Source organism: Flavihumibacter fluminis (genome assembly GCF_021491375.1).
GTDB classification, from domain to species: Bacteria; Bacteroidota; Bacteroidia; order Chitinophagales; family Chitinophagaceae; genus Flavihumibacter; species Flavihumibacter fluminis.
Window position 1 is genome coordinate 343,722 of the sequence record NZ_JAKEVY010000002.1, and the last position, 57,671, is coordinate 401,392.

Here is a 57,671-nt window from a genome sequence, read left to right on the forward strand (position 1 = left end):
GATTTGGTTTCGATGCGGGTGTCCAGTACATCAATAAAAGGTTGCAGATAGGAGTGGTTGCAAGGGATGTTACCACCACCTTCAATGCCTGGACGTACAACATCAATGACAAAATGCGGGAAGTGTTTTATGTTACGCAGAACGATGTTCCTGTAAAGTCGAATGAACTAACTGCACCCAAACTGATTGCGGGAGCTTCTTACAATTTTAAGTTAAGCAAGTCAATTGATCTGTTGGCAGAAGCCAATCTGGATTTTACGTTTGATGGCAGGCGTAATACGGTGATCAGTAGCTCTGCCTTGAGTGTGGATCCTAAAATCGGTCTGGAAGCATCCGTTAAAAAAGTATTTTTTGTACGTGCAGGCATCAACAATTTTCAAAAAGCACTGGATGATAATGACAGTACCTATCAGAAAAAGGTTTGGATTTATCAACCTGCTATTGGAGCCGGTTTTCGTTTACAGAACGTGATGATTGATTATGCATTTACCAACCTGGCGAACCAATCCAATCCCCTGTATACGCACGTATTTTCATTGAAACTTGACCTGGTCAAAAAATCAAAGAACAAAAGTAACTGATTAAGCATATGTATCTGAACCGAAAGAATTCCTTCAATCGTTTATTGATTATGCTGGTTGTGTTACTGGCAACCGGATTTACTTCATTTGCTCAGCCCTTTAATAATGAATGGATTGATTTTAATAAAACCTATTATAAGTTCAAAGTGGGGACTGATGGGGTGTATAGAATTCCGGCCGCATCTCTTTCAACTATTGGTCTGAATTCAACTCCTGCTGAGCATTTTCGCTTATATCGAAATGGTGTAGAGGTTCCTATATTCACTTCTGTCAATTCAGGGGTTTTGCCAGCAGATGGTTACATTGAATTTTGGGGATTGGCCAATGATGGAACAACTGATCGGATTTTATATCGGGAAGAACAGTTTCAGCACCGGACAAAGTATAATTTGCATGTTGACACTGCGATTTATTTTTTGACTGTTGAACCATCCTTGCCGAATAAACGATTTACTTCAGTTAATAATGATGTTGCTTCCAATACATTGCCGGTTGAGCCATATTTCATTCATAAGCTAGCAAGAGATTATAAGGAAAGATTGAATCCGGGATTTGCGGCTGATCTTGAGCAGTATGTTTTCTCTTCTTCCTACGATAGAGGAGAATTTTTCTCCAGTAATGAAATTAGGCAACGTATTACGCGTACGGACAACCAGACAAACCTGAGACCTTTTGTGGGTGGTCCCGACGGTACGCTCCAGTTTGGTGCTTTTGGAAATACAACAAAAACCAGGCGAGTAAGAGTGGAGTTGAATGGTAATCAACTTTATGAAAATTCAATGAACTTTTTTTCTGATCTGGTTGCTACGGTTCCTGTTCCGAATGCCTTGCTGGCAACCGGTGCTGCTTCAGTAGCATTTACAAATGTTCAGCCACCGGCTCCTGCAACCGGACCAGATCCTTACCTGGACCGGATGGTAATTTCTTTTTACGAATTAACCTATGCGAGGGAATTTAATTTTAATAATGCCCGAACATTTGCATTTGAGCTGCAGCCGCGTACAAATGGATATTTTCTTGAAATCAGAAATTTCAATAGCGGGGGAGTAGCTCCTGTTCTGTATGACCTGGAAAACCAGGAGCGCTATGTAGCGAATACACAAGTTGCTGGTGTATTCAGATTTGCACTACCGGGTTCTGTTAATACCAGGAAATTGGTAATGGTCAGTCAGGCTTCTGCTACAGGTTATCCCAATATTGTAAACGCATTTAGCTCCAGAACATTTACGGATTATTCAAATGCAGCATTACAGGGTGATTATTTAATTATTTCCAATAAAGTTTTACTCAATGGTCCGGATGGCTCCAATCCGGTAGAAGATTATCGCCAGTATAGAAGCAGTGCTACAGGCGGAGCTTTTAATGCAAAAATTTATGATATTGAAGAGTTGACCGATCAGTTTGCATTCGGACAAGAGGGACATCCATTGTCCATAAAAAACTTCATAAGGTTCGCCAGGGCAAATTTTAGTAGTCCGCTTCAGAATGTTTTTCTAATTGGTAAAGGGGTGACTTATAATTATTATCGGGCCAGTAATAATATCACAATGCGGCCCCAATTAAAAGAATTAAATCTGTTGCCCACTTTTGGATTTCCGGGTTCTGATAATCTCATGAGTTCTGCATCTTCCAGTGATCCCCTAATTCAAACACCTATTGGAAGACTTTCAGTAATTCGGCCTGCAGAAGTTACAGATTATCTGGAAAAGGTAAAAGAGTATGAACAGGTTCAAAAAACAGTTTCTGGCCAGATTGAGGATCAAATATGGAAGAAAAATATTTTGCATGTAACCGGAGCTACTGATGCCCTATTGGGAGTTCAGCTCTGTAATTTTATGAATTCATATAAAACGCTGATTGATGATACCTTAACTGGTGCAAATGCAACAGTTTTATGTAAAACTGCTGGTGGGCAGCAGGATCAGTCAGGGGCGCAGGTTATCCGGAATCAATTTGAATCAGGGATAAGTCTTTTAACCTATTTCGGACATTCATCTGCCAACACACTTGAATTCAGTATTGAAGATCCCAATGACTATAACAATCAGGGGAAATATCCTGTTTTCTCTGTAAATGGCTGTTATGCTGGAGATTTTTTTCAATATTCTGCAGGCCGTTTCCAGGTTTATGAAACACTAACTGAAAAATTTACATTGGCGAAACAGAGGGGAGGGGTTGCTTTCATCGCAAGTACGCATTTTGGAGTAGTAAATTACCTTGGTGTGTATCTGACTTCCTTTTATAATCAGATTGGAAAAACTGATTATGGAAGACCATTGGGGGTAGTAATTAAAGATGCATTGGTTGAAATGAAGCAACGGTATTCTCCGATCGATTTCCTTGCTCGTGCACATGCGGAGCAAGTTAATTTACACGGGGACCCGGCTCTTGTAATGAATTTTCAGGAAAAGCCGGATTATGCAGTTGAGGAGTCAACTGTTGAGATTAGTCCTTCTTTTATTTCAGTATCGGATCAAACATTTAATGTTAAAGTAAAATATTACAATATAGGCAAGGCTATAAATGATTCTGTGAACGTTGAGGTTAAGCGCATTAATCCGGATGGCACAGAAGTAGTACTCTATAATCAAAAAAGACTTGCTCCTAAACTAGTTGATTCACTGGAATTTCAACTTCCCATTATTAGTACAATTCATAAAGGACAAGGAAGAATAGCGGTCGTAATCGATGGTGAGGATAGAATTTCAGAAATGGTTGAGGATAATAATAGCATATCCAAGACCTTTTTCATTTATGAAGATGAAGCTTCTCCGGCTTTCCCTTATAACTATTCAATTGTAACTGAGCCATCTCAGAAGTTTTATGCATCTACGGCTAATCCGTTTAGTTCCATGAAGCAGTACATCATGGAAATTGATACAACTACGAATTTTAATTCATCTCTTAAAAAAGCGGTAACTATAAGTTCCGAAGGAGGGTTACTTGAATTTGACCCGCAAATGAGTTTTCAGGACAGTGTGGTATATTATTGGAGAACGGCATTGGTTCCGGGGGAAGGTGGCGAATTTATTTGGAATGTTTCAAGTTTTCAATATCGTGCTAACGGCCAGTTTGGTTTCAATCAGTCACATTTTTATCAACACAAGGAATCTGAAATACAGCAGATGACTTTGGCAGAAGGTAATAAATGGGATTTTGGAATCAGAAATAATTCAGTTCAGGTCCGACATGGTATTTATCCAACATCCGGATTAGAAGACAATGATTTCAGCGTTGTGATCAATGATGATGATTTTATTAAAAGTGCCTGTTTGGGCCGTTCTCTTATATTCATAGTTATTGACCCCAAAACGATGGTGCCGTGGAAAAACGTGGATGAGAATGGTCAGAATCTAAATCGGTTTGGGAGTGCATCTGCAAATTGTCAGCCATCAAGAAACTGGAATTTTGAGTTCTCTTACATGACAGCTGCATCCAGAAAATTAATGATGGATATGATGGATTCAATTCCGGATGGTTATTATGTAATAGTACGATCAATTGATTATGCTACTAACGCTTCATTCAGTTCTACCTGGAGAGCAGATACAGCACTGTATGGATCAAATAACTCTCTTTATCACAAATTACTTAACGCAGGTTTTACTAATATTGATGAAGTAAATGCTCCTAAATGCTGGGGCCTTATCTATAAGAAAAACGATCCCTCTTTTGTACCTCAAACAAGAGTGTCAGCTGGCCTGTATGACCGTTTTTTTATTTCGACTAATGCAGCATCGCAAGACTCCATTGGGATGATTACCTCACCCAGATTTGGACCTGCGAAAAGCTGGAAAGAGTTGCGATGGGAAGGTAAATATTTGGAGACAAGTGCTCCTGATGAAGTAACAATTCAGTTGCTGGGTATAAGGGGAGATAATAACCCGGTTGTTCTTAGGGAAATAAACGCCGATGAGCGAATAGTTGATATTTCCGATATAAATGCGGAAACCTATCCTTATGTTCAGTTATATATGCGGAATAAGGATGCGGTTAATTATACACCTTTCCAGTTGAATTACTGGAAGTTAATTTATGATCCGGTTCCTGAAGGAGCCATAGTTCCGAAATTGTATCTTTCCGCGAAAGATACCGCTGATATTGGTGAGCCTGTAAATTTTGGTATTGCATTTAAAAACATCACGAGTGTCGCATTTGATAGCTTAAAAGTTAAGGTAACTATATCCGATGCAAATAATGTTACTACTGAACTTCCGGTTCAAATGCAAAAGCCTCTCCCGGGCCAGGATACATTGAGATTCAATTATACCATCGACACAAAGAATTATCCAGGATTGAACACATTGTTTGTTGACTTCAATCCGGATTTTCATCAACCTGAGCAGTATAGATTTAATAATTTCCTTTTCAGGAATTTATTTGTGAAAGGTGATAATACCAATCCATTACTGGATGTTACATTTGATGGAGTCCATATTTTAAATGGTGATATAGTATCTGCTAAGCCTAGGATTCAGATTAAATTGAAAGACGAATCAAAGTTCTTGCTGTTAAAAGATACCTCCTTGATGAGAATTCAGGTTAAATTTCCTGATGGCACAATCAGAAATTATCGCTTCGATAATGATACCGTCAGATTTACTCCAGCTGTTGCAGGTACTGATAATACGGCCACTATCGATTTTACTCCGGCATTTTTGCAAACATTTGATCAGGAATCCGGCATTGATAGTTATGAACTGACTGTTGTTGGTAAAGATGCCAGTGAAAATACTGCGGGAAGGGCTGGGTATTCAATTGAATTCAAGGTGGTTAATAAGCCAATGATATCCAATTTATTGAACTATCCAAATCCATTCAGTACATCTACCGCATTTGTGTTTACGCTTACAGGAAGTGAAATACCAACAAATTTCAAGATTCAGATTCTAACAGTAACTGGCAAGGTGGTTCGTGAAATAACGGGCGATGAACTTGGACCTTTGCGTATAGGACGAAATATTACGGAATACAAGTGGGATGGTACAGATCAGTTTGGACAAAGATTGGCAAATGGGGTATACCTGTACCGGGTAGTCTCAACATTAAATGGAATAAAAATGGATAAGTTCAGAGCCGACGGTGATAATACTGATAAATATTTTACCCGAGGGTATGGGAAAATGTATTTGATACGATGATTAATTTTTCAGCAAGAAATGGCTCTCGAATTGAACAGGTTACTGTTTTCTTTCTAAGCCTTTTAATAACGCTGCTAGCTTATGGTTCTTTACTAAACAAAGGGCTTTCTTCTGATGATCATGAAGTAGTATTAAAAGTTTCCAAAGGTCTTTTTTTAAATCTGAACAGTTTTTTCAGACCGGTATCTGATATTACATTATACCTATGTTACCAAATAAGCGGAAATCATGGATGGTCCTTTGTATTGTTTAATATAATAATACATGCGTTATGCGGATTAATGATCTATAAAAGCTGTCTGGTTTTATTTTCTGAGAAAGAAAAAAAAACGGTCATTGCATTATACGCAACATTGTTTTTTGTTCTGTATCCATTTCATCATGAATCTTTATTGTGGGCAGTTGGCCGTGGTTCTAGTCTTGCTACATTATTTGCAGTTCTTGCCATTTACCTTTCTTTAATTCGACAACCGGATGGTTTCTGGGTTGGTATAGTCAGTGTTTTATATTTTTTATCATTAAGTACCTATGAGAATACGATCCTTGTTCCCCTGATTGTTGCTGTACTAATACGGGCTAATCAACAGGCAAATAAGAATTGGTGGAAATGGTCTCTGATTTTTCTGATAACAGCACTTTTGAACTTATTGGTGCGATATTACCTTGTAGGAGTGATTGTTGGTGATTATGGCGACCGAATTTTTGATTTTTCTCCAAATGTGTTAGTGCTCAAAATATTCAAAGCATCGGGAAGATTCATTTTGCCACCTGGTTTTGCTGAAATTTGGATGATAATTCTTAGTCTTGTTGCTGGGATTGTTTTGTTATTTGTCTCCTTTAGGCTTTTAAAGCTTGATAAGTCGGGCCGCGGAGTGTTTTTCTCAATCCTGATTTCATTTGGGGTTTCCTTTGTTTTGCCTTCATTATTTGGAATAAGTACCAGAACACTGGAAGGCGACAGGTTATATTATTTCCCTACTTTTTACTTCTCTATTTTGCTGGCATATAGTTTAGTTCAGTTATGTTCCAGTGTTCAGTTGCGTTGGGCTGCAGGTTTACTAGTAGGGTATTTTTTGTTTTGCCTTCATAACGGTAATAAAATCTGGAAGAAAGCTGATGAAATAAGTAAGGTTATATTGGATGATATGATTGCATACAGAAGTAAGGCAGATAAAATGTATGTAGTAAATCTTCCTGAAGAATATTTTGGAGCGCATGTTTTTCGGAATGGTTTTCCTGAAGCTTTAATCCTAAGGGGGCTAGATACTACGGGAATTGTATTGCTTTCACTTCAGGGCCCATCTCATCAACTAATATTAAATGAAGTTCTGAAACCGATAATCGACAGTTCAGGCAGCCTTTTAATAGGGGTAAATACAGTTTTTTTGAACAGATCAACTGTACTTTCATTTAATAGAGAGACCAAAATTTTTGAAAAATCAGCAATTGACTCAACCAAGCCGGTACTTTATTGGGATAATAAAAATTTGAAACTGCTTCCTTAGTGGCTGATTTCTCTTTTCGCAAATAAGCTCGCTGATGTTAATAGTAGGATAGGAACTATTGGCATAAAAAATCTGTTGAGCCAATCGTCACAGGTTAATAAAACGGATCCCCAGAATAAGGAAATAAAGGAGAGAATGAATATCATCAATGGCTTATTTGTTCGCAACACAAAAACTAGCGCAATTGCTGCCATTAAATAGAGAGGATAAAAGAATCCGATAAGTAAAAGATTATGCCTCTTTGAAAAGTGATCCCTTGTTAAGCCGAAATAAGAACTGCTTCTTTTCAGAAATAGCTGCGCAAAAAAACCTGGATTTTTAATAATCAATTTACCTATCCCCTGAAGGGTATTAGGATTTGTAATTCCTGATGTGTCAGGTTGAATTGAAATTTCAGAAGGTATGTAACAAATCACATTCCCTTCGACAAAGGGCTTTTTAAAATCATAGGAGCCTCCAATTGAAAGAAAGGAATTAATAAGTAAGAAAATACACAGAATTGATATGGAAGTGAGTAATATTAATCTAGTTGTAATCTTTTGCATTAAACAATGGCTATATGCTGCATGAATCAATACAGCTGTAATGGAGAGTATGGCGGTGGGCCTGGAAAATAAAAACAGCAGTAAGATTAGCCATGTTCCCAGGTTTTTAATTCCGTATTTAAAGTAAAAAAAAAGAAATGTCAATTGCAGGCTTAAAAAAAAAGATTCTGTATACAAATGATTGTTCCAGGATTGGTAAGGGATGCACACAATCAGTAAGCATACCGCCAGTGTAGCTGATAGTGTATTTTTTAGTTGTCCCTTGCAAATATGATAAAAAACAATTAATGAGATTCCCGAGAATAGTGTCTGAAGAATGTATATACCAAAAACGCTAAACCCCAATAATTTACAGAATGTGACATAGATTATGTAGGATCCATAAAGAATAAATTGATTTGAGCTGAGTTTTTGTTCAGTTATTAATAAATCAGATTCACTCAAATACTTCTCTGCTTCTCCATCTGTGACAATACCGAATTTGAGAAAAAGAATTACTTGAATAACTATCCAAAGAACGATTAATAATAAATGGTATACTGGTATATCTCTTACCTGTTTACCCCAAAACTGCTTGTACTTTTTGAATTCAGCCATTGGGTCCGATTAATATATTTCCCTACAATATCAAATTCAATATTTACCAGGTCACCCGGTTGAACAGTATGGATATTCGTGTGTTCAAAGGTATAAGGTATAATCGCCACTGTGAACTCATCTTCCGTAACATTAAAAATGGTTAGACTGGTACCATTTAATGAAATAGATCCTTTCTCAATTATCAGGGCTGCAAACGCTACCGGTATTTTAAATCGGTACTCCCAACTTCCAGATTTGTCTATTCGTGAAATACAGGTGCCTGTACAGTCAACATGACCCTGCACAATATGGCCATCCAGGCGTCCATTGATGGGCATGCATCGTTCCAGGTTGACCAGATTACCGGTTTCCCATTTACCGAGGTTGGTTTTGTCCAGGCTTTCAGCAATAGCTGTAACCCTGTGTTTGCCATCTTCCAGGGCATCTACAGTAAGGCAGACACCATTATGAGAAACACTCTGATCAATTGTTAATTCGTGGGAAATGGCAGATTCCACCCAAAAGATTCGGTTCGTACCTTCCGTCTGAATATTGATAATCTTCCCTGTAGTCTCTATTATACCGGTAAACATAACTGCAAATTAGGGGCAAAACAGGTTTTTGGGAAAAAGGATTTGGTATTTGTTACTGTTTCCCTATCTTTGCCCTCCAAAAATTTACCAAAGGAGGTATATTCTATGCTGATTATCGATTCTAAAGACTGCGAAAACATCGACAAAGCCCTCAAAAAGTACAAGAAAAAGTTTGAGAAAGCGAAGATTCTGGTGCAATTGAGAGACCGTCAGTCTTTTACCAAGCCGTCTGTAAGACGCCGTGCAGAAGTGCTCAAGGCTGTTTACAAGCAGCAGGTAGCCAGCGGAAAGTTCGAAGTATAATCGATCTTACTGTTCAATATAGTGTGAAGAGATCGCAGCAATCTTGTAGATTTGCTGCGATCTCTTTTGTATGTCTGCCAATTCAGAAACAAGCCTCCCGGATTTTTTATCCTATTTGCAGCTGGAAAAACGGTATTCAGCACTTACCATCCGGGCCTACCAGGACGACCTGATTGCTTTTCGTGATTTCCTGGTTGTTGAGTTCGATGTAGAGGAACTTACTGAAGCCAGCGCGATGATGATCCGGTCCTGGCTTTCATCACTAAAGGAAGGCAAGGAGCCATTAGCAGCTTCAAGTATTGCCCGAAAACTTTCCTCCCTCCGATCCTTTTATAAATATCACTTGAGAAAAGGTTGTATTCCTGTGTCTCCGGCTGCTCAGCTAGCTGCACCAAAAGGAGGTAAACGCCTGCCTGTTTACCTGGAAGAAAATCAGGCAGCTCATTTTCTTGATAAGGTAGGGGAAGGAGATGGCTGGACCGGGTTTAATACCCAGTTGATATTGGCACTGTTTTACCAAACGGGCATGCGCCTTAGCGAACTGGTATCCCTCAGGCATAACCAGGTTGACTATTTTCAAAAAAGTTTGCGGGTATGGGGAAAGGGAGGCAAGGAACGAATTATTCCTGTTCAACAGCCCCTGCTTGATTTGATCCGCTCGTATGAGGATATGCAGAAAAAGGAATGGGGAGTATATAACCCTGAAGCACCACTGCTTGTAACAGAAAAAGGGAAACCCGTATATGCGAAGTATTTATACCGGCTCGTAAAAAAACACCTGGAAGGATTGACAACCCTGCAGAAAAAAAGTCCGCATATACTCCGGCATAGTTTTGCTACCCATTTACTGAACCAGGGAGCTGAGTTGAATGCAGTGAAGGAGTTACTCGGACATGCAAGTCTGGCAGCTACACAGATATACACTCACAACACCATTGGCAAACTCAAAGAGGTTCATAAAAAGGCCCATCCAAAAGGCTAAGATATTGCTCTAATATGTTGTATGTGAAGGAATTGCGAAAAATAAAAATAGTTACTGGCATTCTTGGAAAATGAGGCTGTTTATGTTATCTTCATAGCAACAGACGGTCTAAAACCTATGAATTATTCATAAAACCGGAAGTTCTTTATTTATTGTTCACTTTAAACGTGATTGTTATGAACGTTAACATTCAGACTGTACACTTTGATGCAGACATTAAGTTAGTGGAGTATGTAACCAGCAAGCTGGAAAAACTATCCACTTTTCACGACCGGATCATCAAAGTGGATGTCTTTTTGAAATTAGACAATGTTGTGCATCAGATTAAAGACAAAGTAGCAGAAATCAGAGTTCACGTCCCTAAACACGACTTCTTTGTAAAAGCCAGTAGTAAATCATTTGAAGAATCCTTTGACAGTGCGCTGGATTCCCTGGTTAACCAAATAAAAAGAAAAAAAGAAAAACAATTTGCCAGCTAAAAAATACTCAAGACCTCTCCGGAGGTCTTTTTTTTTGCCTGTAATTCAATGCTGGTGCGACCTTCGGGAAATTTTAAAAAAAATGAAGCCAAAATTTTTGTATTTCTTAAATTCTTTTACCTTTGCCATCCCGTAAACAAAAAGGGAAGTTCTTTTAAACATTCAATCGCCACTTTAGCTCAGCTGGTAGAGCAACTGATTTGTAATCAGTAGGTCGTTGGTTCGATTCCGACAAGTGGCTCTTGTTTTATAAAACGGGCAGGTTCCAGAGCGGCCAAATGGGGCGGACTGTAAATCCGCTGTCTTTCGACTTCAGAGGTTCGAATCCTCTCCTGCCCACCTTACTCATTGAATCGCAAGATTGAATGAGTTTAGTTCTTTTCATGGGAATGAAATTGCTTTCAGATCTGATCTGAAAACAGTAAGCGGAAGTAGCTCAATTGGTAGAGCGATAGCCTTCCAAGCTATAGGTTGCGAGTTCGAGACTCGTCTTCCGCTCATTTATTCCGCCGTTGTAGCTCAGGGGTAGAGCACTTCCTTGGTAGGGAAGAGGTCGTGAGTTCGATTCTCACTAACGGCTCCAGAGAGTCAACCGGTACGGAACGCAGGAAATGTGATCAGAGCTGGTAGTTCTTGATAACGGGTGCAATTGCACCTTATTTATAGGATGCCTCCGAAAGGAGGGTGGATAATTTTTAAACCACAACTTAAAAACAAATAAAATGGCAAAAGAGACCTTTAAGAGGGAAAAGCCCCACGTTAACGTAGGTACTATTGGCCACGTTGACCACGGTAAAACCACTTTGACTGCCGCTATTACCAGCATTCTAGCTACCAAAGGTTTGGCGACAGCGAAGAAGTATGATGAAATTGATGGAGCTCCTGAAGAAAAAGAGCGTGGTATCACCATCAATACTGCACACGTTGAATATCAGACAGCAAACCGTCACTATGCTCACGTTGACTGTCCTGGTCACGCTGACTATGTGAAGAACATGATTACCGGTGCTGCTCAGATGGACGGTGCTATCCTGGTTGTGGCTGCTACCGATGGTCCTATGCCTCAAACAAAAGAACACATCCTGCTGGCTCGCCAGGTAGGCGTTCCCAAGATCGTTGTGTTCATGAATAAAGTTGACCTGGTTGATGACCCAGAACTGCTGGAACTGGTTGAAATGGAAATCCGTGACCTGCTGAGCTCTTATGGCTTTGACGGTGACAACACTCCGATCATCCAGGGTTCTGCTACCGGTGCATTGGCTGGTGAAGACAAGTGGGTTGCTAAAATAGACGAACTGATGGAAGCTGTAGACAGCTACATTCCGCTGCCTCCCCGTCCGGTTGATATGCCATTCCTGATGTCTGTAGAAGACGTATTCTCAATCACTGGTCGTGGTACCGTTGCTACTGGTCGTATCGAGCGTGGTCGTATTAAAGTTGGTGAAGGTGTTGAAATCGTTGGTCTGATGGAAAAACCAATGACTTCTACTGTAACTGGCGTTGAGATGTTCAAAAAACTCCTCGATGAAGGTGAAGCTGGTGACAACGCCGGTCTGCTCCTCCGTGGTATTGAAAAGAAAGATATCCGCCGTGGTATGGTAATTTGTAAGCCTGGTTCTATCACTCCTCACACTGAATTCCGTGGTGAAGTGTATGTACTGAGCAAAGAAGAAGGTGGTCGTCACACTCCGTTCTTTAACAAGTATCGTCCTCAGTTCTACTTCCGTACTACGGACGTAACAGGTGAGTGTACGCTGCCTGAAGGAACTGAAATGGTGATGCCTGGTGATAACACCAACCTGAAAGTTACCCTGATTCAACCAATCGCTATGGAAAAAGGTCTGAAATTCGCGATCCGCGAAGGTGGCCGTACCGTAGGAGCTGGTCAGGTAACCGAGATCATTAAATAAGCCATTAAGGTTAAATAGTTAAAATGGTCCCTTTGGGAGGCTTGCCCGAACTAAGGGACCATTTTTTACTTTTTAATGTTTAATTTTGATATTGCTGAAACGTGCTGAGTGATTGCGTTTTGTTAGGTAATTACATCTCACATCTCACATCTCACGTCTCACTTTCCATACGGGCATAGTTCAATGGTAGAATAGAGGTCTCCAAAACCTTAGATACGGGTTCGAATCCTGTTGCCCGTGCCACTTAAAGTAAAATCAGTAACTTGCAAAAGCTCAACGGTCATACAACCTGTTGAGTTCTTTTGTTTCTGTGATTGATTGTAAATATGTAATCTTGTAGCATGAATAAAGTAACAACCTACTTCAGCGAGTCCTATAAAGAGCTCATGGAAAAAGTGACCTGGCCTACCTGGGGACAGCTGCAGCAATCCACCCTGATCGTACTGGTTGCAACTATCCTGATCACCCTGGTTATCTGGCTGATGGATTTTGCTTCTAATTCTTTATTGAAAATGATCTATTCATTCTTTGCATAATGGAAGAAATTATAAACCAACAGGAAACTAAGTGGTATGTGCTGCGCGTCGTAAGTGGCAAGGAGCGGAAAGTAAAGGAATATCTCGATAAGGAAATCAGCCGTGGCGGATGGAGTGAAGTGGTTAAACAGGTATTTCTGCCGGTTGAGAAAGTTTATAAAGTACAGAACGGGAAAAAAGTAATGCGTGAGCGGAACTATTATCCCGGATATGTTATGATTGAAATTGTAGAAGGAAAGTTAGGCGACGATCTTCGTGATACCATCAAAAATACCAGCAACGTTATTCATTTCCTGGGTAAAGACAACCCTATCGCTCTTCGTAAGGCAGAAGTGAACAAGATGCTTGGTAAGATGGATGAAATGAGTGAGGCTGGCGGAATGAGTATGAGTGAGCCATTCATCGTTGGTGAAACTATCAAGATCATCGAAGGACCGTTTAATGACTTCAATGGTATCATTGAAGAAGTAAACGACGAAAAGAAAAAACTCAAAGTTACCGTTAAGATCTTCGGCCGTTCAACTCCGGTAGAACTGAATTATATGCAGGTGGAAAAGCTGTCGTAAGCAGCTATTTACCGAATTAAAAGTGCGCTACAAGCGCACTTTTTTTGTTTATATCTGGTGTTATTGCTACCTTTGCGTCCCCAATCAATAGTTCTTTTTTCGAATTGGATTTGGGAGTCTGCCGATGCTACAGCAAAGCGGACGTTAACACCAAAAAAGTAAAACTATGGCAAAAGAAATCACTGGTTTCGTTAAGCTGCAGTGTAAAGGCGGTCAAGCCAACCCTGCACCCCCCATTGGTCCGGCCCTTGGTTCTAAAGGTCTGAACATCATGGAGTTCTGTAAGCAATTTAATGCCAGAACACAGGATAAAATGGGTAAAGTACTTCCTGTGCTGATCACAGTGTACTCTGACAAGTCGTTCGACTTCGTTATTAAAACTGCTCCTGCATCTGTTCAATTGCTGGAAGCTGCCAAGCTTCAGAGTGGATCAAAAGAGCCTAACCGTTCAAAAGTTGGAAAAGTTACCTGGGCCCAGGTAGAAGCAATCGCTAAGGACAAAATGCCTGACCTGAACTGCTTCACTCTGGAAAGTGCCATGAAAATGGTAGCCGGTACAGCACGTAGCATGGGTATCACTGTTGATGGTGTTGCTCCATGGGAAAATTAATTGTGTAACACAAAAACTTTTGAGCAATGGCTATCACTAAAAAAAGAAAAGTAGTTAACCCCAAGGTTGATTCCAATAAAATTTATTCCCTTAAAGAAGCTTCCGCACTTGTTAAAGAAGTAAACATCGCAAAGTTTGATGCTTCTGTTGACTTGCATATCCGTCTGGGTGTTGATCCCAAGAAAGCGGATCAGGCTGTAAGAGGAACTGTAACACTCCCTCACGGTACCGGTAAAACCAAGCGCGTACTGGTTTTGTGTACTCCTGATAAAGAGAACGATGCAAAAGCTGCTGGTGCAGACCACGTAGGACTGGATGAGTTTATCCAGAAAATTGAAAGCGGCTGGACAGATATCGATGTAATCATCGCTACTCCTGCTGTAATGCCTAAAATTGGTAAGCTGGGTAAAGTGCTCGGTCCTCGTAACCTGATGCCAAACCCTAAAACAGGAACCGTTACAAACGATGTAGCTGCTGCTGTTAATGAGGTTAAAGGTGGTAAAATCGCATTTAAAGTGGATAAGGCTGGAATCGTACACGCTTCTATCGGACGTGTAAGTTTCGGTCCGGATAAAATTGCTGAAAACAGCCAGGAACTGATCAATGCAATCCTGAAACTGAAACCTGCTACCGCTAAAGGTACTTACCTGAAAGGTGTGAGCATGGCCAGCACCATGAGTCCTGGTATCACCATCGATACTAAAACTTTTATTCACTAATTCTAAAACCGTTCTCCTGTAAAGGGTAGAAATAAATCATAGCGGTATGACTAAAGAACAAAAACAAGAAGTGATTGAACTGCTGAAAGGTAAGTTCGCTCAATATAATAACTTCTACATCACTGATACAGAAAGCCTCACTGTAGCACAAGTTTCCAAACTGCGCAGCGTTTGCTTCGATAAGCAGGTGGAAATGAAAGTGGCTAAGAACACCCTCATCAAAAAAGCACTGGAATCTCTGGATGCTGAAAAATATGCAGGTGTGTATGACGCGCTGAATAATGTAACTGCACTGATGTTCTCCGAGAACCCCAAAGATCCGGCACTGATCATCTCTTCTTTCCGCACGGAATCCAAGAGTGAGCGTCCGATCCTGAAAGCAGCTTTCATCAATGGCGACATCTATGTTGGTGATGATCAACTGAAAGCACTGACCAAAATCAAAACCAAAAATGAACTTATTGGTGAAGTTATTGGTCTGTTGCAATCTCCTGCCCAGCGCGTTATCGCTGCTTTGCTGGAAAAAGCAAACAAAGAAGGTGGTGAAACAGCTCCAGCTGCAGAAGCAGCACCTGCTGAATAATCCTTTTACAATATTCCCCTGCCTGAGGGGAGACTTAGCATTTTTTTAAAACCGCCGTCGGAGCAAACAGGCTGTGAAGACGGTAAAAATCTAATCAAAATGGCAGACGTAAAATCTTTAGCCGAACAACTGGTTGGCCTTACTGTAAAAGAAGTACAGGAACTGGCTGACGTACTGAAAAATGAATATGGTATCGAACCTGCTGCTGCTGCAGTAGTAGTAGCTGCTGATGGTGGCGGCGCCGCAGCTGCTGCTGAAGAAAAAACAGCTTTCAACGTAATCCTGAAAAGCGGTGGTGCTTCTAAACTGAATGTTGTGAAAGTAGTAAAAGACCTGACTGGTCTTGGACTGAAAGAAGCAAAAGAACTGGTTGACGGAGCTCCTAAAGCTGTGAAAGAAGGTGTATCTAAAGCTGAAGCTGAAGATATCGCTAACAAGCTGAAAGAAGCTGGTGCTGATGTTGAAATCAATTAATCAGAATCTCAGTAATAAAAAAGGCCGTCTCATTGAGACGGCTTTTTTATTTATGTCTTTTTCAATAAGTAAATGCTGTGCTGCTTACCATAATACTGATTGTACAACAACATATAGTCCATTGATTGTGTGCTGCCCTGTTTACGAATCATGGATGGAAACAATTGATTTTTTTCCGCCATCCTGACAGCGGACCATAATCCGAAGCCAGCCGCTGTATCGAATTCTCCCGACAGGTGTTTAAAATGTAACTGATGTGTTGTAGCACTCAGTCGCTGCTCCACTTTCTCATAATAATGTTCATACCTGGAATCCTGGTTTCTCCCGGACAGATAAACATCCAGCTGATCCCATCCCAATCCATGTTGCTCCAGCATAGAGTCCATTGCATGCAGCACCGCACCTTCTCCTGGTTCAAACAGTAAGGTCAGGTCAACCAATTGTAAAGGAGCAGCCCCCTGTTGATAATCAAGAAAAAAGAAAAAACTGCCTTCGCCGGAAATGGCACCCGGACTGCTTTTCATTATAGCATCGGGACCGTCAATCTCTTTTTTCCAGAAATCCAGTTTTTCTTTGATGATATAATGTTCAGGGGTCATTTCTTCGAATGAACCTACCAATGCTGTTTGAATGGATTGTTCATTTAACTGGAACGCAGCATCCAATAAAGCATGTTCCAGCGAAAATCCACTGTGTACATAAGTTGAATTGTATGAATTGATCTGGTGATGCAGGCCTATCAGTCCGTTTAAGGAATTATAGGTCGACTGTATAAAGGGAGAGGGGTTCAATGTGCCCTCAGCAAACTCCCGTACTGAATGAATAAATTTTTCCGTATCCGTCAAACTTCCCTTACCCGTACCCGTTATGATGGCTTCCGGTTGGGTATCTCCTGCATCCCGCAAACATTCAATCGCTGTAACTAACCCCAGACGTGTAATTCGGCTCATTCGCCGCAATTGCATGATGGTAAAATAGTCCTGGTAGTTGGGTTCCAGATAGGTAAACCGATTCCCGGATAGCGTTCGTACAGGCTGCAGCAAATCATTGCTGCTGAAACTGTCCTGTGCGCAAACAGCCCGGGCTGTTCTTATGAAAATCGGTTTAATCATACTTGCTGAAAAGTAAACTTGCATTATTTCCGCCAAATCCAAATGAGTTGCTTAAGATATGTTCAACCTGCATCTGCCGGTATGTTTGACAGGGGATTAATCCGGTGGCTTCAATTGGTGTTTCAAAGTTTAATGCAGGATATATTTCCTGGTGCTGAAGGCTCAGCAGAGAAAAAACGGCTTCTATTGCGCCAGATGCAGCCAGGGTATGGCCAGTATAGACTTTAGTTGATGCAAATGGTGGTACAGTTTTACCAAACAAACGATGGATCGCCATACTTTCAGCTTCGTCATTATTCAACGTGGCGGTTCCATGCGCATTTATATAAGATACTGATGCTGGTGAAATACCTGCTTTCTCCAAAGTCCGTTTCATAGCTTCATACGCGCCTAAACCTTCCGGTGAGGGTGCTGTTGGGTGAAATGCTTCATTAAAATTGGCATATCCCGACAATATCGCCAGCGGCTTATTGCCTGTCTTTTCAAGAGTTCTTTCGGATTCCAGCAACAGGTAAGCAGCCCCTTCACCCAGATTAAGACCATTTCGGTTGGCATCAAAAGGTTTGCAGGCATTTCGGTCCAGGTTTTTAAGGCTATTGAAACCATTGACAGTGAAGCGGGTCAAACTATCAACGCCGCCACAAACCACCCTATCCAATACACCCTGTTGCAGCAGTCTTGCACCAAATTGTATGGCATTGGCTGAAGAAGAGCAGGCCGTACTGATGGTGGTAACAAAATCGGTAAGATCAAACTGACGTGCCAGGTGTTCTGTTCCGGTTGCGCAATCCAATCCGGCTGCCCAACTCATGTCCGGCTCCATCTGTTCCGGTTTTATCAGCTCGAAATAGCGGTCTTCAATATCCGTCATTCCGCCAACCGTAGTGGCATTAATCAGCCCCTGCCGGATACCTGCAGGTTTTTGCTCCAAACCTGTAAAACATTCTTCCAGGGCCAATGCGCCCAAAGCCTGCAGTCGACTTTGCTGCAACTTGCTGTATTCGGCAAGTCTGCTGAATAATTCTTCAGTTGAAAAGGGGACCTCCCCAAACGGAAACTCAGTTTTGTGAATACTGTTCAGAAAAGCTGCCGGCCCCAAGCCGGAAACACCAGCTGCCAGTTTTTCCCTTTGGATGGCAGTGCCGTTACCCAAAGCAGAAACAATGCCCATTCCGGTTATAAAAACGGAGGGCATGGCTTATTTTTTTCGATTGGCCTGGATATAATCAGCCATCACATGGATCGACTCAAATACTTTTCTTCCTTCCCGAGGATCTTCTATTTTGATGCCATAATTGCGCTCCAGTAAAACAATCAGTTCCAGGGAATCAATACTGTCCAGGCCCAGCCCATCGCCAAACAGCGGAGCATTGTCATCAATTTCTTCCGGCTGCATTCCCTGCAGGTTCAAAGCTTCAATAATCTGTAACTTCAGCGTTCTCTTAAAATCTTCCATCCAAGGGTATTTAGGTTGTCAAAAATAGCATAATTAGGAATTAATAGCAGTTAGCATTTATATTGCAGGCTATGGCAGTCAGTATTTTAGTGCTCTATTACTCACAGAGCGGTCAATTGGGTCAGATACTGGATAACCTGGTTAGCAATATAAAAGACCAGGCAGAAATTACCATGGTAGAATACCAGCCGGAGCAGGATTTTCCTTTTCCCTGGACCAGCCAGACATTTTTTGATGCGATGCCGGAATCTGTACTTGAAATTCCCGTAGCATTAAAACCTCTTACCATACCCGAGAAGCACTACGATCTGGTGATACTGGGGTACCAGCCCTGGTTTCTATCTCCTTCCATTCCAACCAGCAGTTTTCTGCAATCAGAATATGCGCGCGTATTGTCAGGCAAACCTGTTATTACGGTATTGGGTACCCGAAATATGTGGCTGAATGCACAGGAAAAAATCAAAGCCAGACTACTTCAACTGAATGCCCGGCTCGTGGGCTCCATTGTACTGGCGGATACTAACCACAACCTGATTTCATTGTTGACAATCATTCGCTGGAACTTTACAGGCCAGAAAGAAGCAACAAGGTTTCTTCCTGAAGCCGGAGTGCAAACCCGAGATATTCTCAATACATCGAGATTTGGCCCGATCATCTATAAAGCCGCTGCTTCTGCTCAATGGGAAACGCTTCAAACCGAACTGTTGGCAGCAGGGGCCGTTGATCTCAAACCAACCCTCATCATATTAGAAAAAAGAGGCATTAAACAATTCAGAAAGTTTGCCGTCTACATTCGGGAAAAAGGGGAAAGAGGTGATCCTGCCAGGTTATCCAGAGTACTGTTATTCAAACGTTTATTACTTACCGGAATAGTGGCTTTATCACCGGTTTCCGGATTTACTGCAAAGATGCAGAGCCTCTTCAACCGCTCATCCTTTCGTAAGCTGGTTGGATACTTTAAAAGCACCGCATACGAGAAGGATATGATCTAAGTGGAGGAATTAATAAGTAATATTGCAGAATATTCAAATCAGATATTTTTTATGGGAGATGTGTTTGTTACAAGGCTGGCGAAATTTTTACCGAACGACCCTGTAAGCAACGATGATATTGAACTGTACCTGGGATTGGTGGATGATAAACCCTCCAGAGCGAAAACAAAGATTCTTACTAATAATAAGATCAAATCACGCTATTATGCCATCGATAAAGAAGGCAATAGCACCCATAGCAATGCGCAATTGGCGGCAAAAGCAGTAGAGGGGTTACTGGATGATCAATTCACCAAAAACGATATTGAATTGCTGACTTTTGGAACCATGTCTCCGGAGCAGTTATTGCCTAGTCATACTGCTATGATTCATGGTGAACTGGGATGTCCTCCTGCAGAAATAGTATCTGTAAGCAGTTCCTGTGCATCCGGTTTTCAGGCAATGAAATATGCCTACCTCTCTGTGAAAAACGGCGATATTAAACGTGCAGTATCAGGTGCTTCCGAAAAAGTTTCGACCTGGCTGAGAGGTGAAAAGTTTGATATGGAAGCGGATCGCCTGAAAGAACTGGACGCCAACCCCATGATTGCCTTTGAAAAGGATTTCATGCGCTGGATGTTAAGTGATGGTGCGGCTGCTGCCCTGTTGGAAAACAAACCAAATGAAAATGGAATCTCCCTACGGGTGGATTTCATCGATATAAAATCATACGCCAACGAATTGCCGACCTGTATGTATTCAGGCGCGGTTCGAAGTCCAAATGGCAATCTCACCGGATGGCCTGAATTCAGACCTGAAGAGTGGGGCAATCAAAGTATTTTTTCATTTAAGCAGGACACCCGCTTACTGGGGGTAAAAATCGTACCCATGGGTGGCCAGTTTATGAAAGAAGTATTTGAAAAGCATAACCTCACCGTTGAAGGAATCGACTGGTACCTGCCGCATCTTTCCTCTGAATATTTCAGGGAGCGTATTGCGGAAGAGCAGGAAAAAATCGGACTCCTGTTCCCACAGGAGAAATGGTTTACCAACCTCACCCGCGTTGGTAATGTGGGAAGTGTGTCACCCTACCTGATGCTGGAAGAATTATTCAATACTGGCCAGTTGAAAAAAGGTCAGAAGATCCTGGTGATGATTCCGGAGAGTGCTCGCTTTACTTATATCTATGCGCATTTTACTGTAGTATGATATGAAAAAGGAAGAAGTACCACACGATAAAAAAATCATACATGGGGAAGATAATTCTCTGGTAAAAGTGTTGTACGTAACCGATCAGCAGGGAAAGTATGAAACTACCCAATATGAAGGTTGGGAAGCTGAGAACCTGGCAATGAGCCAGGCCTGGGATGATATTGACGAACGAATTGCCCAAACCCGGGAAAAAGTGATACGGGGAGAAGTAAGTCCGATTGCCTATTTCATGGAAAAAAACCTGATGGATTTGCCTACGCTCGCTAGTTATGTTGGGAGCTGGAAGTTTTTTGTCAAAAAACACCTGACTCCTTCGGGGTTTAAAAAACTCAATGCTTCCAAACTAAAAAAATATGCAGCTATCTTCAATATCCCTGTTGAAGAACTAACTCATTTCAAAGGGTGAACCAGTTGCCCCTGAACACATGAAAATCGAAAACTTTCAACATAAACAGTCGGCGCATTGTGAAAGCGGTGTAACCCTTGGACTCCTGCAGCACTACGGAATAAAATTATCCGAACCCCTGATCTTTGGGATCGGTGCCGGCTATTTTTTCGGTCATCTTCCTTTTATAAAAGTCAGTGGTGTTCCGGGAACCACCTTCCGGATCTGGCCGGGATATATTTTTAAACGGGTTTGTAAAGAGCTCGGTGTAAAGATGAAAGTGGAATCCTTTTCCGGTAAAGAGAAAGGCATGCGGGCACTGGATGCTGCATTGAAAGCCGGCCTGCCGGTTGGGATGCAAACCAGTGTTTTTTACCTGAGTTATTTCCCTCCTGCTTATCGCTTTCATTTCAATGGACATAACCTGATCGCTTACGGAAAAGAAGGGGATGATTACCTGATCAGCGATCCTGTGATGGAAACCGTAACCCGATTGTCTGCGGCAGATCTTGAAAAAGCAAGATTTGCAAAAGGCTTCCCGGCTCCCAATGGACGCATGTATTATCCGGTGCTGACCAAACCTGATTTTGATCTCCCCAATGCTATCCGGCGCGGTATTAAAAAGACCTGCTGGTTTATGTTAAGTTCTCCGCCGCCTTTTTTTGGAATTCATGGCATCCGGTTCCTGGGCCGTAAAATCAAAAAATACCCTGAGAAACTGGAACCCAGGAGGGCTGCCTTATTTGTGGGAAACATTATCCGGATGCAGGAAGAGATTGGTACCGGTGGAGGTGGATTCCGGTTTTTGTATGCAGCCTTCTTACAGGAAGCTGCCCAGCACCTCAATGCTCCTGCTTTGCTGGAAGCATCCAATGAGATGACCCGTATTGGTGATGCCTGGAGGAATTTTGCCTTTGCGGCTGCCCGGGTGATGAAAGACCGGTCTGGCAATCTTGCATCCTACGACGAACTGGGCGAACTGCTGATCCAGTTGGGGGATCGGGAGAAACAATTTTTTACTCATCTTAAAACACTGGTCTGATCGGCATGCTTCAGATTCAGCAGTTGGAGAAGACCTATAAAAATGCAGCAGAACCTTCTCTGCAGGGATTGTCATTACAGTTTTCCGATAAAAGCATCGCCGGATTACTGGGCCCTAACGGTGCCGGTAAAACGACAACGATTTCCATCTTATGTGGATTGGTAAAAGCAGACGCCGGTAAGGCTTTTCTGCTTGGCATGGATGTGGAAAAGGAAAGAGAAGCTATCAAAAGAAGAATAGGAGTGGTGCCTCAATCCATTGCGCTTTATCCCACATTAACGGCAATGGAAAACCTGCAATATATTGGCAGGTTGTATGGGTTGGGTAGTACCTTACTTAAAGAACGAATCAATCAATATCTTCAGTTGTTCGGGTTGGAAAAAAGTGCGCATAAGGCTATCCGTTATTATTCCGGCGGAATGAAAAGAAGGGCTAATATCATTGCCTCTTTATTGCATGAGCCAGAATTGCTGATCCTTGATGAACCAACTGCCGGAGTGGATGTACAGTCGCGAAATATGATCCTGCAATTCCTTACTGAATACAATAAACTGGGGCATGGTATTATTTATACCTCTCACCTGCTGGAAGAGGCCCAGCAGCTTTGTGATGAAATCGCCATAATAGATCATGGGCGGCTGGTGGTACAGGGCAAGCCTGTGGAATTGATGCAGGAACAGCAGGCGCAAAGTCTGGAGCAGGTATTTTTACAATTAACGGGCAGCAGCCTTCGCGACTGATATGAGAAAGATTCTGGCCACTTTCATAAATGAGAGCAGATTGTTTGCCAAAGACCTGGCAGGCATGGCCCTGTTGTTTCTGATGCCATTGGCGCTGACGGTATTAATGGCCCTTATCCAGGATGCACCCTTCCGGGAATACCAGGATATCCGGTTTGAAATTCTTTGGGTGGATGAGGATGGTGGAAAAATGGCCAGGCAATTGGGGGCGGAGCTTGACTCGATTCCTCAGTTTGTTTTAATAAGAAAATTGAACGATCAATTGCTAACGGCTGACAAGGCCCAGGAGCTGGTGCATAAAGGCAACTATAAACTGGCGGTAATTGTACCCAAGGGAGTATCTGCGGAAGTTGCGAACAGTGCTAACCAGGTGGCAAATGAGCTGGGAGCCAAACTTGGAGCACCCGGAAAATTACCTCAAAGAGAAAGCCGGCAGGTGGCCCTGGAAATCTATTTTGATCCGGTGATCAAACAGGCGATGAAGCTCTCCCTCCTGAATGCGCTGGAGAAGCAGGTTACCCGGATTCAAGCAGAGATTATTCTGGCAAGATTAGAGAACCGGCTGGATGAGCAGGCTGCAGATAGCTCGGGTCCCGGACTCCGGTTACAAGAAAAATTACAGGCAGTTCAAATACGGGAAATATCCAGCGGACAACATGCTACTGCAGAATTAACTACCAATTCTGTTCAGCACAATGTTCCGGCCTGGGCCTTGTTCGGACTATTTTTTATCATTATACCTATTGCAGGTAATTTCATAAGGGAACGGGAAGATGGGAGCCTGATGCGAATCAAGATGATTCCCGGATCCTATTTTACTATTCTGCTGGGGAAGCTGGGCTTCTATATTGTATTGGGCATGCTGCAGTTTTTTGTCATGCTGGCTGCAGGTGCGTTATTAATGCCATTACTTGGACTGGATTCACTACAAATTGGCAACGCCTTTGGGTCCCTGTTCCTGACAGTGCTGGTGGTGGCGGCTACTGCAACAGCCTATGGGGTGTTGATCGGGTCCGTCTTTCAGACCCCAAACCAGGCGCTTCCATTTGGGGCTATCTCCATTGTCATTCTTTCTGCTATTGGTGGAATCTGGGTGCCTGTTGAAATCTTGCCGGCAGGTTTACAGCAATTGGCTAAACTTTCTCCCTTGCATTGGGCACTGGATGCCATCAATGAGTTGTTTCTGCGTTCCGGGTCCATCCTGACTGTTTGGAAACAACTGGTTATACTCCTGATTTTTGCCCTGCTCTTCTTTCTGATTGCCGGCATTACGGAATCCCGGCGCCGTCGCTGATTGCGAAATTATTATCCCTTCCTTCTCATTTTTTAACGGTTTACGCGAACTAGACAAGAATTATTAAATTATCTGTATTCTTTTGTTAATTTTTAAAGAAGTATTCCTATTTTGTTAAAAATTTGGTCAAGGCTCTGATTTTTTTCGATTAACCCAACATGAATTCGATCAAAAAAAGGATCATTAAACAACTTTATTTCGGGAAGACCCTTTCGGGCACCGATTTGTCGGAGCGCATTCAAAGGAGCTTACCGGTAACCAATAAGCTGTTGAATGAACTGAAGGTGGCGGGAGATGTGGTAGAGTTGGGTTATGCACCCTCAACCGGAGGCAGGCGCCCCATGATGTATTCCCTGAATAAGCAGTATGGGTACATCGTATCAATAGCGATGGATCAGCTGTTTACCCGGATCGGGATCCTGAATATGGAGCATTCCTTTGTTACCCCAGTGGAGCGCCACGCGCTTAACCTGGAAACCGAGCCGGAGGCATTAACAATGCTAATTAGCCTGGTAGAACAACATATTCAGTCATCCGGTATAGATCGGGGACGTATACTAGGGGTTGGCATCGGCATGCCTGGATTTATTGACCTGGAAAAAGGTATCAACTATTCATTTTTCCGTACTGAAACTGGAAGCATACGCCAGAAATTAGAAGACCAGCTGCAGCTACCTGTTTACCTGGATAATGATTCCAGTCTGGTTGCATTGGCAGAATACCGGTTTGGAGCAGCCCGCAACAAGAAAAATGTGATGGTGGTGAACATCAGCTGGGGGGTTGGTTTGGGAATGGTGCTCAACGGAGAATTATTCCGCGGGCATAATGGTTTTGCTGGTGAATTCAGTCATATTCCCATTTTCAGCAGCAATAAACTCTGCAGCTGTGGAAAAACAGGATGCCTGGAAACCGAAGCATCCCTGCTGGTTTTGGTTGAAAAAGCAGTGAGAGGTATCCAGGAAGGCAAGATCACCAACTTGCCACGGATATCTCTTGAACAACCGGAGGAAGCCTGTTCGGCGATCATCCAAATGGCATTGAAGGGCGATAAATTTTGTATTGAATTATTATACGAGATAGGCTATAATATAGGGAGAGGAATTGCTATCCTGATACATATCCTCAACCCGGAACTGATCATTCTAAGTGGCAGGGGGGCAGCTGCAGGCAAGTTATGGTTTGCTCCTATCCAGCAGGCGATCAACGAACACTCCATTCCCCGCCTGGCTGAACACACATCTGTAGAAGTATCCACTGTGGGAAATAAAGATGAACTCTATGGCGCAGCAGCCCTGGTAATGGAACATTTTGACCGGGAAACCAAGAAAAAGAACAGAACTGTTGGACTGCTAAACCCTATTACAACCGGAATTTATAATTAAACATAAACTCAACTGCAATGAAAAGAACAACGGTTCGAATGCTTTTGCTATTGTTTCTGAGTGTATTCTCGGCATATGCCATCGCTCAGCAAAAAAGGACGGTGACAGGTACCGTTCTTGATGAACAAGGGGCTCCCATTTCAGGGGCTACTTTTGTCGTTAAAGGATCCCGCGCAGGTGGCGCTACTGATGCGCAGGGTGGATTCCTGATTAGTTTGACTTCTGATGGCACTTTGGTTTTCAGTGCAGTAGGTTACCTGTCAAAAGAGGTACCCACTGCTGGTAAAAATGAAATCAATGTGGTACTTCAGAAGGATGAAAAGAGCCTTGATGAAGTAGTAGTAACCGGCTTCGGGGTGAAAAAACAAACCCGAAAATTGGCTTACGCAGTAACAGAAATCAAAGGTGATGAGATCGTTCGTGCCAACAATGCCAACGTAGTGAATGCACTTCAGGGTAAAGTGGCTGGTGTGATGATCAACCAGGGTGCCAGCGGACCTCAGTCCAGCTCGAGGATTCGTATTCGTGGTAACTCTTCTTTCTCTACCAATAACACTCAACCACTGGTTGTATTGGATGGTATCCTCATTGAACCCGGTACAACTGGTAACGATTCATGGGGTGAGAATCCTGATTTTGGTAACATCATGAAGAACCTGAACCCGGATGACTATGAAAGTGTAACGGTTCTGAAAGGTGCAGCTGCAAGTGCACTGTATGGTTCGAAAGCACAAAATGGTGTACTTCTGATCACCACCAAAAAAGGAACAGCCAAAAAAGGTCTTGGTCTGAGTTTTTCTCATACTGAATCTTTCGATAAAGCCTATCGTCTGGTTGATCTCCAGAATCAATATGGTGGTGGTATTAATCCCACTTTCGATACGGATGCAGAAGGTAACCGGATAATTGACATCGCTAATGCTGCCTACTTCTCTGGTGGATATTCCTTCGGTCCTAAGTTCGATGGCCAGATGGTAAAAGAAGCCGATGGTCGTATGATCAGGTACCAGGCAAATGATCCGCTGGATTATTTCCAGACTGGTAAGTTCATCAATACCAACGTAGCAGTTGAGGGTGGAAATGAAAAAACGACCTTCCGTCTTTCTTACAGTAACCTGTTTAACAACAGTATCATGCCAAACAATGATATGAAGAGAAACAGTTTTACCCTGAGAGCTACTCACAAGGTTTCAAACGCTGTATCGATAGACGCAAGTGTTAACTACACCAACACAAAATCTAAGAACCCGGTTCGTCAGGGTAGCCGTAACAACCCACTCTTCGCATTTACTTATTATATGCCAAGACATGTGGACATCGGTTACTATGCAAACAACTACATCAATCAAACGGCAGGTGGTTACCTGGGTAGTCAGAATGCAAACCTGAATGATCCCTATCGTCTGGGTTCTCTGTTCTTTGGTTTGTATGAAGACAATCGGGAGCGTACAGAAAACAATATTCTTGCGAATATTGACGTGAACGTGAAACTTAACTCCTGGTTGAATGCGCTTGTAAGAACAAACACCAATTACTATACTGATTTCTATGAAAGAAAAGCATTGGGTAGTGGTGTTGGTTTTGCAGGTGGTGCATATCAAATTTCACAAAACAACTGGCAGACCTTCCGTATTCAGGCATTGTTGAATGGTCAGAAAGATCTTTCTGATGACTTTAGCACCTCATTCTCTGTAGGTGGTGAAACATTCCGCAACATCGGTGGAATGTATAACAACTCCTTTACATCAGGTGGTCTGAAAATTCCAGGATTGTTCGCTATTAACAACTCTATCAACCCTGCACAAACTGATGCTTACCCTGCTGCAGGCAGAAGAACGGATGCGGTTTATGCCTATGGTGATTTAACCTGGAGAGATCAGTTGATCCTGAACTTCAGTGCACGTAATGACTGGTCTTCTACCCTGACTTATAGAGATGGATCCGGAGATCATTCCTATTTCTATCCCAGTGTTGGTCTGGCTTGGGTATTCTCTGAAATGGAATCAGTTAAGAACTTCTCCGCATTATCATTTGGTAAGTTGAGAGGTGCTATTTCCTGGACAGGTCTGGATGCAAACCCACAATACACCAACCAAACAGGATTCTATGGTCTCTTAGGTACCTTCAATAATGCAACTAATGGTAACCAGTCTGTTTACGGTTTTGCAGGTAATACTTTAGGTAACCTGAATCTGAAAAACCAGCTCACCCGTGAAATTGAATTCGGAGCTGATCTCCGTTTCTTCAATAACAGACTTGGATTGGATGTTGCATGGTATCGTAAGAATACCTACAACCAGATATTTAACCTCGCAGCTCCTGCAGAAAGCGGAATTAGCTCAAGAGCTGTTAATGGTGGTGAAGTACAAAACCAGGGTATCGAAGTATTGCTGACTGCAACTCCGATCAAAAGAAAGAACCTTACCTGGAACTCTACGTTTACTTTCACCAGAAACAGAAACAAAATCATTTCAATCGGACCTGGCGTAACGTCTCTTGACCTGGAACTGGCTTTCGGTGCTGATGTTGTAGCCAAGGCGGTTGCCGGTGGCGACTATGGTACTGTTGAAACAGGTTTTGCATTCGCTACTTACCAGGCTAAAGATGCTAACGGAAACCCGGTTGCACACTCAGCAAATGGTCAGCGTGTAATTGGAAGCCCCAGCTTTGGTTCAACAGGTGGTTACTATACTTACATGCGCCTGCAGGACTATAATGGTACCAGAAAAGTATTGGGTAGCATTATGGAAAAATTCCTTGCCAGCACAGTACAAACTGTTAACTACAAAAACTTTGTATTCAATGTACAACTGGATGCAAAAATCGGAGGCCTGATGGCATCAGCTACTCACCAGTATGGTTCTGCAAATGGTTCATTCAAGAATTCACTGTTTGGTCGTGATCAGGAATCAGGTGGTGTTGCATACACAGATGCAAATGGTGTTACCCGTTATGATGGTATCATTCCTGATGGTGTGTTGAACGATGGTATTACTGCAACCAACGCAAATGGTCAGGTAGTTGATCTCGGTGGTATGACTTACGCAGAAGCGGTTAAGCAGGGTTTACTGCAGCCAATTCCTGCCTACGCATACTACGAGAACCTTTCTCAGTGGGCATCCGGTATTCGTGAGTATTCTGTTTTTGAAAACTCATGGGTGGCTGTTCGTGAAGTTTCAGTAGGCTACAATCTTCCAAAAACCCTGGTTAGCAAAGTAAAAATGAGCAATCTGAGAGTTGGAATTACTGGCCGTAACCTTGGATACCTGTATACAACTACCAAAGGTGGTGTGAATCCGGAAAGCATTTATAGTAACCGTGCTGCTGCATTCGCAGAATATGGTGGATATCCCTGGGTTAGAAGTCTTGGATTCAATATCAATGCTACCTTCTAAAGTTTTAACCTAAACTTTTACAAGAAAATGAAAAATATAAAGAAAATATCGGTAGGTCTTTTGATGGGAGCAACGGTATTGGCTACTTCCTGTAAAAAACAGGCATTTGTCGATGCAAACATCGCGCCCAATACACTGTACGAAGTAAACCCTCAGGACCAATTTCTGAAAGCGTCCATCGCTACGCAGAACGACTTTGAATATTACTACGATGTTTATAGAAAACTGAACTACTGGATGCAGTACACCACCCCATCTGCGGGTAACGGTGCCAACTTTAACCTGCCCAGTGCACAGTTTAATTATCGCTACGGTAATTTTTATAACAACATCGGGAATGCTTTAATCGATGCTATTAAAATTATCGAAAGCAAACCTGCAGACGAGCAGCCTAGTTATGCGCAGATTAAGGCATTGTCTGAAATCCTGCTTGCATACTACGCGTTCTACACCAGTGATATCAATGGTAGCATTCCTTTTTCTGAAGCTTTCCAGGCTCGTTACGGTGGAACACTGACTCCAAAATTTGATACCCAGGAGCAGGTTTTTGACCAGGTTGATAACATGGTTAAAGCAGCTGTTGCTTCACTGAAGTCCAACACAAGCAACCAGGTTGCGGTTGGAAATAATGACCCCTTCTTTAACGGTAATATTACCAGCTGGATCAAGACGGGTAATGCGCTTCGTTTGAAAGTTGGGCTTCGTCTGATGAAGCGTAATCCAACTAAACTGGCTGCCATTGCAAACGAAGTATTTGCAGAACCAGACCAGATGTCTGCTATTGGAGATTCCTGGATGTTAAAAACAGGTCCTTCTTATGCAAATGCAACCGGTAACTGGAACCCAAGTGGTTTTCTTGCCGGTAAGCCGGTTGTTGATTTCATGAAGTCAAAAGATGATCCCAGACTTCGTATTTTCTATCGCCCCAACAAGGATCAGGATTATGTGGGTAGCTGGACTAGTCCGGATGACACAAAAATCCCTGCTAATGCAGCTTTGTACCAGGAAGACAGTTCTTTCTCTGAACTGCAGCATAGAATCTTTACACCCAACCATAGCTATGGAACAGCAGGAGATGGTTCTGCCTTCTTCCCAATGCTGACATATGCTGAGTATTGTTTCATTCGCGCTGACCTGGCTGCCCGCGGTATTGCCGGTTCAAATGCAGAAACCTGGTATAAAAATGGTATCATGGCTTCCATTGATCTGTACAACCAGCAGGCTAAACTTGCAAAAGTTCCTGAATATGTTGAGGTAACTGCTGCAGAGAAAGATGCCTATTACGAAGAAGTTGGAGTTAAGTACGATCCAGCCAAGGCTACTGAACTGATTGCAATTCAGGCTTACCTGGACTTCTACAGAAATCCAATGGAAGCATGGGCCTGGTGGAAGCGTACCGGTTTCCCCAATACAACTTCAGTATTGGCATGGTCAGATCTGAAGTCTAATGGTTCAACTCTGCCTTTACCACGCAGAGCTTCTCTGTCTCCTTTACCAACAACCAGTATGTTGTTTGAAAACCAGGCGGCTGCATTCCAGCAGATGGGATCCGATCCAGAATATGGTAGTGGTCCTGGCGATGCTTTCGGCCGAGTATGGTGGGATAAGCAATAATTATAGGATGTCCAATAAAACCCCGGGCCAATGGTTCCGGGGTTTTATTCTTTCAGGACAGGATCATCCTTTAAAGTTTTGTACTTTGTACCATGAGAATTGGAATACTATTAGTAGTTTTTTATTGCATGTGTTTCGTCCCATCAGCGAAGGGGCAAAAGATTTTGCAGCATCCAGACATCGCTGCTTTAAAGGAGTTTAACAAAGAACTGCTGAGTGAAAACAAAATGACGCTCCTGGTATTTCTCGCAACCGAATGTCCGCTGAGTAAAAACTATTCAGTTGTGATTCAGAAAATTGCAGATGAATTTGCGCAAGAGCTGCAAGTGACCGCTATCATTCCCGGATCCACTGATTCAAAAAAAGAAGTCCGGGCTTTTGCAGTTAAATACAAACTGGACTTTCCGCTGCTCATTGATAAAAAAATGATTTCCGTGCATGCCGTACACGCTACTACCACACCGGAAGTGGTGTTGTTATCTCCAAAAGGCGAACTCATCTACCAGGGAGCGATTGACGACTGGGCTGTTGATCTCGGTAAAAAAAGAAACAAACCAGACCAGGAATATTTGAGGAATGCTATTTTACAGGCTAAATCCGGGTTGCCCGTGCTGGTGAATTATAATGAACCGGTCGGTTGTCTGATTAATGATTTTTAATTGAGATTCAGTTTATGTTGAAGAAAGTTTTTTTTGTCATTTGTTGCTTTATAGGGGTTACAATTTCTGCCATTGCCCAATCTCTGACGTATGTTAAAGATATTGAACCCATCATCACCCTGAATTGTACGCCCTGCCATAAGCCTGGTGAGGCCGGACCCTTTACGCTTACTTCGTACCAGGATGTCGCCAAGCGTGCAAAATTTATAAAAGAAGTTGTTCAAAGTGGTTACATGCCACCCTGGAAAGCTGATAACGGATATGTACATTTTGCTAATGATCGTTCCCTATCTGAAGCAGATAAAAACAAAATAATTTCCTGGGTTGATAATGGAGCCCCGCAAGGCCAGGTTTCCAAATCTGCTAAGCAGGCATCAGAGCAGCTCATTACCGGTACTGCCTATCCACGCAAACCTGATCTTACTTTACAAATGGAAGACAGCTTTACGGTTATCGGTGGGAATATTGAGCAGTTTGTGATTTTCAAACTGCCCTTCGAGCTTAGTGATTCCTTTAACATTGAAGCCATTGAGTTTGTAGCTAATAATAAAAAGCTGGTGCACCATGTGAACTATGCTATTCACCCGGTTTTGGACCCATCAATTGATCTGATTAATACGCATAAACTGATTAACCTCACGTTTGATGATCGGAGGAAATTTGATCAATATATGCCCTACCGAAGGGCTATTACCTACTATGGAGGCTGGATTCCCGGAGCCCGGTATGAAACCTATCCCCAGGATTTCGGTTGGGTTTTGCCAAAACGTGGCGTTATTCTGATGACGGTACACTTCAGCCCCATTGCAGTGGATGAAGTTTTCAAAGGGGGCGTTAACCTTTTCTTCAAAAAGACTCCTGTTAAACGCCCGGTAAAAGTGGTGAGCTTTGGCTCAGGTGGTATTGGTGAACGTCAGATTGAACCCATCTTTTACGTTAAAGCCAACGAGAAACAAAAATTCACACTGGAAGTTACCAACCCCAGCGAAGATCAGTCCATCCTGCATGTATGGCCCCATATGCACCTGATTGGTAAATCATTTAAAGCCTATGCCATCGCGCCAGGCGGAGATACCATCCGCCTCGTTCATATTCCGGATTGGGATTTTCGCTGGCAGGAAATCTACCAGTTTAAATCACCTGTCAAAATTCCAAAAGGTTCTATTGTCCGGTTGGAATGTGAATACGACAATACTGCCGATAACCCGTTCAATCCAAACAGTCCGCCTAAAAATATTTTTTCCATGGGCGATATGAAAACCACCGACGAAATGATGACCCTGATGATGATTTTTGCCCCTTACAAGCCCGGAGATGAAAAACTAAAACTTGATTAACTGCTGAATCGTGAACTGCTATTTTCGTTTGTTGCTTTTTGTTAGTATGCTGCTTTTCAACCGATCTATTGCGCAGCAGCAAGGCTCCCTCTTCAAGGAGAAGGATCCGAAGCAATCCGGATTGCAGTTTACTAACCAGGTCACCGAAACAGACAGCCTGCATGTATTCCGCTATGAATACCTGTACAATGGTTCCGGGGTGGGAGTGGGAGATTTCAACAACGACGGACTGCAAGATTTGTTATTCTCCGGTAACCAGGTAGCCAACAAATTGTTTCTTAATAAAGGCCAACTTCAATTTGAAGATATCACCCAATCTGCCGGTGTTGCCGGAAACGGAACCTGGTCAACCGGCGTAACTATCGCAGATGTAAATGGCGATGGCAGGTTGGATATTTATGTCTGCCATTCCGGAAAGTACAGCGACTCACTGCAGCTGCGCAACGAACTTTTTATCAATGAAGGAATTCAGCAGGGCAAACCTGTTTTTAAAGAGCGTGCGGTAGAATATGGGCTGGATGCAGCAGGAACCCAATCAACGCATGCCGTATTCTTTGACTACGACCTTGATGGCGATCTGGATATGTTCCTGCTCAATCACTCCAATCACACGTATAACCCCTTTCTCAATACACGCAAAACCAGGGCTACTCCCAATATGGCTTTTGGCAATCGTTTATTCCGCAATATTGGTAAGAATAAATTTGAAGATGTCACCCTCAAGGCAGGCATCATCAATCATTCGCTGAATTTTGGCCTGAGTGTTACCGTTAGTGATCTGAATAACGATGGCTGGCCGGATATCTATACCACCAGTGATTATACAGAAAAGGATTGCCTCTATATCAACAACCGCAACGGCACTTTCTCAGAGCAAGTGGAGAAATCCATGGGGCATATTTCCAAGTATTCCATGGGCGCAGATATTGCAGATATAAACAATGATGGCTGGGCAGATATTTTTACCCTCGACATGTTACCCGAAGACAATCACCGGCAGAAAATGCTGAAAGGACCGGATGAATATGATCAGTATAACCTATTGCGCGACAGCGGTTATTTCAAACAGCAGATGCGTAATATGCTGCAACTGAACAGGGGTGTAGATCAGGATGGCCAGCTTCGGTTTTCGGAAATAGGTCAACTGGCCGGAATCTCCAATACCGACTGGAGCTGGTCAGGTTTATTGGCAGATTTTGACCTGGATGGATGGAAAGATGCTTTTGTCACCAATGGATACCTGCGTGATTATACGGATATGGATTTTATGAAGTATACAGTGGCGGAAGCAAGAATTGAAGCAGCAAAAGAAGGCCACCAGGTATTTCAAACCCATGCGCTGGTTAAGAAAATGCCTTCCAACAAACTGAAGAACTACCTGTTCCGAAACAATGGCGGTATCAGTTTTACGAATACAACCAATGCCTGGGGCATGAACTCGGAAAGAATCTCTAACGCTGCCGTATATGCGGATCTGGATAATGATGGAGATCTTGATCTGGTGGTGGTAAACAATAACGATCCGATTCAGCTGTTTGAGAATACTGCAAGAAATCTGCAACCATCCGGTAATTATCTGGCCATTGAGCTGAAAGGCAATGCATCAAATCCTTTTGCCATTGGAGCTAAACTTGAATTGATTGCTTCGGATGGCAGCAAACAGATCCAGGAACTTTTCCCGGTTCGCGGTTATCAGTCTTCACAATCTTACCGAATCCATTTTGGTATCCCAGCCACAACTAAATTTGATACACTTACCATCCGTTGGCCCGATCGTTCTGTTAGCATTCACACCAATCTTCAGGTAAATCAATTGCTACAATTTACTCAGCCCAGCACAAAGAACAATTCCGTAGCATCTATTCCGCTTCCTAAAAAAACCTGGTTACAGGATATAACAGAGCAATCCCGTATTAAATTCCAACACCAGGAAAATGATTTCATCGACTTTAAAGATGAAACCCTCTTGCCCTATATGTTATCGCGTATGGGACCTGCACTGGCTTCGGGTGATGTCAATGGAGATGGACTGGATGATATTTTTATTGGAACGCCCATCGGACAGGTGGCTGCCTTATTTGTTCAAAAGGCCAATTACAAATTTGAATTGGTACCGGGGCCGTGGATTGCTGATAAGGAATCAGAAGATGTACAGGCAGCCTTCCTCGATGCAGATGGAGATGGAGACCTTGATCTTTATGTGGTGAGTGGTGGTAATGAATACGCCCCGGAGTCTCCGGAATACCAGGATCGGTTATACATCAACGATGGTAAAGGAGGATTCACCAAATCGACCACAGCTTTACCATCTATGCTTAGTCCCAAACAGGCACTGGCTATTGCAGATTTTGACAAAGATGGCGATCCTGATATCTGGGTGGGAGGCATGTACCAGCCGGGATCTTTCCCTATGGCAGATCGTTCTTATCTGCTCAGAAATGATAGTAAGAAGGGTGCTGTGAAATTCACTGATATCACCCCTGAATTTGATTTTCTTTTACAGCCCGGTGCTGTTACTGCAGCTCAATGGGCGGATACTAACGCGGATGGATATCCTGAATTGCTCCTTGCTGGTGATTGGATGCCCGTTCGCCTGATCGATAATCAGAAAGGAAAGCTCACGCTAAATAAAGTTCAACTTCCTGATAATCTTTCTGGTTGGTGGCGCTCGATTACACCTGCTGATATAGATGGGGACGGCGACCTGGATTTTATCCTGGGCAATGCCGGAACCAACCTTCAAATTCGTGCCAGTAAAACCGAACCTGTTGAATTGTTCACAACAGATCTGGATCAGAATGGTACCCTGGATCCAATTCTGACCCACTATATAAATGGGCAGTCCTATCCCATCGCATCAAGAGATGAATTGCTGGAGCAGGTGGTACCCATGCGTAAGAAGTTTGTGTACTATAAAGATTATGCGGATGTGAAGCTGGATGGCATCGTGCCTGCTTCCCAAAAGAAAAAGTTGCATCGCCTGGAAGTCAACAATTTTGCATCCGGCATTCTTTGGAATGAAGGATCGCAACCCTGGCAGTTCACAGCCCTTCCGGAACTGGCACAGATTTCTTCTCTGCAGGCAGCCATCGTGCTCGACTGGAATAAAGATGGTCGCCCGGATATCTACCTCGGAGGAAATTTTGAAGGCTACCGGGTACAATTTGGTCAGTCAGATGCCAGTTATGGCCTGTTGCTTGAAAATTCCGGCAACCAGCAGTTTAAACCCATTTCGCCCATGGAAACCGGTGTGTTCTTAAAAGGAGAACTGAGGCAGATGAAATTGCTGAATGCCGGAACCGCTGCTCCCATCCTGGTTACTGTTACCAATAATGGTCCCGTTCAGGTTGTAAAGGTTAATTTGCCATGAGAATCTCAATCATCATATTGTCTTTCCTGATTTGCACCGGACTTGCCGGCCATGCACAAAATAAATCAAACACCGATGCGGCAGCTTTGCATAAAGCGCAGGATTATCTTACCGAAATAATAGTTCACGATATTTTTTCTCCTCCTGTTGCAAGCCGGATCTACCTCTATCCGCATCTTGCTGCCTATGAAACACTGGTTGCAGCTGGTGTCAATAAGAGTGCTTCCTTTTATGGCCGGCTTCCGGCTTTTCCTGCCATCCCTAAAATCAAAGAATCCATTGATCCTGTCATTGCCAGCCTGGAGGCCTTTCGTATTACCGGCCGGCAGTTTCTGTTTTCGGAAGAACGATTTTCAGATTCCATGCAGGTTTTGATACAGGCTCAGCTTAAAGCACGGAAAGCAGAAAAACTCCTGAATGCCTCTCTTCAAGCTGGCAAGCAGGTGGCCGACAGTATCCTGCAATGGGCATCGAAAGACAGGTATAAAGAAACCCGGGCCATCCGTCGTTACCAGTTGAAAAAAACGCCCGGTTCCTGGCTGCCCACACCTCCTGGTTATATCGCGGCGATTGAACCCCACTGGAAACAAATTCGTTGTCTGACCCTGGATAGTGCAGCTGTTTTTCGTCCCAAAGCTGCCACCGAATTTGCTGTCGAGCCCGGAACCCTTTTCCACAAAGAAGCCCTGGAGGTGTATACCGTCTGCACTTCTTTAACCGATGAACAAAAAGCGATTGCTGCCTTCTGGGACTGCAATCCCTTCCATATTACCATGCAGGGGCATCTGAATTTCGCTACCAAAAAGATTAGTCCGGGTGGCCATTGGATGCAAATTGCCGGCCTGGTCAGCCGGATGAAATCAGAATCTATCAGCCAGGCTTCCAAAGCCTATGCACTTACCGCCATTGCCATCTTTGATGCCTTTATCAGTTGTTGGGAGGAAAAGTATAACAGTCAGTTGATTCGCCCCGAGTCCTATATTAATAGTCATATTGATGAAAGCTGGCGGCCCCTGCTTCAGACTCCTCCCTTCCCGGAATACCCCAGCGGGCACAGTGTAGTATCAGGCGCAGCTGCTACTGTTCTGACAAAACTATATGGCGATAATTTTGCATTTGTGGATGATACCGAACGGCCTTATGGGCTGCCGGACAGGTCCTTTTCCTCTTTTCATAAAGCCAGTGAGGAAGCAGCCATTTCCCGGCTGTATGGAGGCATCCATTACCGGCCGGCCATTGTAAATGGCCTGGAGCAGGGCAGAAAAGTGGGGGACCAGGTGGTAAAAAAGCTGGGACCTTTTGGCTTTTGAATTAAATAAGCTACCTTTGCCGTCCGTTTTACTATATTCGGATAGCTATCTGGGAATTGTACAATATGGCCATTAAGTTGTAAATTCCTAATTATCAGTGCATAAGACTTTAAAACCGGTTTAAAATACATATGTCTTCAACTAAACAGAACACCAGGATCAACTTTGGTAAGATCAAACACCTCGCTGAAGCTCCTGACCTGCTGGAAGTGCAGATTCAATCGTTTAAAGACTTCTTTCAATTAGAAACCACTCCCGACAAACGTAACAACGAAGGCCTGTTTAAGGTGTTCAAGGAGAACTTCCCGATCACCGACACCAGGAATATCTTCGTACTGGAGTTTCTGGATTATTTCATTGATCCTCCCCGTTACACTATTGAAGAGTGTATGGAACGCGGACTTACCTACGCAGTTCCCCTGAAAGCCAAGTTGCGCCTGAGTTGTAATGACGAAGAGCACGTGGACTTCCAGACCATCGTACAGGATGTATTCCTCGGAAACATTCCTTACATGACCCCCCGCGGTACCTTTGTGATCAATGGTGCTGAGCGTGTAGTTGTTTCCCAGCTGCATCGTTCCCCAGGTGTATTCTTCGGGCAGTCTATTCACCCGAATGGTACCAAGATCTATTCTGCACGGGTTATTCCTTTCAAAGGAGCCTGGATGGAATTTGCTACCGACATCAACAACGTGATGTATGCCTATATCGATCGTAAGAAGAAGTTCCCTGTAACTACCCTTCTGCGTTCTATCGGCTTCGAAACTGATAAAGATATCCTGGAACTCTTCGGTATGGCCGATGAAGTGAAAGGAGAGAAGAAAGCCCTGGAAAAATACCTGGGTAAAAAACTCGCTGCCCGTGTACTGCGTACTTGGGTAGAAGACTTCGTGGATGAAGATACCGGTGAGGTAGTTTCCATCGAGCGGAATGAGGTAGTTATGGAGCGTGATACCATCCTGGATGAAGAAGCGATCGACGTGATTGTGGATATGGATGTAAAGAGTGTATTCCTGCAGCGCGAAGATGTAGGTGGTGATTATGCGATCATCTATAATACCCTGAATAAGGATACCTCCAACAGTGAACTGGAAGCGGTTCAGCATATCTACCGCCAGTTGCGTGGTGCTGATGCTCCGGATGATGAAACTGCACGTGGTATCATCGACAAACTCTTCTTCTCAGACAAGCGTTATGACCTGGGAGAAGTTGGTCGCTACAAAATCAACCGCAAACTGAACCTCAATTATCCTCTTGATCATAAAGTATTGACCAAGGAAGATATCATTGAGATCATCAAATACCTGGTACGTCTGACTAACGGTAAAGCAGAAATCGATGATATCGATCACCTGAGCAACCGTCGTGTTCGTACTGTTGGTGAACAATTGTATGCGCAGTTCGGTGTAGGTCTGGCCCGTATGGCCCGTACCATCCGTGAGCGTATGAATGTTCGCGATAATGAAGTATTTACGCCTGTTGATCTGATCAATGCGCGTACCCTTTCTTCCGTTATCAATTCCTTCTTCGGAACCAGCCAGCTGTCTCAGTTCCTTGACCAGACCAACCCCCTGTCTGAGATCACGCACAAGCGTCGTATCTCTGCACTCGGACCAGGTGGTTTGAGCCGGGAGCGTGCAGGCTTTGAGGTTCGTGACGTACACTACTCTCACTATGGTCGTCTTTGTACCATTGAAACACCGGAAGGACCAAACATCGGTCTGATCTCAACTCTTTGCGTACACGCGAAGATCAACGAGATGGGCTTCATTGAAACGCCTTATCGGAAAGTTGAGAATGGTAAAGTAAACATGAAGGAACTGACCTTCCTGAGTGCTGAAGAAGAAGATACTGCCAAGATCGCTCAGGCAAATACGCCGCTGGCAGAAAATGGTGAATTTGTTGATGAGAAAATTACCAGTCGCGAAACCGGTGATTTCCCCATCCTCGATAAAACTGAAGTTGAGTTCATGGACGTAGCCCCCAACCAGATTGTGGGTCTGTCCGCCTCTCTGATTCCTTTCCTTGAGCACGATGACGCCAACCGTGCCCTGATGGGATCAAACATGCAACGTCAGGCTGTACCGCTGATCAAACCACAGGTTCCTATCGTAGGTACCGGTTTGGAGGCAAAAGCTGCCCGTGACGCGCGTGTTCAGATTCTTGCTGAAGGTAATGGTGTGGTTGAATATGTTGACGGTAATGAAATTCATATCCGGTACGATCGTAATGATGAGCAGCGTCTCGTTAGCTTCGAAGAAGACCTGATTGTTTACCGCCTGACTAAATACCAGAAGACCAACCAGGAAACTTCCATCACCCTGAAGCCGGCTGTGAAAAAAGGTCAGCAGGTTAAAGAAGGTGATTTCCTTACAGAAGGATACGCTGTACAGGGTGGTGAAATCGCACTGGGACGTAACCTGAAAGTGGCCTTCATGCCCTGGAAAGGTTACAACTTTGAGGATGCGATTGTAATCAATGAAAAAGTAGTTCGTGAAGACCTGTTTACTTCCATTCACATTTCTGAATATGAACTGGAAGTGCGTGATACCAAACTCGGTGAAGAAGAACTGACTCCGGATATTCCAAACGTTTCTGAAGAAGCCACCAAAGACCTCGATGAGAATGGTATCATTCGTGTCGGTGCCCAGGTGAAGGAAGGTGATATCCTGATCGGTAAGATCACTCCGAAAGGAGAATCTGATCCTACACCGGAAGAAAAACTGCTCCGTGCAATCTTCGGTGATAAAGCAGGTGACGCGAAAGATGCTTCCCTGAAAGCACCAAATGGTGTGGAAGGTGTGGTAATCGACAAGAAACTGTTCCAGCGCGCGAAGAAAGATAAGAATGCAAAAGTTCGTGAGAAGGCTGCTTTGGAAAAAGTAGAAAAAGTTCACGAGAAGAATACAGCAGATCTCCAGGAAGTATTGCTGAGCAAATTGCAGACCCTGTTGAAAGAAAAACCTTCTGCAGGTGTTAGCAACAACTTCGGTGAAGTACAGATTGGTAAGGGTGCGAAGTTTACTGCCAAGAACCTGGCGGGACTTGACTTCCTGAACATCAATCCGCTTGGCTGGACTGGCGATGAAAAAATCGACAGCCAGATCAATATTCTGCTGCACAACTACAGCATCAAGTACAACGAAGAACTAGGTCGTTATAAGCGTGAGAAATTCAACATCAGCATCGGTGATGAATTACCTGCAGGTGTATTGAAACTCGCGAAAGTTTACCTCGCTGTTAAGCGTAAGCTGAAAGTAGGTGATAAGATGGCCGGTCGCCACGGTAACAAAGGTATCGTAGCTAAGATCGTTCGTGCAGAAGACATGCCATTCCTCGAAAATGGTGAGCCGGTGGATATTGTACTGAACCCACTGGGTGTACCTTCACGTATGAACCTCGGACAGATCTATGAAACTGTACTTGGATGGTGCGGTGAGCAACTGAATGTACGCTTTGCTACTCCGATCTTCGATGGTGCAAGCACTGATGAAATCGAGCAGTATTGCCAGGATGCAGGTATCCCGATGATGGGTCACACTTATCTGTATGATGGTGAAACCGGTGATCGCTTCCACCAGAAAGCAACAGTTGGTATCATCTATATGATCAAACTGCACCACATGGTGGACGATAAGATGCACGCACGTTCAATCGGACCATACTCTCTCATCACACAGCAGCCTCTGGGTGGTAAAGCTCAGTTCGGTGGTCAGCGTTTCGGTGAGATGGAAGTGTGGGCACTGGAAGCGTACGGAGCATCTAACATCCTCCAGGAATTGTTAACTATTAAGTCGGATGATATTATTGGTCGCGCTAAGACCTATGAGGCCATCGTTAAAGGTGACAACATTCCAAGAGCTGGTGTACCGGAATCTTTCAATGTATTGATCCATGAATTGAGAGGGCTGGGACTTGATTTGAAATTTGATTAATCAAATCTTTTTATAAGTAAAAAGAGGGTGCCAATTGGTACCCTCTTTTTTTTATATTACATCAAAGTACACAGGTATGACTCTATTGACCAAAGTTATCAGAAGATGGACCGAAATTGTACCCTTTCTATCCCTGTTACTTTATTTTTTGAAACCAGCCGATAGTCCGGGTTGGTATAATTTGGTTTTGATCGGCGGACTCATTAGTGCGGTGCTGGTTGCAGTGCATCATGCAGAAGTGGTAGCACATAAAGTAGGAGAACCTTATGGTACCCTGGTGCTGGCAATAGCTGTTACCACCATTGAAGTGGCATTGATTGTATCTCTCATGATGGCTGGTGGACCCGGAACTGAAACGCTCGCAAGGGATACCATATTTGCGGCCATAATGATCATTTTAAACGCGATTACAGGACTTTGTTTACTGATAGGAGGATTGCGTCACCGGGAACAGACATTTGGCCTGGATGGGATCAGCGCCTCATTGGTTGCCTTGCTGGCCATTTCATTTTTGACAATGGTACTTCCCAACTACACCACTACACAGATGGGCCCATCCTATTCTCCATCGCAATTGCTGTTTGTCGGCATTGTAACCCTGATTATTTACCTCAGTTTTGTTTTCATTCAGACGATCCGGCATCGAGATTATTTCCTGCCTGAAGTTGGAGAGGAAAACAGTGAGGTCCATGCTCCTCCTCCAAGTACAAAAGTATTTGTGTTATCCCTGGTATTGCTGGTGCTGGCATTGGTTGCCGTTGTATTATTGGGCAAATCACTTTCTCCTGTAATTGAATCCAGTATTGAGAGTATTGGGGCACCCAAAACCCTGGTGGGCATTATCATTGCCATGGTGGTATTATTGCCGGAAGGATTGGCTGCCTACCGCGCGGCAAAAAACAACCGGCTCCAGACCAGTTTAAATCTGGCACTCGGCTCTGCACTCGCAAGTATTGGGTTAACGATTCCAGTAGTCGCCGGCGTAAGTATTCTGATGGGATTTGACCTCTTACTGGGAATTGATTCCAAGTCTTCTATGCTCTTATTGATATCCCTGCTGGTGGTGATGATGTCACTAAGAACCGGGAAAACCAATATCCTGCAAGGCATTATCCTGGTGCTTTTATTCTTTGTTTATTTATTTGTCACGATTATTCCATAAGCAATTCGTAAATTCCTGTTTTCCATTTTATTTATGAAACAGGTTATAACTCTGCTTATTGGGATAGGATCCCTCACAAACGTAGTAGCGCAAACAAAAAGAGAGCTTCAGCCAGAAGACATTTACCGAATGAAAACAGTCTCTTCTCCCCAGGTATCACCTGACGGAAACTGGATCGTTTATCAGGTTCGTTCGGTTGACAGTGCTAAAGACAAGTCCAGCTCAGATTTATGGATGATGGGCTGGGACGGGAAGGAAAACTGGCAATTAACGTATGATGCTGCCGGTGAATCTGCTCCCAAATGGAGCCCGGATGGTAAGTATATTTCGTTTTTATCGACCCGAACAGGTGATAAAAACAGCCAGGTATATGCGCTTCCGACAAAAGGAGGAGAGCCGAAAAGAATAACCAATATCAAGGGCTCTATTAATGAGTACGTGTGGACGCCAGACGGACAAAAACTGGTGCTTAGTATTTCTGATCCCGACTATTCAGATACGGCAGCCAGCAAGATCCGGAAGCCTTATGTAATTAATCGTTATCAATTCAAGCAAGACCGGGAAGGATACCTGGACAGCACAGGAACGCATCTCTATTTGTTTGATATTCCCTCAGGCAAACTGGATACACTGACTTCCGGTGTATATTCTGAAACACAGCCTGCCATTTCTCCGGATGGTAAATGGCTGGCATTTGTGAGTAACCGAACCCAGGTGCCTGACAAAAATGATAATTCAGATATCTATCTGATGGAACTAAAAAAAGGTGCTGTTCCCCAGGCCTTAACCAGTTGGAAAGGCAGCGATAGCAGGCCTGTTTTCAGTCCGGATAGCAGGCATATAGCCTACCTCCAAAGCACCAGCCAGGATGATTTTACCATGTACGGGCACTCCATCCTTGGAGTTATTTCCATGGACGACCGGAAGCCGCGATTGCTTAGTTCCCAGCTGGACCGTCCGGTTCAGAATATCCGTTGGGAAGCAGACGGACAGGCATTGCTCGCCTTAATGGAAGACGATCGCAGGGTTCAGGTGATTCGGGTAAATGCCAGCACAGGAGCACATGAAACACTCACCAGCGGAGATCATAGTTTTTATGGAATGGAGCTCAATACTGCAAAGAAAACATGGGTTGGATTAAGAAGTACGCCAACGCTTCCTGCAGAACTGTTTGCTTTTGAATCCGGGCAACTGCGTCAGTTGACACATCACCAGGATAGCTTCCTGGCGCCGCTTCAATTGCCCCTGGTGGAAGGCTTTCAATCAACCAGTAAAGATGGTACCAAGGTATCCGGAATCCTTTATAAACCACATACCTACCAGGCAGGTCAAAAACTGCCGTTGGTGATTTTTATACACGGTGGACCGGTAGCACAGGATGAGTTTGATTTTGATATGACACGTATGGTATATGCTGCTGCAGGTTATGCAGTTGCTGCCGTGAATTACAGGGGTAGCAGTGGCAGGGGAGTTGCCTACATCCGGTCTATCTATGGCGATTGGGGTAATAAAGAAGTGATGGACGTGGTAGGAGTAGCCAATCACCTGGTTGCTACAGGTGTTGCAGATCCCGCTCGTATGGGCCTGGGAGGCTGGAGTTATGGTGGTATCACAACTAACTATACCATTGCAACCGATACCCGTTTTAAAGCAGCTGTAAGCGGTGCAGGTAGTTCGCTTCAGTTAAGCCTCTATGGCAGTGATCAGTATATCGCACAGTATGAATATGAATTAGGTGTGCCCTGGAAAAACCGCGACAAATGGCTGGCATTGTCCTATCCGTTTTTCAAAGTGGATAAAATAAAAACGCCCACGCTGTTTATGGCAAGCGAGAGCGATTTTAATGTTCCGGTAGCCGGAGCAGAGCAAATGTACCAGGCATTTAAGTCAGTGGGTATTCCAACTGAACTGGTTATCTATCCCAAGCAATACCATGGTATATCAGTTCCCAGTTACCAGATAGACAGGTTGAAACGTCATATTGCCTGGTATAATAAATACCTCAAGTAATCACATCATATAATACGCCTTTTCAGGAACTAGTTCCTGTTCCGGTGTTTCCTCGGCCAGCATCTGCTTCAGGTTTTTCTCAATACCTGAAGCGATGCTGGTCATTGGAGTATCGGTAGGTTTGTTTTCAAATGGATCCTGCAAATGAATCGCCATCTTTTCAATCAGTAAAAAAGATGCGGAAATAGCAACCACCAGGGGCACTTCAAACATCCCGAAATACTGGATCACACCAAAGGGCAGCAGGGCAATAAATAACAACAAGGCAAAGTGGATGTACAGACTATAGGTCACAGGGAATACTGTGTTTTTTATTCGCTCGCATTTTCCCATGCTATCGCATAAGCGACTCAGCGTACGGTCCAGTTCTACATGCTGGTAAGTGTTGATCCACCCCTTGTCCAGGGCAAGTTTTATATCTCTTGCGTGCAGGTCCAATAGTGCCGTGGGAACATTGTCAAATGCTTCCACATATTCAAAGTCCTTTTTGGAAAGTCTTTTTTCCAGTCCTTTTAATGCCGACTTTTTTCTGAGAGATTGGCCAAGGGCATAATTCCAGGCTATCTGGCGGTTGACGATTCGCTGCCTGAAACGGATAATATTCTCATCTTCATACAGGTTACTGGTAAAGCTGATCACCTGCCTGCCAAGGGTTCTGGAATCATTTACAATAGCTCCCCAGATATGCCTGGCTTCCCACCACCTGTCATATGCCTGGTTGCTTCTGAAGCCAAGTAAAAGGGATATAATTGTTCCAAGAATCGTGGGTACTGCAATAGGAATGGAAATCCGGGTAATATGATAGTTTTCATATAAAACCGCGATCACAATAGCATACAGCGTGATGAGTAGTAACTCGGTTTTTATTTTCCCGAATATATAGGCAAACGGGATGTGGTTTTTTAAAAGCATGTGATCGGGTTAGGATAAGTTAATAGGATGCACTCAGTTCTCTCTTCTGCGTAACCACCTGTTTGGGCTTTTGGGCGGATACAACAGGAACTTCTCTGATTACTTTCACCGGTGCTGCATTGATAAAGGACGCAGGATTCAGGAAGCGCTGATGAGGTTGAATCAGTGTATATGCCTCTGGAAAAAACACTTCGTCTATATCATTGAACTCAAGATGGTTTTTGAATACTTTGAGCGTATTTCCGTACATGTATTTATAATAGATATTGCTGATTCTTTCCGAATATTTTTCCTTCAGTCGTTTGCATCCTTTCCTGAACTCTTCATTCATAACCAGGAGGTGAGGTTTATTGTCTGCTCCTACCACATCCTGTTCTGACTCGGGCATTTCAAATGCGGCAAACAATACGATGGTGTTTTTATAGGTGGAATTGCTTTTTATATACAGCTCCAAAACACTGAGAGATTGTGGTGTAAAATCAGTTGGGAATAAAATGTTTTTCATTATCATCATTTTATGTAAAGCTCTTAATTGCCTCTTAGAAACGGGTAAGCTTCACATAAAACTTTCTTTAGATGATCATAAGAAAATTATAAGAAAATTAGCTGGAGCTTAAAATTGTTTAAGCTCCGTTGTATATAGGCAGAGTTATTATTACACTTGTTCCTTTCGACTCAACAGAGTTCACCTCAATGTTTCCGTGGTGGATCCGGATGATGTTTTTGGCCAATGGTAGTCCTACTCCATAGCCTTCAAATGAACGCGTATTACTTCCCCTGAAAAATGGCTCAAATACGCGCTGGATCTCATTTGCAGGGATTCCAATTCCTTTATCTGTGATCGTTATAGATATTGTTGTTCCCAGTTTTTTTACCTGGATATCCACTGTTTTCTGGCTGGAATATTTGGCGCCATTAGCTATTATATTGCCAAGCGCCAGTTTTAATAATGTTCTAATTCCATTAATAGTGATCTTTTCATTGGACAGAATTTCCTCGTCAATGGAGAGGTTGAGCTGCGTTCCTTTGATCAGATTTTTAACAGAGAAAGCAGACTCTTCCACCAGTTCATATACCCCGATTTCTTCCCATTCCTGTTGCTGGCCATTGAAACTGATCTGCGACATGGTCAGCAGTTCAGAAGTGATTTTGTTTAGCTGATCCGCATGTTGTTGAATGGAGCTGATTGACTGCTGGTATTCCTCCACAGTCCTCGGACGTGTTAATGCCCAGTCGGCTTCCCCGATAATATTGGTAAGTGGCGTACGTAATTCATGCGAGGCATTGCTGATAAAATTATTCTGCGTTTCAAAGGATGTCTGGAGCCGGTCCAGCATATTGTTGAATGTCTTTGATAACTCAGCGATTTCATCACCTCCTCCTTTATCTTCCAGGCGTAAGCCAAGATTATACGCACTGATATTTTTGGTTTTCTCGATGATATCCCGCACCGGCTGAAAGGTTTTGCGGGAGAAGAAAATACTGGTTGTATAAACGATGATTACTGCCAGGATAAATGTGGCGATTTTAATATTGCGCAGGTTTTTCAGGGTACTGATGCCATATTCATTTACCGCAGATTTTATAACAATATATTCGCCGGTTTCATCCGGGTAATACAAACCTGCAAAATCTATATCCCCTTTATTGAAATAAACAGGAGTACCTTTTAGCGCAATTATATTTTGCAGATAGGAGTAGGGGATGAAATTTTTTCTCTCTTTCAACCGATCCAATGTGTCCACTCTGAAAACATACTCTTTTTCCTGCGTCAGCGTTTCCAGGTATCGCTTTCGAAGTTCCTCATAGGTGGTTGTAGCAATATGATCCTGTTCAAATAATACTTTCGTGGCAACAATTACCCTGATTTCAAGCCGTTTGAAAAAATCCCTGCTCACAAAACTCTGTGTAATGAAATAGGATGTCCAGCTGATGATCAGGATGATGGTAGCTGTTATAACAGTGAAAAGAATACCGGTTTTGGTCTGGACTTTCATATCAGGAATCCTTTATAACATATCCCATTCCCACAACGGTATGCAGCAGTTTCTGTTCGAATGAAGTCTCAATTTTCTTACGTACATAGTTGATATAAACATCTACCACATTCGTGCTGATATTGAAATCAATGCCCCAGACATTCTCCAATATGGTCATCCTGGATAACACCTTCCCTTTGTTTTTCATCAGGAACTCCAGCAGCCTGAATTCAGTGGAAGTGAGACTGATTCTTTTGCCATTTCGTGTTACCATTTTACTATCCGGATTCATTTCCAGGTCAGCTACCCGCAACACATTGGTTTCCTCAGTTTGCAAAGGGTGTTTACGTCTCGCAAGAGAGCGAATCCGGGCTTCCAGTTCTGCAAACTTGAATGGCTTGGTTATATAATCATCAGCTCCGCTGTCGAGCCCGGTTACGATATTCTCTGTACTACTTAGTGCAGTGAGCATCAGAATGGGAGTATCGATTTTATTATTTCTGAGGCGCTTGCATAATTCCAGTCCGTTCATCCCTGGCAACATGATGTCCAGGATCATGATATCAAATTCATTTTTGGTGGCCATTTCATAGCCAATGTCACCATCCGGGGCAATACTGATTTTATATCCTCTCTCAGACAACCCTTTATTTATCAGATTGCCTACAGAAATTTCGTCCTCAACCAATAATACACTGAGCATAAATGTGTTTTAGCGCGGGTCCTTCATCCTTTAAAGCGAAACTAAACGGTTCTGCACTTAGAAAGTTTAAAACCGGATTAGAAAGGATTAGAATTTACTAAATAGTCCTTCATTTTGCTATAGTCCACCTCAATCTGTGTTGCATTTTTGGTTTTCGTTAACGTTTCTTCAATGCTTGCCGGTACTGGTACCGGTTGACCAATTACAGGTTCTACCACATCCAGGAATTTAATCGGGTGGGCAGTTTCCAATACGATTCCTTTTTGGCCAGGATGCTGCCCGATCCAGTCAGCCAGGGCATCAAAGCCTACTGCTCCATGCGGGTCTGGCAGGTAGGCATGCTGTTGGTACATAGACCGGATGAGTTCCCTGGTGCGTTGATCGCTTGTGCGATAACTCGACAACATGGTCTTTAATTGGTCCCGGTCTTTTCCAAACAGTTCCAATATGCGTACAAAATTGCTGGGATCTCCCACATCCATGGCATTTGAAATAGTGGGTATGGCTTTTCGGGGTTCATAGTCGCCTGTTTCAAGGAACCTTGGCACTACATCGTTGGCATTGCAGGCGGCTATAAAATGACGTACCGGAAGCCCTGCTTTCCAGGCCATCATGCCGGCACAAATATTTCCAAAATTGCCACTTGGTACGCTGAATACCGGCGGCTGTTTTTCCTTCCATTGCTGCAGCGCGAAGAAATAATAAAACTGTTGTGGCAACCACCTGGCAACATTGATGGAATTGGCCGATGTAAGAAAGAGTTGGCTGGTCAGTTCGGCATCCTTGAAGGCTCTTTTTACCAGTTGCTGGCAATCATCAAAATTGCCATCCACCTCAAGTGCATGGATATTATCACCAAAAGTGGTCAATTGTTTTTCCTGTACGGAACTTACTTTCCCGGAAGGATAGAGGATCACCACGCGTACTCCTTCCACGTTGTGAAAGCCACTCGCTACAGCTCCCCCGGTATCACCGGAGGTGGCTACCAACACCGTAATCGGCTGTTTTTCATCGCGGGCAAAATAGCCCAGGCAGCGACTCATAAATCTGGCTCCGATATCTTTAAAAGCTAGTGTGGGACCGTGAAATAATTCCAGGGAATATACCCCGTCGTACACCTGTTTGAGCGGTATCGGAAAGTCAATTGTTTCAGCTACTATCCTGCGTAATTCATCCTCCGGAATCGTATCGCCAACAAAAGGACGAATCACTTCATAGGCAAGCGCTTCCCTCGATAATCCGGCTAAGTTGTTAAGGATGGATGCCGGTAACTGCGGAATGCTTTCCGGAAAATACAAGCCCCCGTCAGGCGCCTGTCCCTGTATGGTAGCCGTCCTGAAATCAACCCTCGGCGCTGTATGCTGTAAACTATAGTAATGCAACAATTATGAATTTAGAATTATGAATTATGAATTGTCTCACGTCTCACTTCTCACGTCTCACGTTCCCTCTTCCTTTCCCCCTTTCCTCCTTTATCCCGTGATCCGTACCTCACAACCCTTTGAATTAATTGAGGTAACATATACTTTGGATTCTATTCCTAACTGGGTATATACCTGCTTCATGATCTCTGCAATACTGTTGGCGGTTGCCGCTTCTTTGCTGAGCATGAAAATTGACGGTCCCGAACCACTGATTCCCCCTCCCAATGCACCGGCTGCTTTAGAGCGTTGTTTTACTTCATCAAAGCCAGGTATCAGGATGCTTCGAACCGGTTCAATGATCACATCCTCCAGCGATCTTCCAATCAACTCATAGTCTTCTTTCAAAAAGCCTGCTACCAGTCCGGCTATATTGCCCCACTGCCGGATGGCATCTTTCAGTAAGACCTCTTTTCTCAGTATCTGCCTGGCATCGGAGGTCCGTACTTCAATCTGGGGATGCACTACTGTAACCTGTAAGGGCGGGGCCGACAAGCCAATGATATCCAGCGGGAAAATAGAGCGTATAAGGGTTACCCCACCCAGGATACAGGGCGTGATATTGTCGGCATGTTTCACACCACTCGCCACCTTTTCACCTGCCATGGCAAAACGTACCAGGTCTTCATCAGAGAAAGGTTTTCCAAGCAGGTAGTTCGCACCTACCACTGCTCCGGCAGCACTGGCAGCACTGGAACCCAGCCCACTGCCGGGCTTAATTTCTTTGGTGATGCTAATCTCAATTCCAACAGGTTCAGGAATGGCCTGTAAAAGATCCAGCAATGCGGCACCGGCTACATTCTGTGCCGGTTCCGTTGGTAGTTTGTATTCATCGGTGTGCTGAATCCGGATACCCGGTTCCTTGCTTAGTCGCATTCGGATTCGATCCGAAGGATCCTGTAATGCCATCCCGAGGATATCAAATCCACATACCAGGTTGGCTACAGTAGCCGGACAAAGCACTTCAATCTCCGTATCAAAAAGCGGTTGTATGTTAAGGTTAGTTTGCATCTGAATGGATTTCTCAGGTTAGAGTAGCTCTTAAAATATCAGCAAATACGCCGGAGGCTGTTACATCTGCACCTGCTCCCGCTCCTTTGATCACCATCGGTTGCTCAGGATATCTTTCGGTATAGAATAATACGATGTTATCCTTGCCATAGAGATGATACAAATCATGACCCGGACTTATCTGCTGCAAGCCAACTTCCGCTTTACCATTATGAAAGGCCGCCACAAATTTGAGTTTGTTTCCATTTTTATTGGCTTCCTCATAGATGTTCCGGAAATGATCTTCTTCCTTTAACATGCTGGCATAAAAATCTTCAACAGAACCTTCCATACAGGAAGCCGGCAGGAAACGATGATTGGTGATCGCATCCATTTCCAGTTGCTCTCCCGCTTCTCTTGCAAGGATCATGATCTTACGCATCACATCGGTTCCACTCAGATCAAGGCGCGGATCCGGCTCGGTATAACCTTCATTCTGTGCCTGGCGAACTACTTCCGCAAATGGTCTTGATCCATCATAATGATTGAATACGTAATTCAGTGTTCCACTCAGTACAGCCTCAATCCGTTTGATTTTGTCACCGCTTCTCACCAGGTCGTTCAGTGTGCCAATTACCGGTAAGCCTGCGCCCACATTGGTTTCAAAGAGAAATCCTGTATTGTTTACTCTTGCTTTTTCTTTCAACTCACGGTAATATACATACGGAGAAGAGCAGGCAATTTTATTGCAGGCAACTACCGCACAACTCTTTTCTAACAGCCTGGGATAAACGCCGGCCACTTCCTTGCTGGCAGTGATATCTACAAATACGGTATTTCTCAGGTTGCGTTCCAGTATGCCATCTACAAATTCATGTATGCTTGCTTCTTTTCCATTATCAAGAAATGCTTTCCAGTTGGATAAGTCAATCGCATCCTCGCTAAACGCGATTTTCTTACTGTTGGCCAATCCAACTACTCTCAATTGCAGCTTATTATGATGCAGCAGATATTGTTGTTGCTGATGTAACTGTTGCAGCAAACGACTACCCACATTGCCAACACCACTGATGAAGAGGTTCACCTGCTTGAGACTGGTTTCAAAGAATTCTTCATGCAGTAAGTTGATAGCTTTCTTTACATCTGATGTTGCAATTACAGCCGAAATATTCCGCTCGGAAGAACCTTGTGCAATGGCCCGAACATTCACCCCGTTGCGACCGAGAGCGCCAAAGAGTTTACCACTGATACCAGGATGACTCTTCATTTGTTCTCCCACCAATGCAACAATGGATAATCCTTTTTCAATTTCAAGTGGATCCACTTTCTGCAAACTGATCTCCGGCGCGAATGCTGCATCTACAGCTTCTTTCGCCAGTTCTGCAGCAGCTTCATCTACTCCTACGCAAATGGAATGTTCAGAGGATCCCTGCGTTATCAGAATTACATTGATTTGCTGTGCCGACAAGGCTTCAAACAACCTGCGTGAAAAGCCCGGTACTCCCACCATGCCGCTTCCTTCGAGGCTCAGTAAGGCTAATTTGTTGATGCTTGATATGCCTCTTACAGGTGAGCCGTTGCGATATCCTTCCTGTTGAATCAGGGTTCCTGTATCAGCTGCTGCAAAAGTATTTTTAATCCATATCGGAATCTGTTTGTTCATTACCGGCTGGATAGTAGGCGGATAAATCACCTTCGCGCCGAAATGAGATAACTCCATGGCTTCCTGGTAAGAGATGGTTGGTATCACCCTGGCATTGGGTACCCAGCGCGGATCAGCTGTCATCATACCACTTACATCTGTCCAGATTTCAAGTGATTCAGCATCCAGGCAGGCTGCTGCAATGGCAGCTGTATAATCGGAACCGCCCCGGCCCAGTGTAGTGGTTATTCCTTCTGCGCTGGAGGCGATGAATCCAGGCATTACAATATGATTGCCACTTACCTCTTCTGCTGCAGTTTTCAATTGCGCTTCTGTTGTTTTGAAATCAACAATCGCATTTCCATATTGTGCATTGGTACGAATCAGTTTTCGGCTGTCCCACCAGGTGGTAGCAACTCCCGCTGCCTGAAATGCCGCCGTTATGATCTGGGAAGAGATGAGTTCACCATAACTCACCAGTTTATCTTTCGTACGGGCCGTAGTTTCTCCCAACAGAAAAATTCCATTACAAAGATCTTCTACTTCATTGCAGCTCTTTTTGACTGCACTCAGGTAACTGCTCTGCTGCTGAACCGGTATGAGTTGTTTCACCGCATCCAGATGCCTGGTAGTAATTTTCTGGATCAGTTCCTTGTAAGCCTCATCCCCGCTTGCAGCCATTTGCCCGCATTGCAGGAGCAGGTCTGTGGTTCCACCAAAAGCCGATACTACCGTGATTACTTTATTCTTTTTGATTTTTTCTGAAACGATGGAGATAACATTCTGAATTGCTTCCGGACTGCCAACAGATGTGCCGCCGAATTTTAATACCTGCATAAAATGGATAATGATGATAAAGAATCTGAATAATTGAACTGATAATTCCTGGAAAAAACAGCCCGAAGGCCCATGGCATAATATGGTAATGTACAACCCTTAGCGGGTTGTAATAGTAGTGGTAGTAGTTGTGTATGTAGAAATGAATGCCATGAATCGAGCATGAAATTACCACAGCCAATTTTTATAACAAGCGTTAGTTTTAAATTTTTTTTGATCTGTTTTACCAACGGTCAAAGTGCAACTGTTTTGGTATATTCATGGCCCGATTGCTGCCCTTAACAACGAATAAATTACCCCATATGGCCAAAATTGACCCGGCAGCCCTTCAACAATTTAAAAGTGAAGTTGCGCTGAAGTTTCAATTGTACAACAGTCTCTTTACTTCATTGCCGTTTCACCGGATTGAAAAGACCGGCATCCTGCTTTCGGTTCTGCTGAATGTTTGTGAAGAAGGTTATAAAAAGAAAAAGACTCCTTTACAGATTCTGGATGATTTTTTTGCAAGCCACACCAGTTTCAGAACGGAACAGGAAAAAGCAGATTTACTTTTTCGCTTTGTGCAGTATGTGGAAAGACAGGTAGTGCTTTTTGATGCGCTGGAAGATGCCGCATTCAGTAAGATCAATGATTTTTCCGGTCCGGGTACGCTGAAACAACTCGCCTCTTTTTTACAGCAGCCGGATCTGGATACCAGCCAGCTGGAAAAAAATCCATTCTGTGTGCGCATGGTATTAACCGCGCATCCAACTCAGTTTTATCCGGGCTCTGTTCTTGGAATTATTCATGACCTGGCCAAGGCCTTGCAGGAGAATAATACCTCTCTCGTAAATAGTTATCTGCAGCAATTAGGGAAAACCCCTTTCTTTAAAAAACAGAAGCCCACTCCATTTGATGAGGCGATGAGCCTGATCTGGTACCTGGATAATGTTTTTTATCCTGCTGTTGGTAAAATTTTATCCTATGCCGATAGCGAACTGGCCGGCAAAGTGAATAATAATCAACCCTTGCTTCAAATGGGTTTCTGGCCTGGCGGAGATCGCGATGGTAACCCTTTTGTTACGGCAGACACTACCATCCAGGTAGCTGCCGCCCTTCGTTCGAGTATCATCAAACAATATTACCTGGATGTACGGCGACTGAAAAGAAGACTCACGTTTAAAGAAACCGATCAGTTGATTGGGGATCTGGAAAAGCAGTTGTACAACGAGGTATTTGGTGAGCAGCCATCGCGCAGCCTGAGTGCAGATTCGATGATCCGTCAATTGCAGCAGGTGAGGGATACCATCGTTTTACAACACAATGGTTTATTCGCCGACCGGATTGATAACCTCATTCAAAAGATCCGGGCCTTTGGTTTATTCTATGCATCGCTGGATGTTCGGCAGGATAGCTCTGTTCATGAATCCTTCTTTGAAGTGATCTCTCAATCTGGTAACATATTTTCCGGATTGTACAGTAGTCTCACACCAGAGGAACGCCTGGATCAACTCAGTAAATTGCCTGCACTGGCAACTGATCCAACATTCAGGGAAGCTGTACATGCCGATACGCTTGCTTCTGTAAAAGCGATCGCCCGCATTCAGCAGGAGAATGGAGAAATTGGTTGTCATCGCTATATCATCAGTCATTGTACCAGCGCTGCCAATGTGATGGAAGTATTCGGACTGTTTTTGCTCGGTGGCTGGAAAAAAGAAGAGTTGACAGTGGACATCGTTCCGCTGTTTGAAACGATTGAAGATTTACTGCAGGCAGGTGCTATCATGGATGCCTTATACCAGCTTCCGGTTTATCGTGAGCACCTGAAAAGGAGAGGAGATAAACAAACCATCATGCTTGGTTTTTCGGATGGCACCAAGGATGGCGGATACCTCATGGCTAACTTCAGCATCTTACAGGCTAAAAAAGAACTGACTGCATTGTCTGCAAAATACGGATTGGATGTCTTGTTCTTTGATGGCAGAGGTGGTCCGCCTGCAAGAGGTGGTGGCAAAACACATAAGTTCTATGCTTCGATGGGCAAGGATGTTTCCAGTAAGGAAATTCAGTTGACCATACAGGGACAAACCATCAGTTCCAATTTCGGAACTATTGATGCGGCACAGTTTAACATGGAACAATTGCTGAATGCCGGACTGTCGGCCGCTGCTAAACATTCAACCCGGGCAACCCTGGATCAGGGACAGGAAGCATTGTTATTGCAGCTTGCTAATGATGGATTTAATGCCTACTCGGCACTGAAGAATCATCCGACATTCCTGGAATATCTTTCGCATGCAAGTGCATTGCGTTTTTATGCTGCTACCAATATCGGATCCAGGCCAGCCAAACGCGGATCTGCAACCCGGCTGAGTTTAAGTGATCTGCGCGCTATTCCCTTTGTCGGTGCCTGGAGTCAGCTAAAGCAGAATGTGACAGGATATTACGGTGTGGGTACTGCATTGAAACTGGCTGAAGAACGCGGCGAATGGAAGAAAGTAAAAGAGATGTACCAGCACTCCCTTTTCTTTAAAACGCTTATTGATAACTGTGAGATGGCCATGCTGAAATGTTATTTCCCGCTTACCAGTCACCTTGCCGATCACAAAGAGTTTGGAGAGATCTGGCATATGATCTACAGCGAATACGAACTCACCCGAAAATATGTGTTGCTCCTTTCAGGTAATACGGAACTGATGGCTGATTATCCGGTGGAACAATTATCGGTTTCCATGCGGGAACGTATTGTTTTACCCCTTACAACCATACAGCAATATGCGATTACCCGTGTGCGTGAGTTGGAAGCCGGCAGTCCGCATGATCCTGCTGCAGGCATGAAAACTACGTATGAAAAGCTGGTGATGCGTTGTTCCTTTGGTATTATTAATGCGGGTAGGAATTCGGCGTAAGGAAAGTGAAACGTGAAACGTGAAACGTGAGAAGTGAAAAATGTGAAAAGTGAAACGTGAAAACATGGACGGGGTGGCAAAGGAGGCGGGGGGCAAAGGAGAAGGGAGGAAAGGAAGAGGGGGGAGGGAGTATAGGAGCACCGGTGGTGGGACGTATCTGGGCTGAAGCTGGGTCAAATGAAATACCTGGGAAGACGTAGGATCACGTAGGATGGCGTAGGATAAATTAAAAAAATTTGATCGAAAGCGCAGCCTGCCCTGTACATTATTTTTCCTGAAAAGCCCGCTGTTACTGAAATACAAGGCGATAGCTTCTGTTTTTAGGGCATTGGGGAATTGGCTCATACAATGTCTGAATTGGCTCATTTTACTCCAAATTTGCCCCAAAATCTGCCATAATTGGCTCACAATAGCCCATAATTGGCTCAAAAACCAGTATAATTGGCTCAGTCTCCTTTGTTTCCCGTTTCCTTTGTCTCCTGCCTCCTTTGTTTCCATTCTCCTTTGTCTCCTGCCTCCTTTGTTTCCCGTTTCCTTTGTCTCCCGTTCCATGCTCTCAGGATAGAACAGGATGCCGTAACTTCAGGAAAGCAGTAATTTCTCACACGATAATTTGACTAAACCGTTGCTGCCAAATGATTCTGAGAAGAAACGTTTTCATTCCCGTATTGCTGTTTTTGCTGGTTGGTGGGTTGCTGTATTCCTGTGACAACACTAGTATGCAAACAGCTTCCGTAATTCCGGATTCCGTTAGCTATAATTTTGATGTAAGACCTATACTGTCTGATAAATGCTTCAGTTGTCATGGCCCGGATGCCAATAAAAGAGAAGCCGGATTACGACTGGATATCGAAGACAGTGCGTTTAAGGCACTCCAGGACAATCCATCTGCACATGCCTGGGTGCCTGGAAAACCTGATGAATCCGATGCTTTTTTGAGAATAACCACGCAGGATACTTCCCTGCTGATGCCTCCCCTGTATTCGAACCTGAGTTTGACCAGCCAGGAAATTGCCATCATAAAAAAATGGATTAAGCAGGGCGCACGCTATGAAGATCACTGGGCTTTTGTTGCTCCGCGCAAACAGGCCCCGCCTGCCATTAAAAAGTCCGCCTGGCCGATTAATGAAATTGATTTTTTCACCCTGGCTGCAATGGAGGCAAAGGGATTCTCACCAAATGAACCGGCCGACAAAGAAAGACTGCTTAAAAGGCTTTGCCTGGATCTCACCGGTCTTCCTCCCAGCGTTGAACTGATGGATGCTTTTCTTGCAGATACAAGACCGGATGCCTATGAGCGGATGGTAGATCAGTTATTAGCACTTCCTGCTTATGGTGAAAAAATGGCCCTGCACTGGCTCGACCTTGCACGGTATGCTGATTCACATGGATACCAGGATGATGGGTATCGCACCCAATGGCCCTGGCGTGATTGGGTGATCCATGCGTTCAATGAAAATAAACCTTATAATGAATTTGTAACCTGGCAACTGGCAGGCGATCTGCTGCCCGATGCTTCCATGGAACAACTGCTTGCTACTGCATTCAATCGCAATCATAAGATTACCGAAGAAGGTGGTGTGATCCCGGAAGAATACAGGGTTATGTATGTTAGCGATCGTACTGATTTGCTCGGTAAAGGAATACTGGGCGTTACGATGGAATGTGCCCGCTGCCATGATCATAAATACGATCCTTTTTCCCAAAAGGAATACTTTCAGCTCTACTCCTTTTTCAACAATATCCGGGAAGAAGGAATTGAGTCGGTGATAGGCGGACCGGAAACCTATGCCAAGAAACCCATGAT

At 43.7% G+C, this 57,671-nt stretch carries 43 protein-coding genes and 5 tRNA genes (2 of these 48 cut by a window edge); 36 read left to right on the top strand and 12 right to left on the bottom strand.

The window, feature by feature from the left end; genetic code table 11:
* The 3 genes in view from L0U88_RS07770 to L0U88_RS07780 are tightly spaced (at most 8 nt apart) and all read left to right on the top strand, a layout consistent with a single transcriptional unit that may run on beyond the window.
* Positions 1 to 581 carry the 3' portion of a putative type IX sorting system protein PorV2 gene (locus tag L0U88_RS07770; RefSeq protein ID WP_234865268.1) on the top strand. It extends 541 nt beyond the left edge of the window, so only the last 581 of its 1,122 coding nucleotides appear in the window; the start codon falls outside the window, past its left edge; it ends in the stop codon at positions 579 to 581.
* Between the two features lie 8 nt (positions 582 to 589).
* On the top strand, positions 590 to 5,722 hold the full coding sequence (porU2, locus tag L0U88_RS07775) for a putative type IX secretion system sortase PorU2 (protein WP_234865270.1): 5,133 nt from the start codon (positions 590 to 592) through the stop codon (positions 5,720 to 5,722).
* Positions 5,719 to 7,227, top strand: coding sequence for a hypothetical protein (locus tag L0U88_RS07780; protein WP_234865272.1), 1,509 nt, complete (start codon positions 5,719 to 5,721; stop codon positions 7,225 to 7,227). The genes porU2 and L0U88_RS07780 overlap by 4 nt, the downstream gene beginning before the upstream one ends.
* Here the strand turns inward: L0U88_RS07780 and L0U88_RS07785 are convergent.
* Both L0U88_RS07785 and L0U88_RS07790 read right to left on the bottom strand, forming a co-directional pair.
* Complete coding sequence (locus tag L0U88_RS07785) at positions 7,224 to 8,369, bottom strand: glycosyltransferase family 39 protein (RefSeq protein WP_234865274.1); 1,146 nt, start codon at positions 8,367 to 8,369, stop codon at positions 7,224 to 7,226. The two genes, L0U88_RS07780 and L0U88_RS07785, sit on opposite strands and share 4 nt — an antisense overlap.
* Positions 8,324 to 8,944 carry a riboflavin synthase gene (locus L0U88_RS07790; RefSeq protein WP_234865276.1) on the bottom strand — a complete coding sequence of 207 codons (621 nt, stop codon included), beginning with the start codon at positions 8,942 to 8,944 and terminating at the stop codon, positions 8,324 to 8,326. The genes L0U88_RS07785 and L0U88_RS07790 overlap by 46 nt, the downstream gene beginning before the upstream one ends.
* 105 nt (positions 8,945 to 9,049) lie before the next feature.
* On the opposite strand from L0U88_RS07790, the gene rpsU reads away from it, so the two are divergent.
* From rpsU to rplL, 15 genes are all read left to right on the top strand, one after another.
* Positions 9,050 to 9,247, top strand: a complete 198-nt coding sequence (gene rpsU / locus L0U88_RS07795; protein ID WP_150846592.1) for a 30S ribosomal protein S21 — start codon at positions 9,050 to 9,052, stop codon at positions 9,245 to 9,247.
* A 70-nt stretch (positions 9,248 to 9,317) separates the two neighbouring features.
* On the top strand, positions 9,318 to 10,229 hold the full coding sequence (locus tag L0U88_RS07800) for a tyrosine-type recombinase/integrase (RefSeq protein WP_234865278.1): 912 nt from the start codon (positions 9,318 to 9,320) through the stop codon (positions 10,227 to 10,229).
* Between the two features lie 176 nt (positions 10,230 to 10,405).
* Positions 10,406 to 10,708 carry a ribosome hibernation-promoting factor, HPF/YfiA family gene (gene hpf, locus L0U88_RS07805; protein ID WP_150846594.1) on the top strand — a complete coding sequence of 101 codons (303 nt, stop codon included), beginning with the start codon at positions 10,406 to 10,408 and terminating at the stop codon, positions 10,706 to 10,708.
* 168 nt (positions 10,709 to 10,876) lie between these two features.
* Positions 10,877 to 10,949 (top strand) — tRNA-Thr (locus L0U88_RS07810).
* Positions 10,950 to 10,964: 15 nt separating this feature from the next.
* A tRNA-Tyr gene (locus tag L0U88_RS07815) sits at positions 10,965 to 11,047 on the top strand.
* 86 nt (positions 11,048 to 11,133) lie between these two features.
* Positions 11,134 to 11,206: transfer RNA gene (locus L0U88_RS07820), tRNA-Gly, on the top strand.
* Between the two features lie 10 nt (positions 11,207 to 11,216).
* Positions 11,217 to 11,291: transfer RNA gene (locus L0U88_RS07825), tRNA-Thr, on the top strand.
* Positions 11,292 to 11,430: 139 nt separating this feature from the next.
* A complete protein-coding gene (gene tuf, locus L0U88_RS07830; RefSeq protein ID WP_234865280.1) occupies positions 11,431 to 12,618 on the top strand; it encodes an elongation factor Tu in 1,188 nt (395 codons plus the stop codon).
* 169 nt (positions 12,619 to 12,787) lie between these two features.
* Positions 12,788 to 12,861, top strand: a tRNA-Trp gene (locus L0U88_RS07835).
* A gap of 98 nt (positions 12,862 to 12,959) precedes the next feature.
* Positions 12,960 to 13,154 (top strand): preprotein translocase subunit SecE, encoded by a 195-nt coding sequence (gene secE / locus L0U88_RS07840; protein ID WP_234865281.1) that lies wholly within the window; start codon positions 12,960 to 12,962, stop codon positions 13,152 to 13,154.
* Positions 13,154 to 13,720, top strand: a complete 567-nt coding sequence (gene nusG, locus L0U88_RS07845) for a transcription termination/antitermination protein NusG (protein WP_234865282.1) — start codon at positions 13,154 to 13,156, stop codon at positions 13,718 to 13,720. The genes secE and nusG overlap by 1 nt, the downstream gene beginning before the upstream one ends.
* Before the next feature lie 166 nt (positions 13,721 to 13,886).
* A complete protein-coding gene (gene rplK, locus L0U88_RS07850; protein ID WP_234865283.1) occupies positions 13,887 to 14,330 on the top strand; it encodes a 50S ribosomal protein L11 in 444 nt (147 codons plus the stop codon).
* A 26-nt stretch (positions 14,331 to 14,356) separates the two neighbouring features.
* Positions 14,357 to 15,049 (top strand): 50S ribosomal protein L1, encoded by a 693-nt coding sequence (gene rplA / locus L0U88_RS07855; protein ID WP_234865285.1) that lies wholly within the window; start codon positions 14,357 to 14,359, stop codon positions 15,047 to 15,049.
* Between the two features lie 46 nt (positions 15,050 to 15,095).
* Positions 15,096 to 15,632 (top strand): 50S ribosomal protein L10, encoded by a 537-nt coding sequence (gene rplJ, locus L0U88_RS07860; protein WP_234865287.1) that lies wholly within the window; start codon positions 15,096 to 15,098, stop codon positions 15,630 to 15,632.
* Between the two features lie 99 nt (positions 15,633 to 15,731).
* Entirely contained in the window at positions 15,732 to 16,106 is a 375-nt protein-coding gene (gene rplL / locus L0U88_RS07865; protein WP_234865289.1) for a 50S ribosomal protein L7/L12, read from the top strand.
* A 50-nt stretch (positions 16,107 to 16,156) separates the two neighbouring features.
* On the opposite strand, the gene L0U88_RS07870 is transcribed toward rplL, so the two are convergent.
* Genes L0U88_RS07870 through L0U88_RS07880 form a run of 3 tightly spaced genes read right to left on the bottom strand, consistent with a single transcriptional unit; the run spans position 16,157 to position 18,674 of the window.
* Positions 16,157 to 17,218 (bottom strand): beta-ketoacyl synthase chain length factor, encoded by a 1,062-nt coding sequence (locus tag L0U88_RS07870; RefSeq protein WP_234865291.1) that lies wholly within the window; start codon positions 17,216 to 17,218, stop codon positions 16,157 to 16,159.
* Complete coding sequence (locus L0U88_RS07875; protein WP_234865293.1) at positions 17,211 to 18,413, bottom strand: beta-ketoacyl-[acyl-carrier-protein] synthase family protein; 1,203 nt, start codon at positions 18,411 to 18,413, stop codon at positions 17,211 to 17,213. The genes L0U88_RS07870 and L0U88_RS07875 overlap by 8 nt, the downstream gene beginning before the upstream one ends.
* A 3-nt stretch (positions 18,414 to 18,416) precedes the next feature.
* A complete protein-coding gene (locus tag L0U88_RS07880; RefSeq protein ID WP_234865295.1) occupies positions 18,417 to 18,674 on the bottom strand; it encodes a phosphopantetheine-binding protein in 258 nt (85 codons plus the stop codon).
* Between the two features lie 71 nt (positions 18,675 to 18,745).
* Between L0U88_RS07880 and L0U88_RS07885 the strand changes: the two genes are divergently transcribed.
* The 16 genes from L0U88_RS07885 (at position 18,746) to L0U88_RS07960 (ending at position 44,492) form a co-directional block, all read left to right on the top strand.
* A complete protein-coding gene (locus L0U88_RS07885) occupies positions 18,746 to 19,666 on the top strand; it encodes a hypothetical protein (RefSeq protein WP_234865298.1) in 921 nt (306 codons plus the stop codon).
* A 51-nt stretch (positions 19,667 to 19,717) separates the two neighbouring features.
* Positions 19,718 to 20,854, top strand: a complete 1,137-nt coding sequence (darB, locus tag L0U88_RS07890) for a dialkylresorcinol biosynthesis protein DarB (protein WP_234865300.1) — start codon at positions 19,718 to 19,720, stop codon at positions 20,852 to 20,854.
* 1 nt (position 20,855) lies between these two features.
* Complete coding sequence (gene DarG, locus L0U88_RS07895) at positions 20,856 to 21,263, top strand: flexirubin biosynthesis protein DarG (RefSeq protein WP_234865302.1); 408 nt, start codon at positions 20,856 to 20,858, stop codon at positions 21,261 to 21,263.
* Between the two features lie 19 nt (positions 21,264 to 21,282).
* Positions 21,283 to 22,284, top strand: a complete 1,002-nt coding sequence (darH, locus tag L0U88_RS07900; protein ID WP_234865304.1) for a BtrH-related acyltransferase DarH — start codon at positions 21,283 to 21,285, stop codon at positions 22,282 to 22,284.
* A 5-nt stretch (positions 22,285 to 22,289) separates the two neighbouring features.
* Positions 22,290 to 23,024: an ABC transporter ATP-binding protein gene (locus L0U88_RS07905; protein ID WP_234865306.1), complete on the top strand. Its 735-nt coding sequence runs from the start codon at positions 22,290 to 22,292 to the stop codon at positions 23,022 to 23,024.
* Position 23,025: 1 nt separating this feature from the next.
* Positions 23,026 to 24,318 carry an ABC transporter permease gene (locus L0U88_RS07910; RefSeq protein ID WP_234865308.1) on the top strand — a complete coding sequence of 431 codons (1,293 nt, stop codon included), beginning with the start codon at positions 23,026 to 23,028 and terminating at the stop codon, positions 24,316 to 24,318.
* Positions 24,319 to 24,476: 158 nt separating this feature from the next.
* A complete protein-coding gene (locus L0U88_RS07915; protein ID WP_234865310.1) occupies positions 24,477 to 25,700 on the top strand; it encodes an ROK family protein in 1,224 nt (407 codons plus the stop codon).
* Positions 25,701 to 25,717: 17 nt separating this feature from the next.
* Positions 25,718 to 29,095: a SusC/RagA family TonB-linked outer membrane protein gene (locus L0U88_RS07920; RefSeq protein ID WP_234865313.1), complete on the top strand. Its 3,378-nt coding sequence runs from the start codon at positions 25,718 to 25,720 to the stop codon at positions 29,093 to 29,095.
* A gap of 27 nt (positions 29,096 to 29,122) precedes the next feature.
* Positions 29,123 to 30,709, top strand: a complete 1,587-nt coding sequence (locus tag L0U88_RS07925; protein WP_234865315.1) for a SusD/RagB family nutrient-binding outer membrane lipoprotein — start codon at positions 29,123 to 29,125, stop codon at positions 30,707 to 30,709.
* 128 nt (positions 30,710 to 30,837) lie between these two features.
* The gene (locus L0U88_RS07930; protein WP_234865317.1) at positions 30,838 to 31,368 is read left to right on the top strand and encodes a redoxin domain-containing protein; all 531 of its coding nucleotides are present in this window, start codon (positions 30,838 to 30,840) and stop codon (positions 31,366 to 31,368) included.
* 14 nt (positions 31,369 to 31,382) lie between these two features.
* Positions 31,383 to 32,705 carry a c-type cytochrome gene (locus L0U88_RS07935; protein WP_234865319.1) on the top strand — a complete coding sequence of 441 codons (1,323 nt, stop codon included), beginning with the start codon at positions 31,383 to 31,385 and terminating at the stop codon, positions 32,703 to 32,705.
* Positions 32,706 to 32,715: 10 nt separating this feature from the next.
* Complete coding sequence (locus L0U88_RS07940; protein ID WP_234865321.1) at positions 32,716 to 36,075, top strand: CRTAC1 family protein; 3,360 nt, start codon at positions 32,716 to 32,718, stop codon at positions 36,073 to 36,075.
* Positions 36,072 to 37,385 carry a vanadium-dependent haloperoxidase gene (locus tag L0U88_RS07945; protein ID WP_234865323.1) on the top strand — a complete coding sequence of 438 codons (1,314 nt, stop codon included), beginning with the start codon at positions 36,072 to 36,074 and terminating at the stop codon, positions 37,383 to 37,385. Before L0U88_RS07940 ends, L0U88_RS07945 begins: the two co-directional genes overlap by 4 nt.
* A gap of 131 nt (positions 37,386 to 37,516) precedes the next feature.
* Complete coding sequence (gene rpoB / locus L0U88_RS07950) at positions 37,517 to 41,320, top strand: DNA-directed RNA polymerase subunit beta (RefSeq protein WP_234865325.1); 3,804 nt, start codon at positions 37,517 to 37,519, stop codon at positions 41,318 to 41,320.
* A gap of 76 nt (positions 41,321 to 41,396) precedes the next feature.
* The gene (locus L0U88_RS07955; protein ID WP_234865327.1) at positions 41,397 to 42,482 is read left to right on the top strand and encodes a calcium:cation antiporter; all 1,086 of its coding nucleotides are present in this window, start codon (positions 41,397 to 41,399) and stop codon (positions 42,480 to 42,482) included.
* Between the two features lie 129 nt (positions 42,483 to 42,611).
* Complete coding sequence (locus tag L0U88_RS07960) at positions 42,612 to 44,492, top strand: S9 family peptidase (RefSeq protein ID WP_234865329.1); 1,881 nt, start codon at positions 42,612 to 42,614, stop codon at positions 44,490 to 44,492.
* Here the strand turns inward: L0U88_RS07960 and L0U88_RS07965 are convergent, their stop codons facing one another.
* The 7 genes from L0U88_RS07965 to thrA form a co-directional block, all read right to left on the bottom strand.
* Entirely contained in the window at positions 44,493 to 45,404 is a 912-nt protein-coding gene (locus L0U88_RS07965; RefSeq protein ID WP_234865331.1) for a bestrophin family protein, read from the bottom strand.
* A gap of 19 nt (positions 45,405 to 45,423) precedes the next feature.
* A complete protein-coding gene (locus L0U88_RS07970) occupies positions 45,424 to 45,909 on the bottom strand; it encodes a hypothetical protein (protein WP_234865333.1) in 486 nt (161 codons plus the stop codon).
* Between the two features lie 118 nt (positions 45,910 to 46,027).
* Entirely contained in the window at positions 46,028 to 47,401 is a 1,374-nt protein-coding gene (locus L0U88_RS07975) for a HAMP domain-containing sensor histidine kinase (RefSeq protein ID WP_234865335.1), read from the bottom strand.
* Between the two features lies 1 nt (position 47,402).
* The gene (locus L0U88_RS07980; RefSeq protein WP_234865336.1) at positions 47,403 to 48,086 is read right to left on the bottom strand and encodes a response regulator transcription factor; all 684 of its coding nucleotides are present in this window, start codon (positions 48,084 to 48,086) and stop codon (positions 47,403 to 47,405) included.
* 77 nt (positions 48,087 to 48,163) lie between these two features.
* Positions 48,164 to 49,471, bottom strand: a complete 1,308-nt coding sequence (gene thrC / locus L0U88_RS07985; RefSeq protein ID WP_234865337.1) for a threonine synthase — start codon at positions 49,469 to 49,471, stop codon at positions 48,164 to 48,166.
* 87 nt (positions 49,472 to 49,558) lie between these two features.
* Positions 49,559 to 50,518, bottom strand: coding sequence for a homoserine kinase (locus L0U88_RS07990; protein WP_234865338.1), 960 nt, complete (start codon positions 50,516 to 50,518; stop codon positions 49,559 to 49,561).
* Positions 50,519 to 50,531: 13 nt separating this feature from the next.
* On the bottom strand, positions 50,532 to 52,976 hold the full coding sequence (gene thrA / locus L0U88_RS07995; protein WP_234865340.1) for a bifunctional aspartate kinase/homoserine dehydrogenase I: 2,445 nt from the start codon (positions 52,974 to 52,976) through the stop codon (positions 50,532 to 50,534).
* A 302-nt stretch (positions 52,977 to 53,278) separates the two neighbouring features.
* Between thrA and L0U88_RS08000 the strand changes: the two genes are divergently transcribed.
* Together L0U88_RS08000 and L0U88_RS08005 are read left to right on the top strand one after the other, a co-directional pair.
* Positions 53,279 to 55,864, top strand: coding sequence for a phosphoenolpyruvate carboxylase (locus tag L0U88_RS08000; protein WP_234865342.1), 2,586 nt, complete (start codon positions 53,279 to 53,281; stop codon positions 55,862 to 55,864).
* Positions 55,865 to 56,583: 719 nt separating this feature from the next.
* Positions 56,584 to 57,671, top strand: partial view of a PSD1 and planctomycete cytochrome C domain-containing protein gene (locus L0U88_RS08005; RefSeq protein WP_234865344.1) — the 5' portion only. 1,147 nt of this gene lie beyond the right edge of the window; the window shows 1,088 of its 2,235 coding nt (coding positions 1–1,088); its start codon is at positions 56,584 to 56,586; its stop codon lies beyond the right edge, outside the window.

What these genes read in the sequence shown, in the direction of transcription:
- L0U88_RS07785 (WP_234865274.1), bottom strand. Translation starts at nt 8,369, where the DNA reads ATGGCTGAATTCAAAAAGTACAAGCAGTTTTGGGGTAAACAGGTAAGA.
- secE (WP_234865281.1), top strand. Translation starts at nt 12,960, where the DNA reads ATGAATAAAGTAACAACCTACTTCAGCGAGTCCTATAAAGAGCTCATG.
- L0U88_RS07990 (WP_234865338.1), bottom strand. Translation starts at nt 50,518, where the DNA reads ATGCAAACTAACCTTAACATACAACCGCTTTTTGATACGGAGATTGAA.
- L0U88_RS07920 (WP_234865313.1), top strand. Translation starts at nt 25,718, where the DNA reads ATGAAAAGAACAACGGTTCGAATGCTTTTGCTATTGTTTCTGAGTGTA.
- L0U88_RS07880 (WP_234865295.1), bottom strand. Translation starts at nt 18,674, where the DNA reads ATGGAAGATTTTAAGAGAACGCTGAAGTTACAGATTATTGAAGCTTTG.
- tuf (WP_234865280.1), top strand. Translation starts at nt 11,431, where the DNA reads ATGGCAAAAGAGACCTTTAAGAGGGAAAAGCCCCACGTTAACGTAGGT.
- darH (WP_234865304.1), top strand. Translation starts at nt 21,283, where the DNA reads ATGAAAATCGAAAACTTTCAACATAAACAGTCGGCGCATTGTGAAAGC.
- L0U88_RS07970 (WP_234865333.1), bottom strand. Translation starts at nt 45,909, where the DNA reads ATGAAAAACATTTTATTCCCAACTGATTTTACACCACAATCTCTCAGT.
- L0U88_RS07905 (WP_234865306.1), top strand. Translation starts at nt 22,290, where the DNA reads ATGCTTCAGATTCAGCAGTTGGAGAAGACCTATAAAAATGCAGCAGAA.
- L0U88_RS07870 (WP_234865291.1), bottom strand. Translation starts at nt 17,218, where the DNA reads ATGATTAAACCGATTTTCATAAGAACAGCCCGGGCTGTTTGCGCACAG.
- L0U88_RS07800 (WP_234865278.1), top strand. Translation starts at nt 9,318, where the DNA reads ATGTCTGCCAATTCAGAAACAAGCCTCCCGGATTTTTTATCCTATTTG.
- L0U88_RS07945 (WP_234865323.1), top strand. Translation starts at nt 36,072, where the DNA reads ATGAGAATCTCAATCATCATATTGTCTTTCCTGATTTGCACCGGACTT.
- rplJ (WP_234865287.1), top strand. Translation starts at nt 15,096, where the DNA reads ATGACTAAAGAACAAAAACAAGAAGTGATTGAACTGCTGAAAGGTAAG.
- L0U88_RS07935 (WP_234865319.1), top strand. Translation starts at nt 31,383, where the DNA reads ATGTTGAAGAAAGTTTTTTTTGTCATTTGTTGCTTTATAGGGGTTACA.
- L0U88_RS07930 (WP_234865317.1), top strand. Translation starts at nt 30,838, where the DNA reads ATGTGTTTCGTCCCATCAGCGAAGGGGCAAAAGATTTTGCAGCATCCA.
- hpf (WP_150846594.1), top strand. Translation starts at nt 10,406, where the DNA reads ATGAACGTTAACATTCAGACTGTACACTTTGATGCAGACATTAAGTTA.
- L0U88_RS07960 (WP_234865329.1), top strand. Translation starts at nt 42,612, where the DNA reads ATGAAAACAGTCTCTTCTCCCCAGGTATCACCTGACGGAAACTGGATC.
- rplK (WP_234865283.1), top strand. Translation starts at nt 13,887, where the DNA reads ATGGCAAAAGAAATCACTGGTTTCGTTAAGCTGCAGTGTAAAGGCGGT.
- L0U88_RS07915 (WP_234865310.1), top strand. Translation starts at nt 24,477, where the DNA reads ATGAATTCGATCAAAAAAAGGATCATTAAACAACTTTATTTCGGGAAG.
- L0U88_RS07955 (WP_234865327.1), top strand. Translation starts at nt 41,397, where the DNA reads ATGACTCTATTGACCAAAGTTATCAGAAGATGGACCGAAATTGTACCC.
- rpoB (WP_234865325.1), top strand. Translation starts at nt 37,517, where the DNA reads ATGTCTTCAACTAAACAGAACACCAGGATCAACTTTGGTAAGATCAAA.
- rpsU (WP_150846592.1), top strand. Translation starts at nt 9,050, where the DNA reads ATGCTGATTATCGATTCTAAAGACTGCGAAAACATCGACAAAGCCCTC.
- L0U88_RS07780 (WP_234865272.1), top strand. Translation starts at nt 5,719, where the DNA reads ATGATTAATTTTTCAGCAAGAAATGGCTCTCGAATTGAACAGGTTACT.
- L0U88_RS07790 (WP_234865276.1), bottom strand. Translation starts at nt 8,944, where the DNA reads ATGTTTACCGGTATAATAGAGACTACAGGGAAGATTATCAATATTCAG.
- L0U88_RS07875 (WP_234865293.1), bottom strand. Translation starts at nt 18,413, where the DNA reads ATGCCCTCCGTTTTTATAACCGGAATGGGCATTGTTTCTGCTTTGGGT.
- L0U88_RS07925 (WP_234865315.1), top strand. Translation starts at nt 29,123, where the DNA reads ATGAAAAATATAAAGAAAATATCGGTAGGTCTTTTGATGGGAGCAACG.
- L0U88_RS07965 (WP_234865331.1), bottom strand. Translation starts at nt 45,404, where the DNA reads ATGCTTTTAAAAAACCACATCCCGTTTGCCTATATATTCGGGAAAATA.
- DarG (WP_234865302.1), top strand. Translation starts at nt 20,856, where the DNA reads ATGAAAAAGGAAGAAGTACCACACGATAAAAAAATCATACATGGGGAA.
- L0U88_RS07910 (WP_234865308.1), top strand. Translation starts at nt 23,026, where the DNA reads ATGAGAAAGATTCTGGCCACTTTCATAAATGAGAGCAGATTGTTTGCC.
- porU2 (WP_234865270.1), top strand. Translation starts at nt 590, where the DNA reads ATGTATCTGAACCGAAAGAATTCCTTCAATCGTTTATTGATTATGCTG.
- nusG (WP_234865282.1), top strand. Translation starts at nt 13,154, where the DNA reads ATGGAAGAAATTATAAACCAACAGGAAACTAAGTGGTATGTGCTGCGC.
- L0U88_RS07885 (WP_234865298.1), top strand. Translation starts at nt 18,746, where the DNA reads ATGGCAGTCAGTATTTTAGTGCTCTATTACTCACAGAGCGGTCAATTG.
- L0U88_RS07975 (WP_234865335.1), bottom strand. Translation starts at nt 47,401, where the DNA reads ATGAAAGTCCAGACCAAAACCGGTATTCTTTTCACTGTTATAACAGCT.
- rplA (WP_234865285.1), top strand. Translation starts at nt 14,357, where the DNA reads ATGGCTATCACTAAAAAAAGAAAAGTAGTTAACCCCAAGGTTGATTCC.
- darB (WP_234865300.1), top strand. Translation starts at nt 19,718, where the DNA reads ATGGGAGATGTGTTTGTTACAAGGCTGGCGAAATTTTTACCGAACGAC.
- L0U88_RS08000 (WP_234865342.1), top strand. Translation starts at nt 53,279, where the DNA reads ATGGCCAAAATTGACCCGGCAGCCCTTCAACAATTTAAAAGTGAAGTT.
- thrA (WP_234865340.1), bottom strand. Translation starts at nt 52,976, where the DNA reads ATGCAGGTATTAAAATTCGGCGGCACATCTGTTGGCAGTCCGGAAGCA.
- rplL (WP_234865289.1), top strand. Translation starts at nt 15,732, where the DNA reads ATGGCAGACGTAAAATCTTTAGCCGAACAACTGGTTGGCCTTACTGTA.
- L0U88_RS07980 (WP_234865336.1), bottom strand. Translation starts at nt 48,086, where the DNA reads ATGCTCAGTGTATTATTGGTTGAGGACGAAATTTCTGTAGGCAATCTG.